Source organism: Mycobacterium colombiense (assembly GCF_003284975.1).
GTDB lineage: Bacteria > Actinomycetota > Actinomycetes > Mycobacteriales > Mycobacteriaceae > Mycobacterium > Mycobacterium europaeum_A.
In genome coordinates, this window is record NZ_QMEU01000028.1 from 1 (window position 1) to 52,494 (window position 52,494).

Sequence of the window (52,494 nt, forward strand, 5' to 3'; positions counted from 1 at the left end):
CGTGCCCCACCCCACCCAGGTTGCCCAGCCCCAGGCTCGCGAACTGCGGCGTGGGATACCAGGCACCACCGGCACCGGCCGTGCTACCACCGGGACCGGAGACCAACTGCTGGGAGAGCTGCGACCAGAAGGCCACGATGCCGTTCGAGAAATAGGCAAGACCGGTGTTCTGCTTGAGCAGCACGGTGTAGAGCGTGGGATTGAGCCCCAGGTAGTTGTTGTCCGGGGTGGGTAGCCCCGAATTCAAGAGGTCCTGAAGCGTGCTCGAGAGCAGTCCCGGATTCGAGGTGGCCGCGCTCGTTTGGGTCGTCGCCTGAGTTGTGCTGGCGGACAACGCTTGTGGGGAAGCCACTTGGGAAGTCGTCTGCGCGGTGTTGCCCGCCGGCTCGGCAACCGCCTTGGCGACCGCGGCGGCCTGGTCGGAGTCCGCTTCCGGGGTGGTGGTGTTGGGCGGGGTCGCGAACGGGGTCAGCACCGACGCGGTCGCCGACGAGGCGGCGTAAGCGGTCATGGCCCCGGCATCTTGCGCCCACATCTCCATGTACTGCGCCTCGGTGGCCGCGATGGCCGGGGTGTTCTGCCCGAAGAAGTTCGTCGCGACCAGGGTCGCCAGCAGCACCCGGTTGGCGGCGATCACCGGCGGCGGCACCGTCATCGCGAACGCCGCCTCGAAGGCCGCCGCGGCGGCCCGGCCCTGACCCGCCGTTTCCTCGGCCTGCGCGGCCATGGCGCTGAGCCAGCTCACGAACGGGGTGATCGCCGCGACCATCGACATCGACGCCGGTCCCACCCATGGCCCGCTGGTGAGCTCGGTAATCACCGAGTTGTAGCCGCTGGCCGCTACACCCAATTCCGCCGCAATCTCGTCCCAGGCGGCGGCGGCGGCCATCATCGGCCCCGACCCCGGACCCGCATACATGCGACCGGAATTGATTTCGGGCGGTAACGCCGCGAAGTCAAACACCGTGTCCTCCTCAGTCGGCCGGGACCGCAGGCGATCCCGGCGCTCACGTAGGAATCAGTGGTGGCCGTGGTCACGGCTCTGTAGACGACGCCACCGGTTGGCCGCTGCACCCACGGGAGTCACCAACGGAAGCCCCTTCGCCCCGCAACCCCATCAGCCGGGCGGGCCGGCGCATGCTGACCAGTGGACCGAATGCGCAAAGCTGGTCTGCCACCGCGATTCTCGGATGTCTGGTCAGGAAAGACATGCACCTTCTGCCTCGGCTAATCCCCCGCTATCAGCAACCGAGCGACAGCTCGCGTGTGCCCGAACTGCCGCCCGGCACTGAGATTAGTTCGTTATGAAGCAAACACCGACACGCAAAGGCACCTGTTCATCAATGGCCAGCCACTGTTCATTCCCGGTCGGCGGGAGTTCATCCACGGCAATGGATTGTTCACTCGCCGTTCGCTTAACGCCCACGGCGGCTCCGCCCGGGCTCGGGCGGTCGAGGCGTCAATCCTCTTCGAGAATCAGCGCCATCTCGGGGCACGATGCGACGCCGTCGCGTGTCGATTGCTCGTCCTCGGGCCTGACTTCGTGCTCCTCGAGGATCGAATAGCCGGACTCGTCGATCGGAAACAGGTCTGGGTCGACGGCGTAGCACTGGGCGTGGCCAACACATTTCGACTGGTCCAGACGAACCCTCACGAGGCTTCCTCCCTAGCCGGCACGGCGCGGCCGTAAACGTCTTCGCAAGCAGGCGAGCTCGCACTTCACGGTGCTGTCCCCAGATTAGTCGGTCGGTACAGTGTCGAAGGTGCTCGCCGATCGCTTTCGCGCGCAAACCCGGTTCAGCCCGGGCGGGCGGATCCGTGTTCCGTTGCCCCGCATGCAATATTGACGAACGAATGCAATATTGATGTGCCGCCAGGTGTTGGTATTGACGAATTCCGACATTGACGCATTCGCGTCGGAGCTATTTCACCGAAGACAGACAACCGGAGATCGAAGCGCATGAGCGAAGGCCAGCAAGGGTCGTTCTACCTGCCCCGGCTTGATTTCGCCACGTTGCCGATGACCGAGGACCGGGGTCTGGGTTGGAAGACGCTGCGCGACGCCGGACCAGTCGTGTTCATGAACGGCCACTACTACATCACCCGCCGCGAGGACGTGCTGGCCGCGCTGCGCAACACCAAGGTGTTTTCGTCGACGATCCTGCAGCCGCCCGGCCACCCCTTGCCGGTGCTGCCACTGGCTTACGATCCGCCGCAGCACACCCGCTACCGCCAGATCCTGCAGCCGTACTTCAGCCCGCACGCGTTGAACAAGTCACGGCCGGTGCTGCAGCGCCACGCCAGCGAGATGATCGCGACGCTGGCCGGCCGGCGCGAGTGCGAGGCGATGGCCGACTTCGCCAACCTCTACCCATTTCAGGTGTTCCTGGACCTCTACGGTCTGCCGGTCGAGGATCGTGACCGGCTCATCGATTGGAAGGACGCTGTCGTCAGCGACAAGCCCTTCGTCACCCAGAGCGACATAGAGAAATCCGAGCAGTTGCTGGCGTACCTGGCCGACGTCATCGCGCAGCGGCGGCAAAACCCGCAGTCGGACATGTTGTCGCAGGTGATCACCGGCAAGGGCAATTTCACCGACCTCGAACTGCTCGGCATGACACATCTGCTGATCCTGGCCGGTCTGGACACCGTGACCGCGGCGATCGGGTTCTCGCTGTTCGAATTGGCCCGCAGACCGCAACTGCGCAAGGATCTGCGCGACAATCCCAAGCAGATCCGGGTCTTCATCGAGGAGATCGTCCGGCTCGAGCCGTCGGCGCCGGTGGCACCGCGGATCACCACCGAATTCGTCGAGGTCGGCGGCATGACGCTGCCGCCCGGCACGTCGGTGCGGCTGTGCATGGCCGCGGTCAATCGCGACGACAGCGACGCGATGTCCACCAACGAGCTCAACATGGACGGAAAAGTCCACCGCCACTGGGGCTTTGGCGGCGGACCGCATCGCTGCCTGGGCTCTCACCTGGCGCGCATCGAGCTGACGGTGATCGTCGCGGAATGGCTCACCCAGATTCCGGATTTCGAGCTGCCCGAGGGCTACTCCCCCGTCATCAATTACCCGTCAAAGAGCTTCGCGCTCAAGGAATTGCCGCTGCGCTGGGGCTGACTCCCGGTGTGACCGGTCAGCCCCGGCGCAGCGGCCGGTCCCCTCTTTCGGGGCCCTACTTGCGCAGCTCGGTCGCCGCGACCTGGACGAACACGCCGGTGTCCTCGGCCATCAGCAGGCCTCGACCACGGGGCAGCGGGCCACCCTTCATCTTGCCGCGGATGAATCCCTCGTCCGGGTCGGCGTCCATCACCAGCAGCGGGGCGTTGGCCTGGGCCAGGGCCCGCAACATCGGGTCGCTGCCGGCCGACGACCAACCACCGAACGTGCGCGTGACGATCACGTGCAGGCCGACGTCGGCGGCGCGGGTCACCCAGGGGGCGGCCTTGTGCAGCGGCGAATCGAAGCCCGCGGGCAGCTGCTGGATGTCGTCGACGATCAAGAAGATCTCCGGTCCGCTCCACCAGTTGCGCGACAGCAACTCTTCGGCCGACAACCCCGGCGGCGGCTCGCGGCCGGCCAGGACCGCGGCCAGTTCGCCCATCATCGCCTGCACGCCATCGAGGTTGTAGGCGAATTTCTCCACGTAGTCGGAGCCGAGCGTGGTCAGCAGCTGACGGCGCGGGTCGACCAGCCACACTTGGGCCGAGGGCTGGCCCGCCGGCGGCGGCGGGGCGCTGGTCGCTCCCGGCGCGTACAGGCGCCCGATCTCGGACATGATGGTGGCCAGCGTCGTGGTGCGCCCACACTCGCGCCGGCCGGTCACCATCAGGTGCGCGTTCTCGGCGAAGTTGAGATACACCGGCGACAGGTCCAATTCCGAGATGGCCCAAGCGATTCCGCCCGCGCCGACGCCCTGACGGGTGTCGTGGGCGGCCAGCTCCCGAAGCTGTTCCACGCCGAAGGTGGCCGGCAGTCGGCGCACCGGCGGCGCCTGGCCGCTGGCGATCCGGCCGACGGCTTCGACGATGCTGTCGGACTCGAACCGGTTGTCCGGCGTGCTGGCCAGCGCCGGCCGCGCCACCAGGGTGTGCAGACCGGACTGCGGGTCGGCGTCGAGGCGCACGTAGTTGACCGCGACCATGCCGCGACCCGGCTTGACCGGAACGTCCTTGGCGAACCGCGAACGCACCAGCTTGGCGTCTTCCACGGCGGCCAGGCGCAGCTCGACCCGGGACCCGAAACCGCTGCGCACCGGCGGCCGCAGCTCCGATTCGCGGTCGGCGGTGACCACCACGTGCACCCCGAACGAGGGGCCCTGGTTGATGATCACGTTGACCTGCTCGATCAGCACCTCGTTTTCCTCGGCCAGCGCCCGGTAGTTGTCGACCACCAGGTAGACGTCGCCGAACCCGTCGTTGGGGACCGGGCCGGGCTCGTTGCCGAACTTGCGCCGCCGGAACACCTCCATCGAGGCGATCCCGTACTCGAGGAAGCTGCGCTTGCGCTCCCGCACCAGGGCCAGCAGTTCGGCCACCGTGCGGCGAACCCCGTACGGGTCGGTCGGGCCGGCCACCTCACCGACGTGCGGCAGGCGGGCGACGGTGGTCAGCGCGGTGCTGCTGTAGGCCAGGCAGTAGAACTGGATCTGCTCGGGCGTGTGGGTCAGCGCCGCCGAGCAGATCAGCGTCTGCAGCGCCGTCGTCTTGCCCGAACCACCGGCGCCCAGGATCAGCACGTTGGCGCCGGGGCCCGACGTGTCGACCGTCCACGGCGGCTGGTCGTGCTTGAAGGGGCGGTCGATGATCCCGATCGGGAACACCAGGTCCTGAGCAGTGCCGTAGTCCTGCTGCCAGGGGCGGCCGAGGAACCGGTTCACCAGTTCGTCGATGGCGACGGGCTGGTTCAGCGGCGGCTGCCACAGCCGGTAGGGCTGGAAATCGATCTTGCGCAGCTGGTCGATGATGACGGTACCGACCTTGGGCGTCCTGATCCCTTCGGCGTCGTCGTCATCGCCGCCCTCGACCTCGACCGGCAGGCCGTCGGCGGGGATGGCGGGCGCGGCGACGTCGGGTCCCCCGACGCTGACTTCCAGCGGGGTGAACGAGTTGGTGAACAGCTGCGGACGGACGTAGTCGATGCTGTGCACCAGCGCCGGCGCTTCTTCTCCGTCGTCGGTCAGCCCGCGCGGGAAGTAGTCCCGCCACAGGAATTCGGCCTGGAACCGGGTGATGTCCTCCAGGCTGCGGCGGAAGTAGCCCAGACCGGCCTGGGCGGGCAGGTTGACCGCGTTCGGCACGCCGGCGGCCTGCGCCGCACCGGCGGTACGCGCCTTCAGCACCAACCGGTAACCCATGTTCTCCATCAGCTTTTCGGCACGGCTCTCGATAGTCTGCGACGCCATCATCAGGTGGATCCAGTACGCGCGGCCCTGCCGGCCGATCGAGTCGAGGACGTCGACCGCCGTCGGCATGATGCGGAACCATTCGTAGAACTCGTCGATGACGACCACGAGCATCGGCAGCGGCGCCATGTCCTGGCCACGCGCCCGCATCCGGCTGCGCACCGAGTTGTATTCCTTGGCGTCGTCGACGCCGGCGCTGTCGCAGATCGCCTTGCGGCGGGCGATCTCACCCCACAGTGCGTCGAGGAAGCGCTCCATCAGCGCCTGGTCTTCTTCCAGGTCGGTGATGATCCGGGACACGTGCGGCACGCCGGCGAACGGCTTGACCGCCGACCCACCCTTGAGGTCGGCCAGCACGAACTGCAGCTCCTCCGGCGGGTGGCTGAGCATCAGCGACTCGATCACGGTACGCACCAGGGTCGATTTACCCGAACCGGTCGTACCGGACATGACTCCGTGCGGACCGTCGCCGCCTTCGTCCAGCGACTTCATGTCCAGGAACAGCAACTCGCCGTTGTCGGAGCGAACGCCGAACGGCGCCCGCAACCGTGACCGTCCCATCGAGTCGTTGCGGCTGCCCCACAGCGCCTCGAAGTCGATGCGGCCGGGATCGTCGATTCCGTAGTAGGACAAAATGTCTCGGGCGCCGATGTGGGCGACCCGCTGGCCGATCTCCTCGTACGCCTCGGCGAGCCGCCAGCGCGCCAGCTTCTGCGCGAACTCCTCGGCCTCGGCGGTGCTGATGTGGTCGGTGAGCGCGAAGAACCAGGGCTTCTCGTCGATCACCATCCAGGTGTCGCGGTCGCGGGGCAGGGTCTCGATCACACCCTTCTCGTCGAAGCGCAGGGTGCGCTCCGGGACCGCGCTCCACATCGCCGAGCCGGTGAGGTCGAAGAACGTCACCCCGTCGACGCCTTCGCCGCTGATCACGTACTCCCATTGCGGGTCAACGGCATCGGCGATGATCACGGTGTGCGGCGTCGGGGTCTGGGCCGACGAGCTGGCGTGCCGGGGCGTGAAAGAGCCACGGCCGGCGAACAATTCGGCCTGCTCGGCGGCGAACTCGCGCACCGAGCTGTAGACCATCCGGGCATTGCCCGCGGCGTCCTGGCGGCGCGGGTCACCGAAATGCGGCAGCCATTTCACCCAGTCCCATTCGTCCACGTTGGAACTGACCACGATCATCCGCATGTGGTCGGGCCCGTGCGAGAAGGCCAGCTGGCAGATGATCGCCCGCATCAGCCCCGCCACCTGCTCGCGGTCTCCGACCAGTGAGTACCAGGGCTCGACGAGCACCGAGATCATCTTGGGCAGGTTGTAGACGACGCTTTGATAGCGACCGAATTCCTGCAGCGCCTTGCCGGTCACCGGCTCCAGCTCGATGTCGGTGGGCATGTTCTGGGGCTCACCCCAGGTCACCTCGGGGCGGGTCATGCCGACGCCGACGCGGACCACGCCGAAGTTCAGGTCCTTGCCGTCGGGCTTGCGTTCCCACATCCGCGACGACCCGACCGCGGCGGCCAGCGTGGTGGGCGCCGGGTGGAACCACCGGTAGTTGGCGTCCATGCTGTCGGCCGACTCGTGGGCGGTCTCGCGCAGCATGTCCAGCATCAGCATGAACTGGGCGCGCATCGAGTCCAGCTTGGGGCGGCTCATCTGCTGCTGGCCGCCGAATCGGCCGCCGAACATCATCATCGCGACGCCACCGATCATGAAGATCGGGAAGATCGAGCCGGCGCCGCCGAACACGTGCGAGCCGCTGGCGAAGGTCATGGCGACCATGCCGATCAGCAGACCGACCACCACGACGCCGACCACCACGATCCACCATGGCTTGCCTTCCGGCGGCGGGATGCTCAGCGGCGTCGGGAGGACGATGTTCTCCGGCTTGATTACCGGAGGCTTCTCCGGCGTCGGCCGCGCAAATCCACGTTTCACTTCGGTACCGCCAACTCTCCTGGGGACATATCCATCGGTAGCGTGTCGTGCTCCACCAGCGCATCCGCCCGCGACAACGTCGGCCCTTGCGGGAGCAGCCGCAGCGCCACCCACGGCGCCAGGCCCGGTTTCGTCTTGAGGCCCAACGCTTCTCGCACCTCGCGGGTGTCGTCGACCCCGAACCGGGCACCCGCGTCCGTGAGCCACCACAGCGATTCGGTGGTCTTGGCTCCCGGGTCGTTTCCGGTGACGGCCACGAAGTTCGCGTAGTCGGGCCCGAAGAAGACCTGGTCGGCTTCGCGCCCGGTGGTATCCGCCTTGACCAGCGACACCACCCGGTTGACGTCCTTCTGCTCGACCGGAATGGTCGCGCCGGAGATGACCTGCACGCGGGCCCGGTTCTCACCGGAGGTCTTCTGCCACCACCAGCAGGTCGCCGGGTTCTCGCGGATGTCCATCACATTCAGCGGCGCGTCCGGATACGACGACAGGTCGAGCTTGTTGACCACCGGCATCTTCGCCAGCGCGGACGGCTCGACGGTCACCGGTTTGGTGTTGCCCGGTCCGGCGTTCTGCAGGATCTGGGCCACCAACGGCGGCAGCGTCTGCACGCCGTCCGCCAATACCAACGAATACTGTTGCGGCCCACTGATTTGCGGGGTGACGATCACCGTGCCGATCGGGCCGGGCGCGTTCGGGAACGACGCCCCCGCGCCCGCGTTCTGAATCTGCGGCACGGTCAGTTCCGGGCCCACCGGCAACGCGTCGTACAGGGCGCGGCTCATCGGCTTGGCCATGCTGACCTGTTCGGGGGTCAGCCCCAGCGGCAGCAGCACGGACCGGTTGGACCCGTCGATGCGTGAGCGGCGCCCGTCCCGGATCACCCAGGCGTCGCCGCTGTAGTTCAGCACCACCGCGTCCGAGCCGGTCAGCACCCGCCGGTGGTTGCTCAGATCCGGGTTGCCGTCGATGACGGTCACCGTCACACCGGACGGGGCGCCGGCACCGGTCGAGTTCGCCACGGTGTCGCAGACCAACCACGACGACGCGGCCGGGCTGGTCGGGTGGAAGCTCGACGGCGCGCCCGGGATGCCCACCATCGGGCCGCGCGGCAGGGTGGCGATCTGGTTGGATTTGACCAGGTGCGGGTTGTCCGGGCGACCGGTGATCAGGCGCGCCGAGGCCAGGTTCAGCGCGGGGTACAACTTCTCGCCGACGCGGACGTAGAGCGCTCCGGAGTCGCGGTCGGCGATGATCGGTGACTCGTTGATCTGTCCGGCCGGGCTGATGAACGAGTACAGCAGCGCGCCCAGGCAGATGACCAACGCGGCGGAGATCGATGCCACCACTGCCAGGTTCTGCCGCCGTCCCGGCTCGACCTCCATGCGGACGCGCCACCGGGTCAGCGCCATCGCGGTGCGGCGCGCAAGGAACTGGTAGCCGGTCACCTGGGTCCGGGTCGACAACCCCAGGCCGTACCCCGACCCGCGTTGCCCGCGACTCTCTTCCGCCACTTATTCACCATCCGGTCTGCTGAAGCGCCTGGATATCGTCGTCTGACCGATCCAGCGCGAATTACATGACAACGTTAAGGCACCTGCGCGGACCTCGCCACGCGGCGCCGGAGCGCATTCATTTCTACATCTGTTTATGCACCCGAATCCGGCCCCGTCCACCGCCGCGGGCGGCCAGGAGAGGCGGCGCCGACGCGCCCCACTGAGCTGGCAGTTTCGTTCTCCCACGGATGAGCCGACCGGAGCCTGGTGATCTCCTCAGGGCATCGTAATCGCCGCGGGCCCGCTCGTCCTGTCGAGCGCGCGAAGCCATTGCCGGCAGTGGCCTCAAATGAATGGCGGGCGACCGCCCAGCAAAGAATGCGCCAACTCGCCCCGGGTCCGAGTCGCCGCCCGGCGAAACCGGGCAGCAAGATGACGTCATGACCGAACTCGCTCCGTCGCTGATCGAACTCGCCCGCAGATATGGCATCGCGACCGAGTACGAGGACTGGTCGGGCGCACGGGTGCGGGTGGCCGAGGCGACGTTGAAGGCGGTGCTGGGCGCCCTCGGCGTGGCGGCCGACAACGAGCAGGAGCGCAACGTCGCACTGACGGCGAAGCTGCGGTCGCACTGGGCGCGCCGGCTGCCGCCGACCATCGTGGGGCGCACCGGCGAGCAGATCCGGTTCTGGGCGCATGTCACCCATGGGGATCCCGCCGAGGTGTGGCTGCAGCTCGAAGACGGCACGGTGCGTGGCGGCGTGGAACAGGTCGACAACTTCACCCCGCCGTTTGACCTGGACGGTCGCTGGGTGGGTGAGGCCAGCTTCCTGCTGCCCGCCGACCTGCCGCTGGGCTATCACCGGGTGCACCTGCGTTCCGGTGACGCCGAGACCAGCGCCGCGCTGATCGTGACGCCGGATTGGCTGGGGCTGCCCGAGCGGCTCGGCGCCCGGCGCGCGTGGGGCCTGGCCGCGCAGCTTTACAGCGTGCGGTCGCGACAGTCGTGGGGCGTCGGCGACCTGACCGATCTGACCGACCTCGCGGTGTGGTCGGCCTCCCGGCACGGCGCCGATTACCTGCTGGTCAATCCGCTGCACGCCGCGGCCCCCACCAAGCCGATGGAGCCGTCGCCGTATCTGCCGACATCGCGGCGCTTCGTCAACCCGATTTATCTTCACGTCGAGGCGATCCCCGAGTTCGCCGACCTGACCAAGCGCAACCGGGTCCGGCGGCTGCGCTCCGAGGTCCAGCAGCGTGCCGGCGACGTCGACGCCATCGACCGCGACGCCGCGTGGGCGGCCAAGCGGGCAGCGCTGCGGCTGCTGCACCAAGAACCGCGGTCGGCGGGTCGCGAGTTGTCCTACGCGGCATTCCGCGACCGGGAGGGCCGCGCGCTCGACGACTTCGCCGCCTGGTGCGCGCTGGCCGAGAAGCACGGCGACGACTGGCATTCCTGGCCCGAGGCGTTGCAGCACCCGGACGCGTCAGGGGTCGCGGCCTTCGTCCAAAAGCATTCCGACACAATCGATTTCCACCGGTGGTTGCAATGGCAGCTCGACGAGCAGCTGGCCGCGGCGCAGTCACAGGCGATCCGGGCCGGCATGTCGTTGGGCATCATGGCAGACCTGGCCGTCGGGGTGCACCCCAACGGTGCCGACTCCTGGGCGCTGCAGGACGTGCTGGCGCTGGGCGTGACCGCGGGGGCGCCGCCGGACGAGTTCAACCAGCTCGGCCAGGACTGGTCGCAGCCGCCGTGGCGACCTGATCGGTTGGACGAGCACGAGTATCGGCCCTTTCGCGCGCTGATCCGTGCGGTGCTGCGGCACGCCGGCGGGGTGCGCATCGACCACATCATCGGGTTGTTCCGGCTCTGGTGGATCCCACGGGGCGCCCCGCCCACCGAAGGCACCTACGTGCGGTACGACCACGAGGCGATGATCGGCATCGTCGCCCTGGAGGCGCACCGCGCGGGCGCAGTCGTCGTGGGTGAGGATCTCGGCACGGTCGAGCCGTGGGTGCGGGACTACCTTTTGTTGCGGGGCTTGCTGGGCACCTCGATCCTCTGGTTCGAGTTGGACCGCGACGGGACCGGTGGCCCGCTGCCGGCCGAGCGCTGGCGCGAGTACTGCCTGTCCTCGGTCACCACCCACGATCTGCCACCGACCGCCGGCTATCTGGCGGGTGACCATGTGCGGCTGCGTGATTCGTTGCGGCTGCTGACCCGCCCCGTCGAGGAGGAGCTAAAGGCCGACCGGACGGAGCTGGCGGCGTGGCTGGCCGAGCTGCGCCGGGTCGGGTTGCTCGAGGACGGCGACGACGACCCCGAGCGCGTCGTTGTGGCGCTGTACCGCTATCTGGGCAGGACGCCGTCGCGGCTGCTGGGCGTGGCGCTGACGGACGCCGTCGGTGACCGCCGGACCCAGAATCAGCCCGGCACCACCGACGAATACCCCAACTGGCGGGTGCCGCTGACGGGGCCCGACGGGCGCGCGGTGATGCTCGAGGACGTGTTCACCGACCGCCGGGCCGCCACGCTCGCCGAAGCCGTGCGCGCCGCGATAACGCCCGCCGTGGCCGAAAGCGCGACCCGCTAGTCGCCCGGCGGGATGCCTTCGTTAGCTTCGAAAACCATGAAGGTCTCGGTGGTGGCCCCGGTCGCCGACGGTGTCACTGCGGACCCCGACTGGATGGTGGCCTTCGCGCGCCATCTGGAGGCCTGCGGGTTCGAATCGATCGTCGTTGTCGAGCACACCGTCCTGCTCACCCGCTACGACAGCGTCTATCCCTACGACACTTCGGGACGCGTCGGCCTGGCGGCAGACTGCCCCATCCCGGATCCCCTTGACCTGCTTGCCTTTCTGGCCGGCCACACCAGCAGCCTGGGGCTGGCCACCGGCGTGTTGGTGCTGCCCAATCACCACCCGGTGGTGCTGGCCAAGCGGGCCGCCACCGTCGACGCCCTGTCGGGCGGCCGGCTACACCTGTGCGTCGGGGTGGGCTGGCTCTCCGAAGAGCTGGCCGCCTGCGGCGTGGAGTTCGACAGCCGGGGCCGGCGGGCCGACGAGCAGCTGGCCGTCCTGCGAGCGTTGTGGGCGCAGCGGCCCGAGGGGGTGTCTTTCGCGGGCGAGTTCTTCAGCTTCGAGAACGTCATGAGCTACCCGAAACCCGTTGCAGCCGAACGTCTCCCGATTCACATCGGTGGACACAGCCGAGCGGCCGCGCGCCGCGCCGGACGCCTCGGCGACGGCTTCCAGCCGCTCGGGGTGACCGGTCCGCAACTCGCGTCGTTGCTAGCGCTGATGCGCGACGAGGCATCGTCGGCGGGCCGCGATCCGGCGGCACTCGAAGTGTCGCTGGGCCATTCGGTCACCAAGGTCGATGCCGAGCGCGCGGCCGCCCTCGCCGATCAGGGGGCCGACCGGTTGGTGCTGGCCATGCCGCCGACCACCGACATCGAGCAGGCCAAGGACCTGTTGTCGGCCTGCGCGCAACGGTTGTCGTTGAGCTCATGACGCTGTCCGCCGATCACCGGGCTGCCCTGAGCGATCTGGTGCACCGGTACGCGGCGCATGTCGACGACCGCGACTTCGCCGCCGTGGTAGAGCTTTTCACTGCCGACGCCGAGCTGCTGGTGCCGGCACCACCCGCCGATCTGCGGCCGACCCAAACGCATCGCGGTCGGGGCGCCATCGGCACGGCGGTCGCGGCCGTCGCCGCGGTCGTGCGCACCGAGCACGCGATCGTCGGCGAGGTGTACGACGCGGCCGGGCGACCCGGCGCCGCCCGCGGGCGCATCGCCTGCGTCGCGCACCACTGGAACCAGCGCGACGACGAGCTGGTGGACGTGGCATGGCACCTGCGCTACGACGACGAATACGTGCTGACGCAGGCGGGTTGGCGGATCGCCCGCCGGGCGTTGACGGTCAATGCCATCGAGACCCGACCGGTGCGCCGGCTGCTGCCGCGCGACCCCGCTTAGCGTGTTGGCAGCACATTATGCGCACACTCACAGCAAACTCATCGGTTCGTATCTGCGGCTCAAATCCGGCATTTTTATGGGTAGGTGCGGCTAACGCCGTCGAGCCGCGGCCGGATTTTGCGCGCTCGACGCGTACATCGGATTACACCGCCGTGATCCGGGCCGCGACCAGAGCCCTCGTTCCCGATTGACTCCAATTAATCCAGGTGCGTTCGTGTAATTTCGGCCGCGTGACGAACACCGTTGATTCCGCGGGGACCGGTGGAGGGCGGGCAGCGCAGGACGGCTCGGTATCGACCCTGGCAGTGGGCACGCCGCTGACGTCCATCCCGGACTACCGCAACGAGATACACACCGCCGAAGACGTCATCGATGTGGAGCATTACGGTGGCGGCTTCGATCTCACCAGGCGGGCCACCGCCCCCAAACTGCGCATCGGGCGCGACCGATGGTTCAACCTGCTCTGGTTGATCCCCATCGGCTTTGCCGTGCTGATCGCCGGCATCGCGGTCGGCAAAGGGTTGCACAACATGCCCGCGGTGCAGTCGTTCATCCACCGCTACCCCGGCTCGGACAGTGCCGGCATCCCCCCGGGACTGCCCGCCTGGATCGGCTGGACGCACTTCTTCAACCTCTTCATGATGATGTTCATCATCAGGACGGGAATCCAGATCCTCTGCGACCATCCCCGGCTCTACTTCAGCCGCAACGCCACCCCAGGCAAGGACGAGTGGCTGCGGGTGGGTCCGCCCGTTCCGGACGACGAGCTGTGGACCGCCAACGCCGACACCGTCGCCTTGCCACCGCAATTGGGGCTGCCCGGGTTCCGGCACTCCATCGGCCTGGCCCGCTGGTGGCATCTGGGCGTCGACGTCCTCTGGCTGGTCAACGGTGCCGTCTTCTACGTGCTGCTGTTCGCCACGGGACAATGGCGCCACATCGTGCCGACCAGCTGGGACGTCTTCCCCAACGCGGCGTCGGTGGCCATTCAGTACCTGTCGCTGGACTGGCCCACCGATAACGGCTGGGTCGCATACAACGGCCTGCAGCTGCTGTCGTACTTCACCACCGTGTTCATCGCCGCCCCGGCCGCGCTGATCACCGGTCTGGGAATGTCGCCCGCGCTGTCCCAGCGGGTCCACTGGCTCAGCAAGCGCCTGAGCATTCAGCACGCGCGGTCGCTGCATTTCGTGGTGCTGGTCTATTTCCTGTTCTTCATCCTGGTGCACGTCACCATGGTTCTGACCACCGAGGCACTGCGAAACCTCAACCACATGTTCGCCTCGCGCGACGACAACAGCTGGGTCGGTTTCGGCATCTTCGCCGCGGCCATGGTGCTGACCGCGATCGCGTGGGTTTGGGCCACTCCCTTCACCATTCGCCACCCGCGCGTGGTGCAGCGGGTCGGCTACGCGCTGGTGGGTCCCTTCCAGCGGATGCTCGAGCAGTTGGACCCCAAGCCCGGCGCCTTCACCGAGAAGGACATCTCGCCGCACCACTGGCGTAACGGGCGTTTGCCCGAGACCGTCGAGTACAAGGAACTGGAGCGAGACGACTTCAAGGACTGGCGCCTCAAGGTTTACGGCCTGGTCGAGCACCCGATGGAGTTCTCCCTCGAGGACTTGATGGCGCTGCCCTATCACGAGCAGATCAGCCAGCACTTCTGCATCCAGGCGTGGTCGGGCGTCGCCAAATGGGGTGGCGTGCAGATGAAGACGATCATGGACATCGTCAAACCGCTCCCGGAAGCGAAGTGGGCGGTCTTTTATTCGATGGGTCTGGGCGCCACGGGCGGCATCTATTACAACGCCCATCACATCGGCCAGATGGACCACCACATGACGATGCTGGCCTACAACATGAACGACCAGCAGCTGCCTTACATGCACGGTAGGCCGCTGCGGCTGCGCAACGAATTGCAGCACGGCTTCAAGCTGGTGAAGTGGATCAAGGGCATCGAGTTCGTCGCCGACTACCACGACATCGGTAGCGGTTATGGCGGCTACAGCGAAGACCACAAGTACTTCGGCCGCCACCAGACGCTCTAGCCGTATCGCGCGTCACCTCCGCCAAGTCGTTTGTCCCGACAGCCCTTTGGGTAGCTCCAAGAAATCGGGCCGAAATTCGAAGTGACAGCAGAGGAGACGCCATGAGGCAGCACCCTGTCGATCATGATCGGACCGCCGACCCGAACACGGGTGGATCCAGGCACACGCCCGGGCTGCTCGTGGTCGCGGCGGCCGCGTTGGCGTTCGTCGCATGTGTGGCCAACTTCGCTGTGGGGCAGGCCGGCGCCGGGGTTGCCGCCGCGATCGTCGCCATGCTCGCCTTCGGCGCCGGTTTGTCCTGGCTTGCCATGGACCGCAGGCGAATTCGCGACGCCGAGCGGCATTGGATGATCAGCCACCCGGCGCGGTAGCGGCGGACGCCGCGGGGCCGGTTATTGCAGGGTAGCCAGGTTGTTGACGGACTTTTGCACGTCGGATCGCAGCACCCGGGCGACCAGTCCCCCCACCGGCCCGCTGAGCAGACCGCCGCCGAGGTCGGCGGTGAGGTGGAACGTCGACCCGGGATGATTGTCGGCGACGGTCATCGCCACCGTAAGGCGGATACCGCCGCGGCCGCGGCCCTGCAGCTCAATCGCTTTCGGCTCGTCGTAGCGAGTGACCTCCCAGTGGATCACGTTGCGGAAACCCTTGACCTTGACACACGACGAGACGCAGGTGCCCTTCTCGATGGTGTCGGGCACCGGCCCGCGCCATCCGGCGAAAATCGTCATCCACTCGTCGAATCGGTCCAGGTCGGACGCCAGCTTCCACGCCGCTTCCGGTTCCACCTGCGACGACAGCGACACATCTACGCGAGCCAAAGTCTTCCTCCCCTGGCGATCGGCAGCGCCGTCGCCCACCGGCGACCGACGCACAACCCTGACTGGGTACCCCGACGGCCTCGGGCGTATTCGTGGCTCGGCCGGTCAGGGCCAGGCCTGCTCCAACTGCTGGGCCACGTCGATGATTTGCGCCGCCTGCGACTGGGGCGCGTCGATCTCGGCGGCGACGTACTGGGCGATGAAACGCCGAATCTCACCGTCCACGCCCGCCAGGATGCGCAGCACCTCGCCGCGGATCGAGTTCGACGAGACATTGACGGTGATGTCGGACGGCCGCGGTTTGGCCACGTCGACGATCAGCAGCAGCGGTTCGGCGGCGCGCGCCGTCGCCCGCAATTGAATGTCTCCGGAAACCACGAAACGCGGCTTGTCGAGCCATAAATCGATCAGCAGATCGATGGACAGCGGGATGTGGATGACGAAGGTGATGGTGTCGCCCAGCCGGCGTGTGACCCGGGGCTCCCGAATCTTGACGTTGGCACTGACCTTGGCGATCCCGCCCGGCCCCTGCGCGATCGGCTCCATGGCGAACTCGCTGCCGGCGATGTCGGCGAACGCCGCGGCGACACGCTCGGGAGTGACGGCGACCTCGAAGAACCTGCGGCCAAACTCCTCGTAGGTGACATAATCGTGATTCGTCATAGGCTTATACCGTCTCATGTCACCTGCCAGAACGGTCGCTGATCTGCTCGCGTCGCAGGAAATCCGCGTCAGATGCCCCCTCGTTGGACCGGCGGGTATGGGCGATGCGTGGCCAGGTGATCCGCGTCGATTCCGCGGATCTGTGAAGCGCGCCACAGGCGGGGCGCTTCGATTCGAAGTGTCGGGCGGTGGCCTGGGAGGCTTGATGGTGGAGGTGTTTTCAGTCTTATGCCCCAGGAAGTGATCGAGCAGCGCTCGGGCCTGGCCCGGGCGACGGGGATGCTCATCTGGCTCGGCGGCGGGCACCGGCGCGAGCTGGGCGAGCGTCACGAACGGTCCGCTCACGCGGTCGCCGGCGCCGTCACGCTGTCCGGTGCGATGCTGGCCTGGCTGGCCGCGACGCTCGCGGTCACCGGCTCGACCCCCTGGCCGCTGCCGGCGGTGGTGCCCCTCACCCTGGTCTTCGGTGTGCTGGTGGGCGCCATCAGTCACGCCACCATCCCCGGCCCCGGCCGGAGCCGCCCCGGTGTCATCGGACGCGTCGCGGTGGCGGCGGCGGTCGGCGTCGTCGTCGGTGAACTCGCGGCGCTGGTCCTGCTATCCAGCTCGATCGCCCACCGGCTCGACGAACGGGCATTGCGCCACGCCGAATCGGCCCCGGCCGTCGCGCAGGCAGCGGCGGCCCTGCAGCAGGCCAGGGACGTCCGCACGGCACTCGACGACACCGTCGCGACGGCCCGCGACCGTCAGGACAAGGCCTTGGTCGTCGCCCGCTGCGAATACCACCCCACCCCCGGCTGTCCGCAGACCCGGATCACCGGCGATCCCGGCACCGGGCCCGAAACACGCACGGCCAACGAGCTTCTCGGCGATGCCCAGCACGAATTGGACACCGCCCTGGCCGCGCGCGACGGCCGCGCACCAGGGCTGGACGCCACGATCTCGCGACAAGAGCAGGCGCTGCGTGACGCACGGGACGGTGTCGTGGCGGACGCCGACCGCGGCCTGGGCGCGCGCTGGGTGGCGATGAACGACCTCACCGCGGCCGACGCCGGGGCGATGACCCTGCGGCTGTTGACGATCGGGGCCTGCGTGCTGCTCTACCTGGCGCCGCTGATCCTGGGGCGCTGGCGTGGTGAGACCACGCACGATCGCCGTACCACCTCGCGGGCCGAGCGCGAACGCGCCGAACTCGACGCGGACACCGCCATCGCGATCAAGCGGGCCGAGGTGCGGCGGGAGGCCGAAATCCTGTGGGCCGAGCACCAATTGACGCAGGCCCGGCTTGCCGTGGAGGCGCAGACCCAGATCGACCGCGAGCAGCAACGCCGCCGGGTTTCCGAAGCCCTGGATGCTCCGCTGCATGCGCCGTCGCAGCGGGGGTTCGAGCCCGGCGCCGACGACGTGTACCTGCCGATCGCCGCCGAGGCCGAGGCGGCCAGCCGGGCCATCACCCGACTGCCCGCGCCGGAGCCCGCCGCCGGCTTGGCCGGTCCCCATACCGACCTTCCGGAGCACCTGCCCGCACCGGAGCCTTCGGGCGGGGAGGTCGAGCAACACCAAGAACGCCCTGCGCCGTTGATCCCGTCAATTCCGGACGCCACGAAGGCCGCCGCCCGCTGGATCCGCCCACTGGTGCCGCCGTTCGTGGCCAAGGTGATCGACACCACCACCCAGCCGCTGCGCACCGCGCGCCAAGTGTTCGAAGGCGTCCTCGAGGAAACCGAAGAGATCACGTTCACGCTCAAGCGCACCCGCAAGGTGGCGATCAACTCCGAGGCCTACGACACCCAACTGTCCGGTCACCCCGCCGACACCGAAACACCCTCGGGCCGAGCGGAATTCGTCGCCTCATCGCGACACCATCCCGCCGAGCGGGCGCAGCGCCGGGTGTCCGGGCGCGGGTCGGGCGCGTCCCTGCCTGGGCGGGCCGCCCCTGACGCCGAGCGCCTGTCGGTCCCGCCCGCGGAACGCGACCGGCGGCGGGCGCTGACGAAGCGAGACGGTCCGCCGGAATTGGGTCCGCCCGACGGTCCGCGTGAGCTGCCGCCGCCCAAATAGCCCGCCGCTGTCGCGCTAGGACTTCGTCGCCTCGACAAAGTAGCCGCGCGGTACGCCGGGCACCTCCAGCGGGACGACCGAATGATCCCAGCGATTCCACCTCGCGCCGGGCTCGGCGACGTCGGTGACCTTCGCCAGCCAGCCGTGCCGCTCGATCAGGGTGGCCGGCGCGTCGGTGCCGAACATCCACGGTGCGCCGCTGCGCCGCATGTACTCGAGGGTGGGCTGCATGAAGTCCGCCTCCAGCAGCGCCGTGCCGACCAGGTCGTAGCAGACGCGCGAACCCGGCGCGGACAACGCATCTATTCGGGCGAACAAGACGTCGACGGCGGCGGCGTCGAGGTACTGCAGCAGGCCTTCGACCAGCCACGCGACGGGGGCGTCCGAGGAAAACCCATGGGAGATCAGCGCTTTCGGCCAGTCGCCGGCCAGGTCGACGCCCACGGGGACGCGACGGCAGCGGGGACGCTCACCGGCGAGCCGTTGGTCCTTGATTCTGATCACCTGCGGCTGGTCGACTTCGTAGACGGTGGTCGCGGGGCGCCACGGCAGCCGGTAGGCGCGCGCATCCATGCCCGCCGCGAGGATCACCACCTGCGCAATGCCGTCCGACTCCGCCTTCTGCAATGCCTCGTCCCAGAACCGCGTGCGGATGGCGATCTGCGGCGAGGACGCGCCCGTCTTCGCCGCGGCGCGGGCGAGCAACGCGCGGCCTTCCGCGCCGGCCAGCCGGTCGGCGTACGGGTCGGTGAAGAGCCGGTCCGGGCGCTTGGATTCCTCGGCGCGCATCGCAGCGACCAGAAATCCGGTGTCCGCTACGGCTTGTCTGATTTCTTCCATGTGGCCATCATCTGCGCGCCGAACCGGGCGGTCTTGGATTTTTGCGCCGCTCGAACGGAACGTGGCTCGGCAACAGGATTCGCCGCCGCCGGTAGGACGTCGGCGTCATTCCACTGAACGCGCGAAATTCCCGCACCAGATGGGATTGGTCGAAATAGCCCAGATCGGCCGCAATGCGGGCGCCGCCGCCGGGGTCATCGCCCAGTCGCCTCAGCGCCGCCTGGAATCGGCGAGCACGGGCGAATTCCTTTGGCGCCAAACCCACCTCGGCGCGAAACAGCGCGACGAGCCGCTTGCTCGACCATCCCGTCAGGCGGCGGAGTTCGGCCAACCGCACCGAGGGATCGGCCTCGATGGCCGCCAGCGCGGCGCCCAGGCTCGGTTGTCTCGACGAGCCCATCCGCGAGAGCATGAATCGCTCGAGCAGGGCGAACCTGGCCGGGATCGACGGAGCCTCGATCAGGCGCTCGTGCAATTCGCGTCCCGCACCTCCCCAGATCTCGTCGACGCCGACGGGCGCGTCGGCTAAGTCACTCAACGACATGCACAGAAACGAAAAGGCGCCCCCGGGCCGGAAATGGATGGCCATGACGGGCTCGTCGGCCGCGATGTCCGACACATAGGACACGTTCTGCGGACCGGTGACGAACGCGGGCGGAACACGCACTTCGGTCGTGCCGTCGGCGGCATAGAAGTCCAGCCGCTGTCGGGGGCCGACGTCGAAGACGACCGTTACGGCGCCGCGCGGCAGCGCCCGGCTCCGGTAGCTGTTTCCGCGGTGCAGCCAATGCCCGAAGAATTCGATGTGGTCGGCCAGCGGACCGCGCGGACGGTGCAGGCTGGGCCCGGGACCCGTCGGCCGCCCACGCTCGATTGCGGACACGACGAGAATTCTCGCACTCGACGCCGTCTCAGCGGAGCAGGGTGATCACGTAGTCCGGATCGTGGCCGGCCCGCATCGCGGCACGGCTCATCCGCGGGCGCCGCAACCCCCTCGTCCGCGTCGGCCACTGCAGCCGCAGCCCGAGGGCACCACCCTCCGAACGCGCTTTCGGGTAAAAGTTGGAGGCGGCCGGGTTACCCCTCGAAGCTCGGCCGCCCCAACGTCGTGGTGCGCGCTCAGCAGGTAAGCGCGCGGGATTTGAACAGCGCGCCCCATTCGCGGCGGGCCGCGGACTGGGCGTCGACGAAGCTCGGGGTCTTCTCGCCGTCGCCCGCCAGGTGGACCAATGCCCACGCCATGGCGAATACCGGTACCTTGTGCCGGATTGCGGCGCTGTGCAACTCGTCCAGTGCGGCGTCGGACGGACACCGGCGAAGACCGATGAGGATGCCCCGCGCGGTGTCGAGAATGCGGCCGGAGTTCGGGCCGCACGAAGTTTGGGCGGGAACCCAGTTCGTCGTCATGCTGTTGATACCTCCTGCTGCGCCCTGGTGAAACCGCTACTCGCATAGCGGCAGGAATCCGTGCGCGTCGTCGCGGCCGCAATCCCCAAAAGGCGCCCTGTGCAATGATTTGCGGATCCGTCGCGTTGTGCCAGTCCACCACTGACATTGATACCCGGCTGTGACCGTTTCGGGATCGGTTGCTCATCGCGAAATTCGGGACCCGTGGTATCGAAACCGGCTGTGATTTAGCATAATTAGCGACCGACCACGCCATCTACAGAATCGCCTTGGACTCCTTCGCCTTGGCGATGTCGTCCCAGCCGATGTCGAGCTCCAGCAGAATCTCTTCGGTGTGCTGGCCGTGTTCGGGGGCACGCGCCGGAGACGGTGGCGTCTCGTTGAATTGCACTGGGGCCGCGACGATTCGGTACTTCTCTCCGTGGTCGTCGACGTTCGTCACCACATAGCCGTTGGGTTCGACCTGCGGGTCGTTGAGGGTTTCCCGGGGAGTCGCCAGCGCACCCCACACCCCGGGTTCGTCCGCGAGCACCGCCTGCCAGTGCGCGAGGTCATGGCGGGCAAACGTATTCGCCAGCAGCTCGGTCGCGGCGGCCGCATTGGCGATCAAGTTACTTGATGGCACGAATCGCTCATCGTCGGCCAGTTCCGCCAGCCCGATGCGCCGGCAGAAGCCCGCCCAGAATTTGTCCGGCTGCAAGAACACCAGCTGGATCCACCTGCCGTCTTTCGTCTTGTACCGGTTGACCAACGGGTTGATGGCCAGGCCGGGCGGCGCACCGGGGATCCCGTCGATGTCGAAGAAGTCGGCCGCGCAGATGGACGGCGCTATCGACCACATCGCCTGCGCCAGTAGCGATGAGTCGACGATCGTCGGTTCGCCCGTGCGTTCCCGGTGGAACAGCGCGGCGCAGACGCCGCCGGCCAGCGTCGCCCCGCCCTGCAGGTCACCGAAGCCGGGCCCCTGGACCGCCGGCGTCTCGCTGCCGAACGGTGTCAGCGTGTAGGCGACCCCGCCGCGCGCCAGATAGGTTGCGGCGTCGAAGCCGCCGCGGTCGCGATCGGGACCGCGGACGCCCAGGCCGGTGCCGCGCGCGATGATGATCTTCGGGTTGAACGAGCGGATGTCCTCGACGGTCAGCCGGGCCCGTTCGAGCGCGCCGGGTAACCAATTGGTCAAGAACACATCGGCACTGGCCAATAGCCGGCCGAACAGCTCGCGACCCGTTTCCGACTTGACGTCGATGGCGATGCTGCGCTTGCCGCGGTTGCCCAGTTCGAGAATGAAGTCGGCATCCGGACGAGCCGCTTGCCGGGTGAACCCGCCGACCACCAGCGCCCGTCCGGGATCACCGGAGGCGACGCCTTCGACCTTGATGACGTCGGCACCCCAGTCCGCCAGCGCGGCCCCGGCCGAGGGCACATAGGTCCAGGACGCCAGCTCGACGACCCGCACCCCGCGCAGGACGCCGCCGTGCACGTCAGACATCGCCAACCCCCTCGTCGCGGCCATTCCTTGCTATTTTAGATATTCTAGCTAGTCTTGGTCGTAGTGATAGCCCATCTGCAGGTCAGCGCGGTTTTTCGGGGAAGAGATGCGATGCAGCCGACCGAAGGTCTCCTTGCGACGCCCGCCGCGGTGACCGCGCGCCGCGCCGCGGCGCGAGACGACGAGCGGCCGCAAGGTTCCCGCTTCGACTTGAGTCATGTCGACGAATGTTGGTGGGCGCCAACGCAGGTCGTGCTGTAGGCACGGACGAAGGACGGGCGATGGGCAGGGTGACGGGCAAGGTGGCCGTGATCAGCGGGGCCGCGCGCGGGCAGGGCCGATCACACGCGAGGATGCTGGCCGCCGAAGGCGCGGACATCATCGCCGTGGACATCTGCGCCGACATCGACACTAACGAGTATCCCCTGGCGCGCCCCGAGGACCTGGACGAAACGGCGCGGCTGGTGGAAAAGGAAGGACAGCGCGCGTACACCGCGGTCGCCGACGTCCGCGACCGCGTCGCGCTGACCGCGGCCATCGACGAGGGCGTCGCCGAACTCGGGCACCTCGACGTCGTGGTGGCCAACGCCGGCATCTGCCCCCTGACCGCGGGGCTACCCCCGAAGGCCTTCGCCGACGCCGTGGACGTGGACTTGGTCGGTGTGCTCAACCTGGTGCACGCGAGCCTCAAACACCTGCAGGCTGGTGCGTCGATCGTCGTCATCGGTTCCAACGCGGCCTTCATGTCGTCCCTGAACACCACCGGCATCGACGGCGGTCCGGGCGGAGCGGGCTACGCCTTCGCGAAACTGGCTGCCGCGCACTACGTCAACGACTTCGCGCTGGCGCTGGCACCGTTTTCCATCCGGATGAACGCGGTGCACCCGACCAACGTCAACACCGACATGTTGCACAGCCCGCCGATGTACCGGGCCTTTCGCCCCGACCTGAAGGAGCCGACCCGCGAGGACGCCGAACCGATCTTCCCGTTCGTGCAGGCGATGCCCATCCCCTACGTCGAACCCGAGGACATCAGCGAGGCGGTGCTGTTCCTCGCGTCCGACGCCGCCCGCTATATCACCGGACAGCAATTGCGCGTGGACGGCGGCGGCTTCCTCAAGGTCAAGCCATGGTCGGGCGCGTGACAGCGGTGGCACCGATCATCCTGCACCGCAACGGGGTTCGGCGATGACCGACGACCCCGAGATCCAGCGGCGCCTGTACGAACTCATGGTGCTGATGAAGGCGGCCGACGACCGGCTGTCCAAGGGGATCGGCACCGGCGAGTTCATGTGCGTGTACTGGCCCTCCCGCGGGCAGGAGGCGATCGCCGCCGCGATGGGTGTCGCGCTGCGGCCCGACGATCAGCTGGTGACCACCTACCGCGGGTTGCACGATCTCATCGGCAAGGGAGTGCCGCTCGAGGAGATCTACGGCGAGATGATGGGCCGGACCGTCGGCGCCAGCCGGGGTAAGGGCGGCACCATGCACATCGCCAAACCCGAGGTGGGCGTGATGCTTTCGACCGGCATCGTCGGTGCCGGGTCGCCGGTGGCCGTGGGACTGGCGCTGGCCGCCAAACGCAAGGGACTCGACCGTGTCACGGTGGTCAGCTTCGGTGACGGTGCCACCAACACCGGCTCCTTCCACGAAGCCGCCAACATGGCCGCGCTGTGGGACCTGCCCATGGTCTTCGTGTGCCAGAACAACCAGTACGCCGAGATGACCCCGACCGGTGACACCATGAAGCTCGAGCGGGTGGCCGATCGGGCCGCCGGATACGGGATGCCGGGTGTGCGCGTCGACGGCAACGACCCGCTGGCGGTGCAGGCCGCGCTCGACGAGGCGCTGCAGCGGGCGCGCAGCGGCGGTGGGCCGACCCTCATCGAGTGTGTGACGTTCCGCTTCCGCGGCCACTATTTCGGCGACCGCATGCCCTACATCCCCTCCGAGCAACTCGAAGCGGCCATGGCCGCCGATCCGGTGCCCCGGTTCCGCTCCCACCTCGCGGAGACGAGCGCCTGCCGCGACGACGAGCTGGATCGCATCGACGGCGAGGCGGTGGCGGCGGTGGAAGCCGCACTGCGCACCGTCCTGGCCGCGGACGCGGCATCGATCGACGAGCTCGACCGCGACGTCTACGCGGCGACCATCGGGTTTCCGGTGTAGGACATGGCCGATCAGGAGATGACGATGCGCGAGGCCCTCAACCTCGCGCTGGATCAGGCGCTCGAGGCCGACGAGCGGGTGTTCCTGCTCGGCGAGGACATCGCCGATCCCGGTGCGTCCGGCCCGACCGCGGGGTTGTCGACCAAATACGGCCACGAACGCGTGCTGGACACACCGATCTCGGAGGCCGCCATCCTGGGCGCGGCGATCGGCGCGGCCATCGACGGTCTGCTGCCGGTCGCCGAGATCATGATCATGGACTTCATCGGGATCGCCGCCGACCAATTGATCAACAACGCCGCCAAACTGCGGTTCATGACCGCCGGGCGCACGTCGGCGCCCATCACCGTGCGCACCCAGGTCTACGCCGGACTGGCCACCGGTGCGACGCATTCGCAGAGCCTGGAGGCCTGGTTCATGCACGTTCCCGGGATGAAGGTGATCGTGCCGTCCACCCCGCGCGACGGCAAAGGCCTGCTGACGACCGCGATCTTCGACGCCGACCCCTGCCTGTTCGTCGAAACCATCCGGTTGCAGAGCAAGAAGGGGCCCGTGCCCGTCGATCCCGGCTTCTCGATCCCGCTGGGTCAGGCCGACATCAAGCGGCCCGGCACCGACGTGAGCCTGATCGGCTACGGACGCTGCGTGCACGACGCGCTTGCCGCGGCAGCGACCCTGGCCGAGCGGGGCGTCGATGCCGAGGTCGTCGATCTGCGCACCCTGGTGCCGCTGGACGTCGAGACCATTGTCGAATCCGTCCGGCGCACCCGCCGAGCCGTCATCGTGCACGACGCGGTCCAATTCGCCGGTCCCGGAGCCGAAATCGCCGCGATCCTGTCGACCGAGTTGTTCGGCGAACTCGCCGCACCCGTCGAGCGGGTTGCCGCGCGCTTCGTGCCCAACCCGGCCGCCGCCGCGCTCGAGGCCCAGGTGTATCCGTCGCCGGCGCGCATCGTCGCGGCGGCGCAGCGCACCTGTCAGAAGGCGAAGGTGCATGGCTGACTTCGTCATTCGCATCCCCCGGGTATCGGTGGCGGTGTCCGAGGCCGAACTCACCGGCCTGCTGGTCGACGCCGGCGAACACGTCGAGGAGGGCATGCCCCTCTTTGTGGTCGCCACCGAGAAGGTGGAACAGGAAATCGAAGCTGGGGCATCCGGCACCGTGCACTGGAAGGCTCAGGTCGGGACCACCTACGACATCGGCGCCGAAATCGGCATCATCACGTCCTAACGAGGAAAGGTAAAGCCCGATGGATCTCAACGAGACCCGCGAGAGAATCATCTACGAAAAAGACGGCCCGATCGCCCGCGTCACGTTGAACTGGCCGGAGAAGGCCAACGCCCAGGACCAGAAGCTGGCCGAAGAGGTCGACGCCGCGCTGGCCGACGCCGACCGCGACTACGACATCAAGGTGCTGGTGCTCAAGGCCAACGGCAAGGGCTTCTGCTCCGGGCACGCGATCGGCAACAACGCCGTCGACTACCCGTCGTTCGTCGAGAACGCCATGGTGACCGGCCACCCGTGGAAGGCGCAGTCGGACCTGTTCGTCAAGCCGACGTTGAACCTGTGGGAGTTCTCCAAGCCCACCATCGCGCAGGTGCACGGCTACTGCGTGGGCGGCGGCACACACATGGGCCTGACCACCGACATCGTCATCGCCTCCGAGGACGCCTACTTCTCCTACCCGCCGCTGCAGGGCTTCGGCATGCCGTCGGGTGAATGTTCCATCGAGCCTTGGGTGTTCATGAACTGGCGCCGCGCCGCCTACTACCTGTTCACCGCGGAGGTGATCGACGCCAGGAAGGCGCTGGAGGTCGGCCTGGTCAACGAGGTGGTCAAGCGGGAGGACCTCGACGACCGCGTCGACGCGATCGCCCGCCACATCGCCCAGGCACCGTTGACGACCCTGATGCTCACCAAGGCCAACCTCAAACGCGCCTGGGAGCTGATGGGCATGCGGGTGCACTGGCAGAGCTCCAATGACCTCGTCGCGCTGGCCTCCATCAGCAAGGACGTGCAGCAGCTGATCCAGACCGTGTTCAAGGACAAGGTGCTGCCCTCCGAGCACGCCCGCCGCCAGGCCGCGGCCGCCGCCCAGACCGACGGCGCCGCAACACCTTAGGTCCCCTGGTGAACATCGCCGACCACGCGATCGCCGCCGCACAGTCGCCGGCCCTGATCACCGACGGCGGCACGATCTCGTTCGGCCAACTGCATGCCCGCAGCAAGCGGGTGGCCGCCGCGTTGCACGGGGCGGGGCTGCGACGCGGCGACGGCGTGGCGCTGGTGCTGCCGAACCGGCCGGAGTTTCTCGAGATCACCTGGGGCGCACAGCTTTCCGGCCTCTACTACACCGCGGTGAACACGCATTTCCTGCCCGACGAGGTCGGCTACGTCATCGACGATTCGGACGCCAAGGCGGTATTCGTCGATGCCTCGCTGCCCGAACTGGCCGCGCACATCGGTGACGCCAATGCCGCGGTGGTCGCCCGGTTTTCGGTCGGCGGCGCGCTACCGGGCTGGGAGTCCTATGACGACGCGCTGGCGACGGCCGGCGAGGCCCCACCGGTGTCGGACGGGTCGGAGATGTTGTATTCGTCCGGGACCACCGGGCGGCCCAAGGCGGTGCGGCGACCGCTTCCCGCCGACGGCAACGGATCCTGGGCGCAGTCGGTGCTCGAGCTGGCGCTGGCTCACAGATACGGAATGGACTCCTCGAGCGTGTACCTGTCCCCCGCGCCGCTGTATCACGCGGCAGGCGTCAACTACACCATGGCGGCCAACCGGGTGGGCGCCGCGACGGTCCTCATGCACAAATTCGACGCCGAGGCGGTGTTGCGCCTGATCGAGACCCACCGGGTGACCCACGCGCAGTTCGTCCCGACCATGTTCGTACGCATGCTCAAGCTGCCCGAAGCCGTCCGGCGGCGCTACGACGTCTCGAGCCTGCGGTGCGTTATCCACGCGGCGGCACCGTGCCCGGTCGATGTGAAGCACCGGATGATGGACTGGTTCGGTCCGATAATCCACGAATACTACGGCGGCACAGAGGGTTTCGCGGGCACCACGATCGGGCCCCGGGAGTGGCTCGACCATCCCGGTTCGGTGGGCATTCCGATGGCCCCGGTGCACGTGGTCGGCGAGGACGGGCGGGAGCTTCCGGTCGGTGAATCCGGCGAACTCTATTTCGAGGGTGGACCGGACTTCGAATACTTCAAGGACCCCGCCAAGACCGCATCGGTGTCCAACGACCGCGGCTGGCGATCGCTCGGCGACATGGGCTATGTCGACGCCGACGGATACCTGTACCTCACCGACCGCTCGACGTTCATGATCGTCTCCGGCGGGGTCAACATCTACCCGCAAGAGGTCGAGAATCTGCTCGTCATGCATCCGAAGCTGGTGGACGCGGCGGTGTTCGGGGTCCCCAACGACGAATTCGGCGAAGAGGTCAAGGCCGTCGTGCAACCGGCCGACGGCGTCATCGCGGGACCCGAGCTAAAGGCCGAGCTCATCGAATACTGCCGGGCTTACCTGGCCGGGTACAAGTGCCCCCGCACCGTCGACTTCGACGCCCTGCCGCGCGACCCGAACGGCAAGCTCTACAAGAGACGCATCCGCGACCGCTACTGGCAAGGACGGGTGTCGCGGATCTTGTGATGTGACGCAAGGAATGACGAGATGGCTGTAGGAATGGGCAACGAGATTTCCAACCCGCAAACCGCGCACCGGGCGGCGGTGAATTGGACGCCACTACCGGTGCCCTGGGCGGTCCAGGCCGCCGATCGAATCCCCAAGCAACGCTACTTCGATCCGGAGTTCTACGCGCTGGAGGCGCAGCTGTTCTGGCCCCGGGTGTGGCAGATGGCCTGCCGGCTCGAGGAGATCCCCAAGCCCGGCGACTACGTGGAGTACGAGATCCTCGACGACTCGATCATCGTGGTCCGCGTCGACCAGGACACCGTGCGCGCCTACCACAACGCCTGCCGCCATCGCGGCGTGAAGCTGGTGGAAGGCAACGGAAACCGGCGCACCTTCGTCTGCCCCTTCCACGGCTGGTGTTGGGGCATCGACGGGCGCAACACCTTCGTGCTACGCCCCGAAGCGTTCGCCGAAGACAACCTGCGCCCGGACGACCTGGCGCTCGTCTCGGTGCGCTGCGAGCTCTGGGGTGGCTGCGCGTGGATCAACCTCGACGACGACGCTCCAGCACTGCGCGACTGGATGGAACCGTTCGCCTCGATCTACGACGCGTGGCGGGTGGAGTCGCTGCGGGTGGAATGGTGGCAATCGTGCCGGCTGCCGGTGAACTGGAAACTCGCGACCGCGGCGTTCATGGAGGGTTACCACGTCCCGCAGACCCATCCGCAGCTGTTGCCGTCCGCGCAGACCGGACAGCCCCGCGCGGCAGTGCATCCCGTCGTCGCGAGCAGCCTGTATTTCATGCGCACGCTCGGCGCCGGCATGGGCGGCATGACGCACGAGAACGACATTCGCATCGCCGAAGGACTCCAGCACATCGAGTTGCCGGCCGACCCGGGCGCGGCGATGGCGGGGTGGCGCGACGCGCTCAACGACGCCGTCGTCAACTGGCATCGCGCCCGCGGCAGCACCATGCCCGACCTCAACGAGCTGGTTCGGCGCGGGATCACCGACGCGATCGGATTCGCCTTCCCGCACCACTTCATCCTGCCCACCTATAGCAGCGCCTCCTCGTACCGCATCCGTCCGCTGGGTCCCGAGGACACGCTGTTCGAGATCTGGTCGCTGACCCGGTATCCCGCAGACGCCTCGGCCGGCAAGCCCACGCCTCCCGAACCCATGGCACCCGATGACCCGCGGTGGCCGCCCATCCCGGCCCAGGATTTCTCCAACCTGCCCCGGCAGCAGAAGGGCTTGCATTCCAAGGGGTTTGACTTCATGCGGTTGTCGGATCAGATCGAGGGGCTGATCTCGAACTTCGAACGCGTCATCGACGGTTTCCTGGCCGGGCTGCCCTACACCACTCTGCTGCCCGCCATCGGAAAGACCAACACCACCATCGACGTACCGATCGTCGACCTCGGCTTCGGCGCGGCGGCGCGATGACCGGCCGGTGGGACCACTCGGTGGACCTGGTCATCGCGGGCAGCGGCGGGGGCGGCATGGTCGCCGGGCTGGCCGCGCTGGACTGCGGCCTCGAACCGCTGATCATCGAAAAGCAGCCGCTGGTCGGCGGTTCGACGGGGCTGTCGGGCGGCATCGTGTGGCTGCCGAACAACCCGTTGATGCGCGCCGACGGCATCGCCGACTCCCATGAGGACGGCCTGGCCTACCTGGCCGACGTGGTCGGCGACATCGGCGCGCCCTCCTCACCCGAACGACGCGAAATGTTCCTCACCGCGGGCTTCGAAATGATCAACTTCCTCACCCGCAAGGGTGTCGCGCTGATCCGCTGCGCGGGCTGGAGCGACTACTACCCGAACCACAAGGGCGGCAACGCCTCCGGCCGCGCGGTCGAGGGCATCCCGTTCGACGCCGCGCGGCTCGGCGATTGGAGCGAAAAGGTGCAGCCGCCGCTGGCCAAGAACTACGGATATGTGGTGCTGACCAACGAGTTACGGTCGGTCCAATATTTCAACCGCGCACCACGCGCCTTGGCCGTCGCGTCGCGGGTATTCCTGCGCACGGTGATCGCCCGGGCCCGGCGGCGTCAACTCCTCACCAACGGCGCCTCGCTGATCGCCCAGATGCTCAAGGCGCTGATCGATCTCAGCGACGGTGATCCCCCACTGTGGACGCAAGCCGCGATGACGGATCTGGTCGTCGACGACGGCCGGGTGGTCGGCGTGCGCGTCGTCCGCGACGGACGGCCGCTGACCGTCGAGGCCCGCAAGGGAGTCCTGTTGGCCGCCGGCGGTTTCGGCCACAACGAGCAGATGCGCCGCCGCTACAGCGGCAACCAGCCCAACGAGGGGAAGTGGTCGATCGCCAACGCCGGTGACACCGGCGAGGTCCTCGAGGCGGCGATGCGACTGGGCGCGAAGACCGACCTGCTGGACGAAGCCTGGTGGCTGCCTTCGGTTTTCATCGCCAACGGCGGCGCCGTCGCCGCCTCGCTCGGTTCGGGACGCCAGCGTCCCGGTGCCATCTACGTCGACTCGACCGGGCGGCGGTTCTGCAACGAGTCCAACTCCTACGTCGAGGTCGGCAAGGCGATGTACGCCAACAAGGCGGTGCCGTGCTGGATGATCTTCGACGAGGGATACGTGCGCCGATACGTCACGAGCGCAAGCCCCCTGAAAGCCCTGAAGCGAAACCAGCCGCTGCCGCCCGAGCTGTTCGAGTCCGGTGCCGTCACCCGGGCGGCGAGCATCCCCGACCTCGCCCGCCAGATCGATCTTCCGGCCGACGAACTGGCGCGCACGATCCGGCGATTCAACCAATTCTCGGCCAAGGGGCTGGATCCCGACTTCGGCCGCGGCCAGTCCGCCTACAACGACTGCCTCGGCGACCCCGGCTATCGGCCGAACGCCGCCATCGGCCCGCTCGACACCGCCCCCTACTACGCGACCAGGGTGCTGCCGGCCGACGTCGGCACGTGCGGCGGCGTCATCACCAACCAACACGCGCAGGTTCTCGACCAACAGGACCGGGTGATCGAGGGCTTGTACGCCACCGGCAACACGACCGCGACGGTGATGGGCCGGACCTATCCCGGCGCCGGCGCGAGCATCGCCAGCTCGATGGTGTTCGGGTACGTCGCCGCGCGCCATGCCGCCGGACGCAAGATCGCCGGTGAGATGAGCCGCTAGGCGGGCGATTCGGGTTTGTCGACAAACTCGCGTGGCTTCATGCCGGACTGCATCAGCTCGGCGCGCCGCGCCTGCACGTCGGACGCGGCGCCGACCATGTTGGTCAGGATGTGGCTGACCTGAAGATGGACCCGCATGCCCATCAGTTCCCACGCGCGCTTCACGTTGTTCTTGACCGCCATCAGTGTGGTCAAGGGGATTTGGGCGATTCTGCGCGCCATCTCCTCAACCGTGTCCTCGAGGTCGTCGCGCGGCACCACCCGGTTGAGCAGGCCCCACTCGAGCGCTTGTTGCGCGGACAGGGTCGGCGCCAGCAGCAGCCAGTCCATGGTGCGATGCCAGTTCATCAGCAGCCACGGCTCGATCATGGTGTGTCCGCCGGGTTCGCCGAGGCTCTGGGCAAGTGGCATTTGGAAATACGCGTCCTCGGAGGCGACGCAGAAGTCGGTCAGCAGTCCGAGATAGATGCCACCGCCCATGCAATAGCCGTGGATTTGCGAGATGGTCGGCTTGGGAAATTCCCACAGGTACAGCGTCGGCCACAAAAACAGATCGGCAGTGCCCTTGTAAAGGTCCTCGAACGTGTCCCCGAAATCCGGATACGGGTTTTCGTCCGGGCCCCAGCGCGCCACGTGGCCGCCGCAGAATCCCTTGCCGTTCGCCTTGAGGATGACGACCTTGATGTCCTTGTCGCGGTCGGCCTCGTGCAAACAACTGTCGACCTCGCCGACCAGGACCGCGTCCTTGGTGTTGGCCTTGTCCACCCGGTTCAGAATGATCCGCGCAATCGGCGGTTCACGCTCATAAATGACCGCTTCCAGGACGCGCCGCTCCATTCCGGTGACGTTACCGGAGACTGCCGTACCGAAGTTCGCTTTGCGGTTGCGGGATGCCGGCGGGAAGAGTGAAGTATAGGGAAGCGCTGGACTAGTCGAATGGAGCTGGGATGACGAGTGCGTCGGACCGAGCCGCACAGCTCGACCTGATAGCCCGGCTACAATCCTCCTACCCCGAACTGCCCGACGCCCCCACGCCGGATCTCATTGACCACGAACGTTTCAACGCCTATGTCAAGACCCCCCACGACGTCGGCGGCGAGCCGGACGCCCCCATCGAGTTCGAGAACAAGCAGTACGAGATCTGGGAGCACAACACCTATGTGATGTGCGAGGTGCTCGGCTGGCGCGGGATCTGGTTGTCCGAGGAACGACGCCGGATGGGCAACGTCGACCTGGGCCGCACCATCTACCTCGGACTGCCCTACTACGGGCGGTGGCTGCTCGCGGTCGCACGCGTCCTCGCCGAAAAACACCACATCGGCCTCAGCGAACTGGCCGAACGCATGGCCGAGGTCAAGGCCCGCTATGCCGACGGCCTGCGCGGAAATCCCTTGCAGGCCAAGCCCAAGTCCGAAGGCGATCCCGCCGCCGTCCCACGCAACCGGCACCACCGCCACGCCGTCGGCAAAGGCGACCCGCAGGTGTACGCCGGACAGGCCGGCGCACCGAAGTTCAACGTCGGCGACAAGGTCGTGGTCCGCGATCTGCCGGTGTTGCTCTACACCCGCACGCAGGAGTACGTGCGCGGGGCGACGGGCGAGATCGCGGTTGTCTCGTACGAAAGCCCCGCCGCCGAGGACGAGACGTGGGACGCGCCGGACCAACAACCCGAATGGTTTTACATCGTCCGATTCAACCTGTCAGACCTGTGGCACGGCTACACCGGACCGGCCAACGACACGTTGCAGACCGAACTCCCACAGCGGTGGCTCGAATCGGCCGAATAGCTTGGCGAAAGGACCTCCGGCATGACAGACCACGACCACGAGCACGACCACGACCGCACCGCCGCACCCATGGTCGACGAGATCACCGACTTCGAAGTCCTCGAGATCGCGCTGCGCGAATTGTGCATCGAGAAGGGCATTTTCACCGCCGAAGATCATCGCCGCTTCACCGAGTTCGCCGAACAGATCGGGCCCACCCCCGCAGCGCGCATGGTGGCCAAGGCCTGGCTCGATCCCGACTTCAAGGAGTTGGTGCGCACCGATGCGCTGGCAGCCAGCAAGGAAGTCGGGGTCGACTGGCTGGAACCGACCGGGTTCGGAACCCCGAGTGACTTCACCGCCCTGCACGTGCTGGAAGACACCCCCACGCTGCATCACGTGATCGTCTGCACGCTGTGCTCGTGCTACCCGCGCCCGATTCTGGGCAACTCGCCGGAGTGGTACCGCACCCCCAACTATCGGCGCCGCATCGTGCGCTGGCCGCGGCAGGTGCTCGCGGAATTCGGCCTGATACTCCCGGAGGACGTCGAGATCCGGGTGGAAGACTCCAACCAGAAGCATCGGTTCATGGTGATGCCGGTCCGACCGGCCGGAACGCAGGGCTGGACAGAGGACCAACTCGTCGAAATCATCACGCGCGATTGCCTGATCGGCGTCGCGTTGCCCAAGCCGGGGGTGACCACCAACGCCGTCACCCAGACGCGCCCGGCCGTCCACCCCGCTGGCGACTGACCCGGGGCGCACCGATGAGCATCGAACACTCCAGCATCGCGCCGCTGACGAAAATCGTTGAACGCAACCAGATTTGGAGCCGCATGGCGGCCAAGCACGGCGTCGGTAACCCGGTGCCGCCGTGGCAGACGAGCCTGGACGGCATCTGCGATGCCCTCGATCAAAGTAGTTGCGGAGCACAGGTACTCAGTTTCGTCGAGCGGCGCAACGACGAGGATACGCTGTCGGCAACCGTCTACGCCGGCCTGCCCTATCCGGAGAATAGGCTGGTGGCACTCGCGCACTCGCTCGTGGCGCGTGGCGTCATCAACGAGGACGAGCTGGCGGCGCGGCTGGCGGCCGTTCGTTCGCGGCTCGAAGGGTGACCTACGCCATTTAGCCGTTCGGCGTCGCATACGCTAGGCTGGCAGCAACGTTGGCTTCATGACTACTGCATGCCAACACCGTCGTGGAACGCTTCCTCATCCCTCCGGTGCCAGCGAAGAAGATCGCGCTTGGCACCTAGATGATCCGTGCATCCCGCACGAGCTTGTCTCGCGGCGATCGATTTTGCCATCCGGCAATCTCGCCACCTCGTGCCGATGCCACGCGGCGTTCTCGCCTGCGGCGCGGCACCACCGATGCCCGAAAGGCACCGAAAAGTGACCACCAGCAAGACTTTCGCCGACCTCGGCGTGCGCACCCACCTGGTCGATGCGCTCGTCAAGCGCGGCCTCACCCATCCCTTTCCGATCCAGGTCGAGACCCTGCCCGACACCCTGGCCGGCCGCGACGTGCTCGGTCGCGGCAAGACGGGCAGCGGCAAGACCCTGGCCTTCTCCATCCCGCTCGTCAGCCGCCTCTCGTCGGGCAACCGGCGCCCCTCGCGGCCCTCGGGCCTGGTGCTGGCCCCCACCCGGGAGCTGGCGACGCAGATCACAGCGACGCTCGAGCCACTGGCGAATGCCGGCGGCCTGCGGGTCACCACGATCTTCGGCGGCGTCTCGCAAAGCCGCCAGGTGGCCGCGCTGAAGTCCGGCGTCGACATCGTGGTGGCCTGCCCGGGCCGGCTCGAGGACCTGATGAAGCAGCGGCTGATCAGCCTCGACGCCGTCGAGATCACCGTCATCGACGAGGCCGATCACATGGCCGATCTCGGCTTCCTACCCGGCGTCACCCGGATCCTGGCCGCGACGCCGAAAGACGGCCAGCGACTGTTGTTTTCGGCCACCCTGGACAACGGCGTCGACAAGCTCGTGCAGCGATTCCTGCGCAACGAGGTGCTGCACTCGGTCGACGAGCCCAACTCGCCGGTGCCCGAAATGACCCATCACGTCTTCCACGTCGCCAACGCCGAGGCCAAGAAAGAGGTGGTGCACCGGCTCGCCTCCGGCACCGGTCGGCGGATTCTGTTCATGCGCACCAAGCATCAGGCCCGCAAGCTCGCCAGGCAGCTCACCGAATCGGGAGTTCCGTCAGTCGACCTGCACGGCAACCTGTCTCAGCCGGCACGCGAGCGCAACCTGGCGATGTTCGCCTCGGGCGGCGCCCGGGTGCTGGTGGCGACCGACATCGCCGCGCGCGGCGTGCATGTCGACGAGGTCGAGCTCGTCGTGCACATCGACCCGCCCGCCGAGCACAAGTCCTATCTGCACCGGTCCGGGCGAACCGCGCGGGCAGGCAGCGCCGGAGACGTCGTCACCGTGGTGCTGCCTGAGCAGCGCCGTGACACCCAGCTGCTGATGCGCAAGGCCGGCATCCAGGTCGCCCCGGTGCAGGTGACCGCCGTGTCCGAGGCGGTGCAGGCGCTGGTGGGCGAGGTCGCGCCCTACCAGGCCCCCGCACCAGCCCGGGCGCCCTCGCACGCGCCGGCGCAGCATCGGGCCAACTCCGGCGGGCAGCGGCGCCGCCGGACCGGCAGGTCGCCGAGGACCAATCCCACCCCCACGGAATCGGCGATGTCGCACCGCACCGCTGCGCCTCGACGACGGCCGGATCGCCGCCGCGCCAGCCGCGCTCAGGGCACCGCCGGCTAACTAGCCCCCGGTCGCGGCGGTCAGCGCCGGGCCAGCAGCCACGCCTGACCGTCGCTTTCGCCGGCGTCGATCAGCTCCAGGCCGGCGAACGCGGCGGGCAGTTCGCCGGCCACGGCGCGGAAGGGACCCGGGCTCGCCCCGACCTCACTCAACGTGGCGATCGCCAGCAGCCCGCCCGCCGCGACCCGATCGACGATTGCCCGGTCGAGGCGGGGGTCGCGGAACTTGCAGCACAGGATCACATCGACCGGCGCCCCCGCCGGGAGGCCGGCGTCGAAATCGACGACGTCGAAGCGGCAGTGGTCACCCACGCCGGCCCGCTGGGCCAGTTCCCGCGCGTGGGCGATGGCCACCGGCGAGACGTCGAGCCCCACCACCTGTAGGCCGCGTGCCGCCAGCCAGACCGAGCCGATCCCCTGTCCGCAGGCCAGGTCCAGGGCCTGGCCCGCGGCGGGAAACACATCCGCGTGGCCCGCGAAAACGTCCGGAGGCGCAACCGAACTCAGCGGTGGCGGCCCCTTGGCCGCGTACCGTTCGTCCCAGCGACGCCGGTCCGCTTCGCCCATAGCCGCCACTCTAGAACCGGGCTTCTTCTGGACACTTGTCCGTTATCGGGATCCCGCGTTCGCGCCGACCGCGCGCAATGGAGATTGTTGGTGGGCAAGACACGTTTCTACACTGGACGGGTGTCTAGAGATGTGTCGCCACCGGTGGTCGCCGGGAAAACGGTGGGCGCGGCCCGCCGATCCGACCGCCGGCCGGGACAGACCATCCGCAAGGTGCTCGATGCCGGGCTGGCGGAGCTGCGGGAATCCTCGTACGCGAACCTGACGATGCGCGCGGTGGCGACGCGCGCCGGGGTGTCGCCGGCCAGCGCCTACACCTACTTCCCGTCGAAAAGCGCCCTGGTGGCGGCGGTGTATCTGCGCTTCCTGCGGGACCTGCCGCTGCACACCGACGTCAACGAGACGACCAAAACCCGGGTGAGCGCAACCCTGCGGGACATGGCGGTCGTCGTCGCCGACGAGCCGGAACTGACCGCCGCGTGTGGCGCGGCGCTGATGGCCGACGATCCGGCGGTCACGCCCCTTCGCGAACAGATCGGCGAGGAAGTGGCCAAGCGGATCGGGGCCGCCCTCGGTCCGGGCTGGCCCCGAGCCGTGAAATCCACACTGCAGATGACCTTTTCGGGTGCGCTGATGACCGCCCGGTTCGTCAGCTTCGCCGAGATCTCCGGGCAGCTCGACGAGGCGGTCAACCTCATCCTGGGCGCGTCGGTGGCCTGAAAACTGCGGCGCCCGCGCACAATCCCCCGCACAATAGGCGCGGCTAGCCGGCGTAGGCAGGCTTGCGCGCCGACGCGCCCGCCCGGAGGAACTCACCGAATCGTTTCTCGCCCAGCTCCGGTGACGCCTTGCCGGCGCCGAACGCGAGGTTGCCGGACACCAACACCGCCGTGACGGTGTCGTCGTTGCGGTTCACCATCCGCGACAGCCCGCCGTAGGACTCGACGGGATGTTCGGCATAGGCGTCGAGGGCGTCGTCGAGCTTCTCGGGGTCGATCACGACGATATCGGCGCGGTCGCCTTCCCGCAGGGTGCCGGCGTCGAGCTGGTACCAGGAGCCGAGCTCGCCGGTGAGGCGGTGCACGGCGTGCTCGATCGACATGAACGGCGTGCCCCGCTTCTCGGCGTCGCGCACGTGGCGCAGCAGGCGCAGCCCGGAGTTGTAGAAGGCCATGTTGCGCAGGTGCGCGCCCGCGTCCGAGAACCCCATCTGCACGCCCGGGCTTTGCGCCAGCTTCTTGAGCAATTCGGGCCGGTGGTTGGAGATCGTGGTGCGCCAGCGCAGCTTTTCGCCGTGCTCGAGCACCAGGTCGAGGAACGCGTCGACCGGGTGCAGGCCGCCGCGGTCCAGGCCCACCCGCCCGAACGATTTACCGACGACCGATTCGTCGGGGCAGGCCACGATGTCGGCATCGAAGAAGTCGCGGTGCCACACCCGGGGGCCGTACTTCTGGTCATAGTCCTTGCGGAACTGCCGCCGGTATTCTTCGTCGCGCATCAGCTCGTTACGGGCGATCTCGTCCTGCAGGTGCAGGGCCGCTGCGCCGGAGCCGAACTCCTCGAAGATCACCAGCGAGATCCCGTCGGCGTAGACCTCGAACGGGACCGGCAGATGCTGCCAGCGGAAATCCGCGCCGAGCGCGTTGACCATCCGCGCCAGCCAGTCCATCAGGTAGATGACCGGCGGCAGGGACTTGACGTCGGCGGCCGAGAGCAGGCTGGTCTTCAACCGGCGGCGCCCCACCCCGAGGGAGGTGGCCAGCTGGGAAACGATCGACAGCGGGTTCTTGATATCAGGACCCGATTGCAGGATCTTGTTGCGCCGCCGCAGGATGGCGTTCAGGCGCCGCAGCTCGCGAGGCTTGGCGTAGGTCGACGGCAGGGTGCGCGACCGGCAGACCTCGCCGTCGAGTTTGTCGAACAGCAGTTGCTGCGAGGACATCCCGACGAAGCCTTCGTCGAGGGCCTCTTCCAGCATCGCCTCCATCCGCGCGAGTTCGGCCGCCGACGGGCGGACGTCCTTACGGGTCGCCCGGTCCAGGCCCATCGTGGCGGCGCGCATGTCGGAGTGCCCGATGAACGCCGCGATGTTGGGGCCCAGGTTCAGCCGCTCGAGCGCGGCCACATATTCCTTGGGGCTGTGCCACGACCGGGTCGCGTTGAGCTGCTCGATCACATAGCGCCGCGGAATCGCTTCCACGCGGCCGAAGATGTCGCCCGCGTCGACATTGTCCAGGTACACCGTGGACAGCGAGCAGGACCCCAGCATCACGGTCGTCACGCCGTGTCGCAGCGATTCGGAAAGCGCCGGCTCACAGAGGGTTTCGATGTCGTAATGCGTGTGAATGTCGATGATGCCGGGGATCACCCACTGACCGGTGGCGTCGATGACCCGGGCGCCGGTGGTGTCCAGCGGACCCTTGGCGATGGTGACGACCCGCCCGTCCCGCACGCCGATGTCCCGGTAGGCCGACGGCCCACCCGTCCCGTCGAACCAGCGTCCGTTGGCGATCACGGTGTCGTACTGCATCGGTCGGCCTTTCTGTCGCGCCGGGCGCTGGGGATACCGTCGGGCCGCTGCCTCGCAGATCCGCAGTGATCATACATAATGCCCGTTTTGTCTTGCCAGGTAACCGGCGCCCGACCGCGCGGTTAGCCAGCACCGATGACGCCCCGTCAGACGATATGATCCAGCGGTGGGGTTCATCGGCTACGGGTTTGCCGTCCGCTAATCATGCGCAGTCACGGTTGGGCCGGAAACACGCCCGCTTCCAACGCGGAGGCGATCGAGCGCATCCTGGACGCCGCCGACAAGATCATCGACGAACGCGGCTCGGCGATGCGGATCGCCGACGTGGCGCGCGCGCTGGGGGTCACCCGCCAGACCGTCTATCGGTACTTCCCCGGCACGCAGGCCTTGCTGGTGGCGTCGGCGATGCGGTCGGCCGACGGCTTCCTCGATCGCATGGCGGCCCATCTCGAAGGTGTCACCGATCCGGTGGTGGCCATCACCGAGGGCATGGCGTTCGCGGTCGAAGAGCTGGCCTCGGACAATCAGGTCGGATTCGTGCTCAACCAGCGCCACCGCGGCGGCCAGAAAGTGTCGATCGTCTCCGATACCGCGTTGGCCTTCGGCCGTTCGATGTTGCACCGTTACGACATCGACTGGGAGCGTTACGGTTTCGACGAGGCGGGCCTGGACGAGCTGAACGAATTCTCGCTGCGGGTTCTGCATTCCTTCCTGGCGGACCCGGGACGGCCACCGCGCAGCGGCGACGATCTGCGCCGCTACCTCAGCCGCTGGATCGGGCCGGCGATCGCCTACCCGCAGCTGGTCCGCGCCATGGATGCCCTCGGCGCGCCCGAGCCGGCCCCAACGCGCCGCCGGTCCTCGAAAGCATCCTGACCCCCGGGCGGGCGGTGCGGCGATTTTGACCATACGTATTCGCCGTTGTGTCGTGAAGTTGCGCGGGGGCGATGCGCTAACCGTCAATGGGCCGACGTTGTCCACCGATCGAAGGAGGCATCGACGTGGTGGGTTTGGCACAGGTCGCGCTGAACAGCGCGCCCATCTTTGGTGGCGCACTGCTCGCGGTTGCGGCCGGGCAATTCCGCGGTCCTGATTACCGGGAAGCGATCAAGCAGGACATGGACCTGCTCGAACGACTCCCGCCCGAAGACGTCGACAGGCGCGCCGAATTGCGGCGCAGCATCGAGGGTCGCATCGACGACCTGATCGATGCGGCGGACCGCAGCCGCGTGCTGCGCCGGGCCGCGCTGTCCTACCACGGCAACTGGCGGGACGGGGTCCTGCTGCTCTGTGCCGTCCTCTTCACGATCATTTGGTGGAACGTCAGTCACAGCAGGGACAACTGGCTGCCGATGTTCGTCGTGTTGATCCTGCTGTGCGTGGTGGCTGCCGCCTACACATTCCGCGGTGCGCTGCACGCCGCCCGGACCGCGTTCCGCGCGAAGCGGCAGGGTCGACGCGACTAGTCGACGTGGCGGTCTTCGTCACAGCCGGGGCGAGGACGATCCCCACAACGCGCGCGCGGCGCCGTGCTGTGGCAGGATCGCGATGTGAAGGCGAATCCCCTCGCAGCGTTGACTTGTGCTGTGCTGTCGCCGGTCTCGGCTCTGCTGATCGGCCCGGTCGCGCCGGCGTGGGCGGAACCATGCCCCGACGTCGAGGTGGTTTTCGCCCGGGGCACCAGCGAGCCCCCCGGCGTCGGCCGCATCGGCGAAAGCTTCGTCGACACTCTGCGTTCGCACGTCGGCGGGAAGTCGGTTGGTGTCTATCCGGTCAACTATCCGGCCACCACCGACTTTCCCACCGCCGCCGACGGCATCAGCGACGCCGGCAATCACGTCGAGCAGATGGCCGCGAATTGCCCGCGCACCAAGATGGTGCTGGGCGGCTACTCGCAGGGCGCGGCGGTGATGGGCTTCGTCACCGAAAGTGCCGTACCCGACGGCGTTCACCTGGTGCAGGCGCTGCAACCGATGCCGGCCGAGGTGGCCAACCACGTCGCCGCGGTGGCGCTGTTCGGCAAGCCGTCGAGCCAGTTCATGAGCATCATCAACGAGCCGCCCGTGTCCATCGGGCCGCTGTACGCGGCGAAGACCCTCGAGTTGTGTGTGCCCGGCGATCCGGTGTGTTCCGGCGCGGGCAACCCGGCCGCACACCGCCAGTACGTAGAGGCGGGCATGGTCGACCAGGCGGCCGATTTCGCCGCCAGCCATCTCTCGTAATTGACGCGGCCCGAACGCCTCAGGCGTGGCTAGGTCGCCGACTTTCCTGCCGGTTCGTCGGCGCGCGCGCCGCCGACCATCTCGTGCACGTCCTGCACCGACCACGGCCCGGCCCGGTGGTGGTCGCGGTAGCCCAGCAGCCGTGGCGTTTGGCGATCGAAACTGCCCACGAAACCGCCTGCGGCAACAAGGATGTGACCCGTCACGTCGCGCGAGAGGTCGCTGGCCAGATACGCGTAGACCGGTGCGACGAACTCGGGCGGAGCGCTGTCGAGCGAGGCCCGCATGGTCATCTCGTCGAGCAGACCCCGGCGGTGCAGGTCTTCGATGTGCTTCTCGTAGTCGTCGCCAGTGGACAGCCGGGTCCTGGCCCCGGGGCAGACCACGTTGGCCCGCACCCCGTAGGGCTTCAGTTCGGCGGCGATCGCCATCGTCAGGCCGTTGACGGCGCCCTTGCCCGCCGGATATCCGGTGCCGCCGTAGTCACCCAGGAACGCCACCGAGCTGGTGTTGACGATGGCGCCGTGCCCCTGGGCGGCGAGCACCGGAGCGGCCACCCGGCAGGTGTGGAACGCCGTGCCGAGGTGAGCGCTGATCAGACGGTCGAACTCGGCCGGGGAGATGGTCAGGATCGACGAACCGCGCGGTTCGGCGATCCCGGCGCAATTGATCAGCGTGTCCAACCGCCCGAACGCGCTCACGCATTCGTCGACGAGCCGACGCGCGACGCGCTCGTCGTCCGCGGATCCCACCACCGCGTGGGCCCGCCCGCCGGCCGCCGTGATCGTCGCGACCGTTTCGTGCACGGCCCGTTCGTCGCGCCCGTTGACGACGACGCCGGAGCCGAGTCCGCCCAGCAGCTCGGCGACCGCGCGGCCGATACCGCGACTACCGCCCGAAACCACCACACCGTGCCCCGACAGCGGGACCTCGGGACCGTTTCCGCTCATCGCAACCTCCGGTGCGCGCCAACCGGTGCACACCGTAAAGTGTTGCCCGCGAACTGCTCTCGCGGCCGGCTGACGGGCACGCGCTCGACGGTGGTCACGAACATTAGGCGAACAGTACCCAGCCGACTCAGGAATGAGAACGCGAACCCACGTTTTCCTCGCCTGCGGCGCTGCCCGCCACCGGCAACTCGCCAACACGGGGAGGATTGGCACGTCGTCGCCGCCGTCGCGCTGCACAAACGCATCGCCGGCGGCCTCGGGTGCAGCCCCCGCCGTCCCGCCGGGCAAAGCCGCGTACCGTCCCCCGGGCCGTGGCCATAAATTAATCTGTTCGGGTAGAAGTGGCCCAATCGCGCCGAACCAGTTTGCTGGATCGGCGGGCGCTTCCCGGCGTGCCGCACCACCCTCGATAACACCGCAGCTGGGGGAGGTGCGCCGGCACGCGGGAGGGCGCCGAAGCCCGCAACGGCGGCTTGCCGAACCGCCGCCGCTACACCGTGGAAACTGTTCAGAAATTATCTGAATCCGTTGCTCCGAGCGATCGCCGGATGGTGCAAGGGGGCGTATAGTCTCCAATAAGTCCGTTGATGGACGTGTCGCCGTTTAGCTAAAAGCGGTCCAGTCAGCCGCATGGCTACTGAGCTTGGTATGGCTCCGGCGGATCAGCCCCAGTCACCATTCGCTTCGTGTCGCGCGTTGGCCCACCGACCGTCCTGCGGATCGAGATGCAGTGGGGGCGAGAAGTGCGCATAGCTGTGAACCTTCACTGCGGACGACTCTAGGAGTCAGCGATGCAAACTTGTTTTCGCGCAACCGTTTACCCGATTTTTCGAGTGAACACGGGGTGCGCCAGCCGATGACAAATGTAATTTCTGCAACCCGTCCGGCCCCGACCACGCGGACCACTAAATCCGATGATTCCTACGACGATGTCGTCGAAATGTTCCTGGTGCTGCAGGAGTTGCCGGCCGAATCGTACGAATACGCCCACCAGCGCGAACGCATCGTGTCCCGGTGCCTGCCACTGGCCGACCACGTGGCCAGCCATTTCGCCCGCCGGGGCGAGGGCCTCGACGATCTCATTCAGGTCGCTCGGCTGGGCCTGATGAACGCCGTCAACAGGTTCGACCCCGCGAAGGGTCCGAGCTTCATCGGCTTCGCGGTACCCACGATGATGGGCGAGGTCAGGCGTTACTTCCGCGACTACAGCTGGGGAATGCGCGTCCCGCGGCGGCTGCGCGAGCTGCATGTGCAGATCAGCAGGACGACCGCCGATTTGTCGCAACGACTCGGCCGTGCGCCCACCGCGGGTGAGCTTTCGCAGGTGCTCGAGGTTCCGCGCGAGGAGATCGTCGAATGCCTCGTCGCCGGTGACGCCTACCGGCTCGACTCCCTCGACGCGCCGCTCGGCGCCGACGGTTCGGGAACGCCTCGCTCGGTGGCCGACTCGGTCGGCGACATCGATCCGCAGATCGAGCACATCACCAACCGGGAAGCGCTGCGGGTGTTGGTTGCCACCCTCCCCGAGCGCGAACGCGAGGTGTTGCGCATGCGGTTCTTCGAATCCATGACGCAGAGCCAGATCGCCGAGCGCATCGGCGTGTCCCAGATGCAGGTGTCCCGCATCCTGGCTAACACGCTGAGCTGCCTGCGCGATCAGCTCGAGTAGCGCGCCCGGCTCCCCAGGACGCTGCGCGGCATCCGCCGCCGCGCAGCAATGTACTGTGCGATTCGAAGGATGACCCGACGTTGTCGCCAGGAAAACCTGGAAGGAGCTCGATGCGATGAGGATGTCACGGACGGTGCTCGCGGGTGTCGCAGCGACGACGGCGCTGGCGGTGTCGGTCGCCGGCTGCGGTAACAACAAACCGCAACCGTCGCCGGCGAAGTCGGGATCGGCCACCTCGGCAACCTCCGCACCCAGCAGCTCGGCGCCGGCGTCACCGGTGCCGGCGCAGCCCAACGAGTACGCCAAGCTGCTGATCCAGGCCAGTGACATCAACGCCCCGGTCCCCTTCACCGCCGCTCCCCCGACCGACAATCCCAACGGCCAGCCGGGCGTGGCGACGACCTTCAAAGACGACGACGGCAGCCACGCCATAAAGGTCACCATCAACGTGTACGACGACCCCGACGCCGCCACCAACGCGCTCAACACCGCCAAGGGCCAACAGGGCGGGGCGATCAAAGATCCCACCACGCAACCGTCCAACATCGGCAGCGGCGGAACGATGCTGATGGGCAACACCGCCGACCGCAGCAAGGGCGTGGTGATCCTGCTTTTCACCGAGGGTAAGGCGCTCGCGACGCTGGAGTTCGACGGGCCGACCGACACGCTGGCCCCGCCGGACTTCGTCAACGACGTCGGCCAGAAGCAAGACGCGGCCATCAAGAAAGGCCTCGGCGGCTAGGCGCCGCGCGACCACCGCGAGGGACGCCATGAATGTCATCAACGGCATGCCGGCTCACGCCCTATGGCTGCACTTCGTCCTAGTGCTGGTGCCGCTGACCGCCCTGCTGGTGATCGTCTGCGGGTTGTGGCCGGCGGCCCGGCGCGGACAGCTGCTGTGGCTGACGCTGATCCTTGCCGTGGTCACCATGGTGTTGACGCCCATCACCATCAATGCGGGCGGATGGCTCTACGGCCTGCGGGCGAACCCCAGCCCGATCCTGCGCGAGCACGCCGAGCGGGGCAGCCTGATGGCCTATTTCTCCGCCGCGTTGCTGGCGGCCGCGGTCGTGCTCGTCGTCGTGCGGGTGATCGAACGCCGATCCGACAAGGGCCGCGCCGCCACCCGGATACTCGCCGCGATAGTCGCGCTGGCGGTAGGGATCTCGTCGATGGTCCAGATCTACCGGGTGGGCGACGCCGGTGCTCAATCCGTCTGGGGCACCGAGATCGCGCGCCTGACCAGGAACCACGCGGGCTGAGCGCCCCTGTCGGCCAAAAGCAGGGCGCCCGATCGCAATTCAACCGGTGGGCGTGAGTAGAAACAACCGGAATCGGCGCCGGCCGGCGCGTTCCTGGGCGAGGCGATAATTCGGCCAGGACGCCAGCGCCTTGTCCCACGCTTCATCGCGCTCCGCGCCATCAAGCAGGCGCACCGCCGCCACGCAACGGTGCCCGAGCCGGCGCATTGTGACACGTTGCGCCGCTTGGAGATTCGCGGACCATGATGGGTGGCGTGGGCGCCCCCAGTTCGATCCGATCAGCAACAGGGAACCATCAAGGGGGACGTATTGCACGGTGGCGCTGCGGGCGAGACCGGTTTTGCGACCAGAGATGGTGATCCGCACGTTGGGCAGGCCGGCCACATCCAAAACGCCGAGGCGTCCGTTGGTCAGGAAGCGCAGCGCGGCTTCGAGCCACTCCACGACCCGGTGACCGTTCAGGATCAGCACGCGGTAGACCGTCGGGTTGCGGGCCCACCGCTGCAGCGGATTCATGGCATGACTGTATTCCGCGGGTGCCGGATCAAGGCGTCAGCACGATGAAATGCCGTTGACGACCCGGTGTTTCGATGGCCATTGGAGTCCGGCCGGTATGGGATAAATAAACTGCTTGATTTAATCCGGCGCGGCGTGTTCACTGAGGCGATGACCGCCGAGCGGGTCGCCCGCTCCGATAGGTCGACAAGCACCCGCGAGGCGATCTTGTCGGCCGCCGAAGTGCTGTTCGCCGAACGCGGGATGTACGCCGTGTCCAATCGGCAGATCAGCGAAGCGGCGGGGCAGGGCAACAACGCCGCGGCGTGCTACCACTTCGGCACCAGGGTCGACCTGCTCCGCGCGATCGAGAGCAAGCACCGCGAGCCGATCGAGGAACTGCGGGCCCAGATGCTGGGCGCCATCGGCGATTCGACCGAGCTGCGGGACTGGGTCGGCGCGCTGGTACGCCCGTTGACCGATCATCTGTCCGCGCTGGGCACCCCGACCTGGTACGCGCGTTTCGCCGCGCAGGCGATGGCCGACCCCACACACCGGCATGTGGTCACCAAGGACGCCCTGGCGTCGCCGCTGCTGGTCCGCACGCTCGAGGGCATCAACCGGTGCCTGCCGGAGCTACCCAAGCGAGTGCGTGCCGAACGGATGGTGATGGTGCGCAACCTACTCATGCACACCTGCGCCGAACACGAGGGCGCACTGGCCGAGCACGGACCGCGGTCGCGGTCGGCGTGGCCGGTGGCCGGCGAGGGGCTGATCGACGCGATCGTCGGCCTCTGGCGCGCGCCGGTCCACGTGGGTGCGGCCGGCGGCCAGCCAGGACACACCACCGCGCAGGCCGACAACAGAGGAGCACGATGACCGCAGGATCCGCCGCCACCGATATCCCGGAGTTCCCGATGACGCGGGCCCCCGGCTGCCCGTTCGCCCCGCCCCCGAAGGTGTTGGCGCTCAACGCCGACAAGCAGCTGAGCAGGGTGCGGATCTGGGACGGCAGCACCCCCTGGCTCATCCACGGCTACGACGCGATACGCGCGCTGTTCACCGATTCGCGCACCAGCGTCGACGACCGGTTGCCTGGCTATCCGCACTGGAACGAAGGCATGCTGGCCACGGTGCACAAGCGCCCACGCTCGGTGTTCACCTCCGACGCCGAAGAACACACCCGGTTCCGCCGGATGCTGTCTAAACCGTTCACGTTCAAGCGGGTTGAGGCGCTGCGACCGGCGGTCCAGAAGATCACCGACGACCACATCGACGCCCTGCTCGCCGGCCCGAAGCCCGGTGACATCGTCAGCACCCTGTCGCTGCCGGTCCCCTCGCTGGTCATCAGCGAACTGCTGGGCGTGCCCTATGAGGACGCGGAATTCTTCCAGACTCAGGCCCAGCGGGGCATGGGCCGCTACGCGACCGAGAAGGACACCGCCCAGGGTGCCGCCTCGTTGGCGAAGTATCTGGCCAACCTGGTGCGGGCGAAAATGCACGACCCGTCCGAGGATCTGGTGTCCGACCTCGCCGAGCGGGTCAATGCCGGCGAGATCAGCGTGCGCGAGGCCGCGCAGTTGGCCACCGGTGTGCTGATCGCCGGCCATGAGACCACCGCGAACATGATCAGCCTGAGCATCGCGGCGTTGCTCGAACATCCCGACCAACGCGCGCTGTTGCACGACACCGACGATCCCAAGGTCATCGCCACCGCGGTCGAAGAGCTGATGCGCTACCTGAGCATCATCCAGACCGGGCAGCGCCGAATCGCCGTCGAGGACATCGAGATCGGCGGCGAAACCATCCGCGCCGGTGACGGCATCATCCTCGACGTCGCCCCCGCGAACTGGGATGAGCGCCAGTTCCCCAACCCCGACCGGCTGGACCTGCAGCGCGAGGACGGGCCGCACGTCGGGTTCGGCTACGGACGTCATCAGTGCGTGGGTCAGCAGCTGGCGCGCATGGAGTTGCAGATCGTCCTACCCACCCTGCTGCGCCGCGTCCCGACCCTGCGGCTCGCCGTGCCGCTCGATGAGCTTCCGTTCAAACACGACGCGCTGGCCTACGGTCTCTACGAGTTGCCCGTGACATGGTGAAACCCGATCTCGCGCTGGACGTTCCCGACCTGCGGGGCAGATTCGCCGTCGTGACGGGGGCCAACAGCGGTCTTGGGTTCGGCCTGGCGAAGCGGCTGTCGGCCGCGGGTGCCGAGGTGGCGCTTGCCGTCCGCGACCGGGCCAAGGGCGAGCGTGCGGTCGCGGACATCCGCCGCGAGGTGCCGCAGGCCAAGCTCACCATCAGGCAACTCGACCTGTCGTCGCTACCGAGCGTGGCCGGGCTTGCGGAGGTGCTGACCGCGGAAGGCCGCCCGATCGACATCCTGATCAACAACGCCGGCGTCATGACGCCGCCACGCCGGCAGCAGACCCGTGACGGCTTCGAATTGCAGTTCGGCACAAATCATTTGGGGCATTTCGCGCTGACCGGACGGTTGCTGGGCTTGCTGCGGGCGGCGGAGTTTGCGCGGGTGGTGACGGTCAGCAGCCTCGCCGCGACCCAGGGCAATCTCGACTTCGGCGACGTCAACGCGCAACGCGGCTATAAACCCATGCGGTCGTACGGGGTCGCCAAGCTGGCGCAACTGATGTTCGCCGTCGAATTGGATCGGCGCAGTCGATGCGGTGGTTGGGGATTGATGTCCAACGCCGCGCACCCGGGTCTGACCAAGACGAACCTGCTCAGCGGCGCGTCGTACGGTCGCACCACACCGACCTTGCAGGCCCGGTTGACGCGGCTGACGTGGCGGCTGCTGCCGTTCATGTGGCTCGACATCGACGAGGGCATCAAGCCGACGCTGTACGCCGCGGTGTCCCCGGCTGCGCAGGGCGCCACTTACTACGGGCCGCGTGGCTTCTACGAAACGGTCCGGGGCGGTGTCACTTTCGCGGGTGTCCCGCGGCTGGCGCGCAGCGAGGCCGGCCTGCGCGAGCTGTGGCAGCTCTCCGAACGGCTCACCGGTGTCAGCTATCCCGGTTGACCGGTATCGCAACGAAGGGACGATGATGTCCAGCCCAGCCAAAGCCCTTTACCCCGACGGCGTGATCGGCGCGCCCAAGGATCGCCGCGGTCACGCCGCGGAGTTCAGCACCGGCCTGCCTGCGGGTACCGAGGTGTTCTCCGCCGACAACCACATCTCGGTGGCCGATGACATCTTCTACCAAGGCTTTCCCGACGAGCTCAAGGAGCAGGCCCCGCGAATCTGGTATGAGGACGGCGCGTATCTGCTCGGGTCGCCCGGGCAATCCATGGTGGTCGGCGATTTCAGCGCTGTGCTCATGCAATACGACGATCTGGCCGGGGCGGCCACGAACAACGTCGAAGCCCGGGTTCGCGAGCTCGCCGAGGACGGCGTCGACAGGGAACTGGCCTTCCCCAACGCGGTGCTCGCGCTGTTCCACCACCCCGACCCCCAGATCCGCGAGCGGATCTTTCGCGTCTACAACGAGCACATCGCCGGCGTTCAGGAACGCTCCGGCGGGCGCTGCTACGGCGTCGGACTGATCAACTGGTGGGACCCGGCCGGCGCCCGACGCACCTTGGCCGAGCTGAAGTCGTTGGGGCTCACAACGTTTCTGATGCCCATCAGCCCCGGCAACGATGCCAACGGTCAGCCCATCGACTATTCGAGCGCGGCGATGAGCGCGGTCTGGGACGAGATCGAGGAGGCCGGGCTGCCCGTCACGCACCACATCGGCGAGAGTCAGCCCAAGTTTCCCAGTGAGGTCAACAGCGTCGCGGTGGCCATGATGGTCAACATCGACTCATTCCGGGAGATGTTCTCCAAGTACATCTTCGGCGGCATCCTGGACCGGCATCCGCGGCTGCGGATCGGCTGGTTCGAGGGCGGCATCGCGTGGGTGCCGACGGCCCTGCAGGACGCCGAGCATGTGCTGGTCTCCTACCGGCATATGCTGGCACACGAACCCGAGCGGGAGGTCCGCCATTACTGGGATGAGCACATGTGCGCCTCGTTCATGGTCGATCCGCTGGGGCTGCGGCAGATCGACGAGATCGGGATCGACAAGGTGATGTGGTCATCCGATTATCCGCACAACGAAAGCACCTTCGGCTATTCGGAGCGTTCCCTGGCCGCGGTGGTCGACGCCGTCGGTGCGCAGGACGCCGTTCGGGTGGTCGGCGGCAACATCAGGAAGTTCCTGGGGATCTCGGCATGACGAACTCGATGGCCGCCCGCGCCTCGGTGCTCGACGTACCCGATGAGCCGGACTGGGCCCGCATGCGCGTCGAGACCGGAGCGCGGCTGCGATCCGCCATGTCCGAACACGGCGTCGACGCGTTGATCCTGCTGATGAACGGCTACGTCGGATACGCGACCGGGGTCAGTTGGCCGCTGTTGGATGCCGGCCTGTCCCACGTCGAGCGTCCGGTCGCCGTCGTGCTCGCCGACGACGTGCATCCGCACCTGTTCATGCCGTTACGCAGCGGGGCGTCCGCGGAGTACCCGGTGCCCGACGACCACCTGCACGACCCGGCCTACCTCGAGTTCGATTCCGGCGTCGAGGATTTCGCGCGGAAACTGTCCGATCTCATTCCGCCGGGCGCCGGCGTCGCCGTCGACGAGCTCACCGGCGCCATGCGCCGCTCGGCGTCCACGCTGTTCCCGGGTGGGCCGCCCACGGACGCGGCGATCGTGCTCGGGGCCGCGCAACTGGTCAAGACCCGCGACGAGCTGTCCTGTCTTCGCATGGCCGCCCGCATCACCGAAAAGGCGGTCGTCGGCGTGCAGAAGGCGCTGAAGCCGGGCGTACGACAGATCGATCTCTCGGCCGCCTTCGTTCGGCGGGCGTTCGAACTCGGTGCCACCACCAACATGCTCGAGGCCATCTGGCAGGTGATGCCCAGTTCGCGGGAAGCCGGCGTGTGGACTACGCACGGCGATCTTGCGCTGCCGCTGCTGCCCACCGACCGGGAGCTGTCCGCCGGCGACGTCCTGTGGACCGACATCAGCATCACCTACCACGGATACTGTTCGGACTTCGGCCGCACCTGGATCGTCGGCGAACGGCCCACGCCGCGCCAGCAAGATCAGTTCCGGCAGTGGCGCACGGTCCTGGACGCCGTGCTCGCCGTGACCAAAGCCGGTGTAACTTCAGGGGATTTGGCGCGCGCCGCGATCGCGGCCAACGGTGGCCGCAAACCATGGCTGCCGCATTTCTACCTCGGTCACGGTATCGGCACCTACCCCGCGGAGGCGCCGATGATCGGAACGGATCTCGGCGAGGAGTTCGACGACAACTTTGTCTTTCCGCCCGGCATGGTGCTGGTTCTGGAGCCGGTGATGTGGGAGGACGGCACCGGAGGCTACCGCAGTGAGGAGATCGTGGTGATCACCGAAGACGGCTACGCGCCGATCACCGACTACCCGTACACCCCGTATGGCTACTGAAGTCCTGCCCGACGCGCACGAATTGCGCTCGGGCCGAAGGGAACGGGCGCTGTCCCAGATGGCGGAGCACGACCTCGACATCCTGGTGCTGGGCCGGCAGGCCAACATTCGCTACGTCACGGGCGCGCCGCAGCTATGGATAGCCGGCACACGCCCGTTCGGCCCGATGTGCGTGCTGGTGCGTGCCACCGGAGGCATCTATCTCAACAGCACCGACGACGAGGGCGTTCCGGAGGAGATCGGCCACGATCACCTGTACGGGTTGGCCTGGAACCCATTGACCCTCATCGACGTCCTGAAGAAGATCGAGGGCGCCGAAGCGGCCCGGCGGGTCGGAACCGACGCGATCACACCGACTTTCGCGGCGCTGCTGCCCGAGGCGTTTCCCAACGCCGAGTTGGTTGACGCCGAGCCGGCCATGCGCGCCGCGCGGCGCATTAAGACGCCGGACGAAGTCGCGGCGATGGGCCAGGCGGTGCGCGTCGCCGAACACGGACTGGCAGCCGCGCTGAGCGCGTTCGCGCCGGGCGTGTCGGAGCGGACGCTGGCTGGGGTGATGATGGAGGCGATGGCCGCGGGCGGGGTGAGCACACCGGCGACCCAGGACGCCGCGTGGGTGACGTCGCGCGAACAACCGTGGCGTCGCGCCGCCGCGTCCGAGGCCCGGCCGGGTGACCTCGTCGCGTTCGCCGCGGGCGCACTGGCGAACGGCTATGTCGCCGAGGTGGGGCGGACCCGGCCGGCCGGCAATACCATCACCGACGAGGTCCGCGCGCTCTTCGAGCGCTCGGATCTGTTGTACGACAGGATGCTTGCCGCATGTCGCCCCGGCGCGTCCACCCGCGACCTGCTCGCCGCCTACGCGGCGGCCGGTGAGCCGGTGCCGCCGATGCCGGTCGCGCACGGGCTGGGGTTAGGGTTCGATCCGCCGGTGGTGTCCGAAACGCTCCTGGCCGCGGGCGAACACGACGTGCTCGAGGCGGGGATGGTGTTGGCGATCACCGGATATGTGTGGCGCGAGGGCGTCGGCGCGGCGTACCGCCGGGACACGGTCCACATCACCGACAGTGGTGTCGATGTGCTGACCACCAGTCCATCGTGGGGCTAGCTCGGCCAGCCCGTCCCGCTGCTGCCAATTCGCTAGGGCCCTGAAACTCCGAATCCACCTGTACCACTTCAGTTTCACTGGCCACAAAACCAGCGTTCTTGTCGGTGGCCTTCGATAGCTTCGGGGTGTGAGTGTAGATCCGGAGGCCCTGCTCGCGGCGTTTGACGTCATCGACGCTGCCTTCGACGATGTGCTCGGGTCGGACTGCGATGCGTTGGCCGCCCGCGACCAGTTGGCGGTATTGGAGCGCTGCGAAAGAGTGCGCCGGCGGTTGCCTGCTGTCGAGCATCCGCTCATCAATTCCCTTGCCCGCCAGGCCCCCTCCCAGGAGCTCGGCGGCACGGTGGTCCACGCCATCGCCGAGGCGGCCCTGATCAGCCGCGCCGAAGCCTCCCGGCGCCTCAAGGAGGCAGGCGACCTGGGCCCGCGCCACGGCCTGACCGGCGAACCCATTGCGCCGCTGCTGCCGGCCACCGCCGCGGGACAACGCCGCGGCGAGCTGGGTGCGGGCCAGGTCGCGGTGATCCGCACGTTCTACCACCAGCTGCCCGGCTGGATAGACATGCCCACCC

General features: G+C 67.8%; 49 protein-coding genes. 33 read left to right on the forward strand and 16 right to left on the reverse strand.

The window, feature by feature from the left end:
- Positions 1-964, reverse strand: a 964-nt coding sequence (locus tag DQP58_RS12065; protein WP_133259365.1) for a PPE family protein, incomplete at its 3' end; no start/stop codon positions are given.
- 495 nt (positions 965-1,459) lie between these two features.
- Positions 1,460-1,654 carry a ferredoxin gene (locus DQP58_RS12070; protein WP_066861425.1) on the reverse strand — a complete coding sequence of 65 codons (195 nt, stop codon included), beginning with the start codon at positions 1,652-1,654 and terminating at the stop codon, positions 1,460-1,462.
- A 306-nt stretch (positions 1,655-1,960) separates the two neighbouring features.
- Here DQP58_RS12070 and DQP58_RS12075 point away from each other — a divergent pair, with 306 nt between their 5' ends.
- Positions 1,961-3,124 (forward strand): cytochrome P450, encoded by a 1,164-nt coding sequence (locus tag DQP58_RS12075; RefSeq protein WP_112708616.1) that lies wholly within the window; start codon positions 1,961-1,963, stop codon positions 3,122-3,124.
- A 55-nt stretch (positions 3,125-3,179) separates the two neighbouring features.
- On the opposite strand, the gene eccCa is transcribed toward DQP58_RS12075, so the two are convergent.
- Positions 3,180-7,346, reverse strand: a complete 4,167-nt coding sequence (gene eccCa, locus DQP58_RS12080; RefSeq protein ID WP_112708617.1) for a type VII secretion protein EccCa — start codon at positions 7,344-7,346, stop codon at positions 3,180-3,182.
- Positions 7,343-8,860: a type VII secretion protein EccB gene (gene eccB, locus DQP58_RS12085; protein WP_112708618.1), complete on the reverse strand. Its 1,518-nt coding sequence runs from the start codon at positions 8,858-8,860 to the stop codon at positions 7,343-7,345. Before eccB ends, eccCa begins: the two co-directional genes overlap by 4 nt.
- A 422-nt stretch (positions 8,861-9,282) precedes the next feature.
- Between eccB and malQ the strand changes: the two genes are divergently transcribed.
- From malQ to DQP58_RS12110, 5 genes are all read left to right on the forward strand, one after another.
- Positions 9,283-11,439 (forward strand): 4-alpha-glucanotransferase, encoded by a 2,157-nt coding sequence (gene malQ, locus DQP58_RS12090; RefSeq protein WP_112708619.1) that lies wholly within the window; start codon positions 9,283-9,285, stop codon positions 11,437-11,439.
- A 36-nt stretch (positions 11,440-11,475) separates the two neighbouring features.
- Positions 11,476-12,357, forward strand: a complete 882-nt coding sequence (locus DQP58_RS12095; protein ID WP_112708620.1) for an LLM class F420-dependent oxidoreductase — start codon at positions 11,476-11,478, stop codon at positions 12,355-12,357.
- The gene (locus DQP58_RS12100) at positions 12,354-12,824 is read left to right on the forward strand and encodes a nuclear transport factor 2 family protein (RefSeq protein ID WP_112708621.1); all 471 of its coding nucleotides are present in this window, start codon (positions 12,354-12,356) and stop codon (positions 12,822-12,824) included. The genes DQP58_RS12095 and DQP58_RS12100 overlap by 4 nt, the downstream gene beginning before the upstream one ends.
- Before the next feature lie 305 nt (positions 12,825-13,129).
- On the forward strand, positions 13,130-14,872 hold the full coding sequence (locus tag DQP58_RS12105; protein WP_067019995.1) for a molybdopterin-dependent oxidoreductase: 1,743 nt from the start codon (positions 13,130-13,132) through the stop codon (positions 14,870-14,872).
- A 101-nt stretch (positions 14,873-14,973) separates the two neighbouring features.
- Positions 14,974-15,243, forward strand: coding sequence for a LapA family protein (locus DQP58_RS12110; RefSeq protein ID WP_112708622.1), 270 nt, complete (start codon positions 14,974-14,976; stop codon positions 15,241-15,243).
- A gap of 21 nt (positions 15,244-15,264) precedes the next feature.
- Here the strand turns inward: DQP58_RS12110 and DQP58_RS12115 are convergent, their stop codons facing one another.
- Positions 15,265-15,693, reverse strand: a complete 429-nt coding sequence (locus tag DQP58_RS12115) for a type II toxin-antitoxin system Rv0910 family toxin (RefSeq protein WP_205869408.1) — start codon at positions 15,691-15,693, stop codon at positions 15,265-15,267.
- Positions 15,694-15,798: 105 nt separating this feature from the next.
- Complete coding sequence (locus DQP58_RS12120; RefSeq protein WP_112708624.1) at positions 15,799-16,356, reverse strand: hypothetical protein; 558 nt, start codon at positions 16,354-16,356, stop codon at positions 15,799-15,801.
- 228 nt (positions 16,357-16,584) lie between these two features.
- Here DQP58_RS12120 and DQP58_RS12125 point away from each other — a divergent pair, with 228 nt between their 5' ends.
- Entirely contained in the window at positions 16,585-18,417 is a 1,833-nt protein-coding gene (locus DQP58_RS12125) for a DUF4407 domain-containing protein (RefSeq protein ID WP_112708625.1), read from the forward strand.
- A gap of 15 nt (positions 18,418-18,432) precedes the next feature.
- On the opposite strand, the gene DQP58_RS12130 is transcribed toward DQP58_RS12125, so the two are convergent.
- The 5 genes from DQP58_RS12130 to DQP58_RS26785 all read right to left on the reverse strand — a co-directional run bounded on the left by DQP58_RS12130 (position 18,433) and on the right by DQP58_RS26785 (position 22,372).
- Positions 18,433-19,257: an SAM-dependent methyltransferase gene (locus DQP58_RS12130; protein ID WP_112708626.1), complete on the reverse strand. Its 825-nt coding sequence runs from the start codon at positions 19,255-19,257 to the stop codon at positions 18,433-18,435.
- Positions 19,258-19,264: 7 nt separating this feature from the next.
- Positions 19,265-20,140 carry a helix-turn-helix domain-containing protein gene (locus DQP58_RS12135; protein WP_240629771.1) on the reverse strand — a complete coding sequence of 292 codons (876 nt, stop codon included), beginning with the start codon at positions 20,138-20,140 and terminating at the stop codon, positions 19,265-19,267.
- Positions 20,141-20,376: 236 nt separating this feature from the next.
- On the reverse strand, positions 20,377-20,664 hold the full coding sequence (locus DQP58_RS12140; RefSeq protein ID WP_066861389.1) for an ANTAR domain-containing protein: 288 nt from the start codon (positions 20,662-20,664) through the stop codon (positions 20,377-20,379).
- 256 nt (positions 20,665-20,920) lie between these two features.
- Positions 20,921-22,177 (reverse strand): CaiB/BaiF CoA transferase family protein, encoded by a 1,257-nt coding sequence (locus tag DQP58_RS12145; protein WP_430915938.1) that lies wholly within the window; start codon positions 22,175-22,177, stop codon positions 20,921-20,923.
- A 24-nt stretch (positions 22,178-22,201) separates the two neighbouring features.
- Positions 22,202-22,372 (reverse strand): hypothetical protein, encoded by a 171-nt coding sequence (locus DQP58_RS26785; protein ID WP_165827851.1) that lies wholly within the window; start codon positions 22,370-22,372, stop codon positions 22,202-22,204.
- A gap of 62 nt (positions 22,373-22,434) precedes the next feature.
- Here DQP58_RS26785 and DQP58_RS12150 point away from each other — a divergent pair, with 62 nt between their 5' ends.
- The 8 genes from DQP58_RS12150 (at position 22,435) to DQP58_RS12185 (ending at position 31,117) form a co-directional block, all read left to right on the forward strand.
- Positions 22,435-23,298: a mycofactocin-coupled SDR family oxidoreductase gene (locus DQP58_RS12150; protein WP_112708627.1), complete on the forward strand. Its 864-nt coding sequence runs from the start codon at positions 22,435-22,437 to the stop codon at positions 23,296-23,298.
- A gap of 43 nt (positions 23,299-23,341) precedes the next feature.
- Complete coding sequence (locus tag DQP58_RS12155; protein WP_112708628.1) at positions 23,342-24,322, forward strand: thiamine pyrophosphate-dependent dehydrogenase E1 component subunit alpha; 981 nt, start codon at positions 23,342-23,344, stop codon at positions 24,320-24,322.
- Positions 24,323-24,325: 3 nt separating this feature from the next.
- Positions 24,326-25,324: an alpha-ketoacid dehydrogenase subunit beta gene (locus DQP58_RS12160; RefSeq protein ID WP_112708629.1), complete on the forward strand. Its 999-nt coding sequence runs from the start codon at positions 24,326-24,328 to the stop codon at positions 25,322-25,324.
- Entirely contained in the window at positions 25,317-25,553 is a 237-nt protein-coding gene (locus DQP58_RS12165) for a lipoyl domain-containing protein (protein ID WP_112708630.1), read from the forward strand. The genes DQP58_RS12160 and DQP58_RS12165 overlap by 8 nt, the downstream gene beginning before the upstream one ends.
- 19 nt (positions 25,554-25,572) lie before the next feature.
- Positions 25,573-26,445 carry an enoyl-CoA hydratase-related protein gene (locus tag DQP58_RS12170; protein ID WP_112708631.1) on the forward strand — a complete coding sequence of 291 codons (873 nt, stop codon included), beginning with the start codon at positions 25,573-25,575 and terminating at the stop codon, positions 26,443-26,445.
- Between the two features lie 8 nt (positions 26,446-26,453).
- The gene (locus DQP58_RS12175; protein ID WP_112708632.1) at positions 26,454-27,983 is read left to right on the forward strand and encodes an acyl-CoA synthetase; all 1,530 of its coding nucleotides are present in this window, start codon (positions 26,454-26,456) and stop codon (positions 27,981-27,983) included.
- Between the two features lie 78 nt (positions 27,984-28,061).
- Positions 28,062-29,411 carry an aromatic ring-hydroxylating oxygenase subunit alpha gene (locus tag DQP58_RS12180; protein ID WP_240629774.1) on the forward strand — a complete coding sequence of 450 codons (1,350 nt, stop codon included), beginning with the start codon at positions 28,062-28,064 and terminating at the stop codon, positions 29,409-29,411.
- Positions 29,408-31,117, forward strand: a complete 1,710-nt coding sequence (locus tag DQP58_RS12185) for an FAD-binding protein (protein WP_112708634.1) — start codon at positions 29,408-29,410, stop codon at positions 31,115-31,117. The genes DQP58_RS12180 and DQP58_RS12185 overlap by 4 nt, the downstream gene beginning before the upstream one ends.
- On the opposite strand, the gene DQP58_RS12190 is transcribed toward DQP58_RS12185, so the two are convergent.
- The gene (locus tag DQP58_RS12190; protein WP_112708635.1) at positions 31,114-31,953 is read right to left on the reverse strand and encodes an enoyl-CoA hydratase-related protein; all 840 of its coding nucleotides are present in this window, start codon (positions 31,951-31,953) and stop codon (positions 31,114-31,116) included. The two genes, DQP58_RS12185 and DQP58_RS12190, sit on opposite strands and share 4 nt — an antisense overlap.
- A 110-nt stretch (positions 31,954-32,063) precedes the next feature.
- Between DQP58_RS12190 and DQP58_RS12195 the strand changes: the two genes are divergently transcribed.
- The 4 genes from DQP58_RS12195 to DQP58_RS12215 all read left to right on the forward strand — a co-directional run bounded on the left by DQP58_RS12195 (position 32,064) and on the right by DQP58_RS12215 (position 35,650).
- Positions 32,064-32,903: an SH3-like domain-containing protein gene (locus DQP58_RS12195; RefSeq protein WP_112708636.1), complete on the forward strand. Its 840-nt coding sequence runs from the start codon at positions 32,064-32,066 to the stop codon at positions 32,901-32,903.
- A 21-nt stretch (positions 32,904-32,924) separates the two neighbouring features.
- Positions 32,925-33,635, forward strand: coding sequence for a thiocyanate hydrolase subunit gamma (gene scnC / locus DQP58_RS12200; RefSeq protein ID WP_112708637.1), 711 nt, complete (start codon positions 32,925-32,927; stop codon positions 33,633-33,635).
- Between the two features lie 14 nt (positions 33,636-33,649).
- Positions 33,650-34,000 (forward strand): thiocyanate hydrolase, encoded by a 351-nt coding sequence (locus DQP58_RS12205; RefSeq protein WP_112708638.1) that lies wholly within the window; start codon positions 33,650-33,652, stop codon positions 33,998-34,000.
- 276 nt (positions 34,001-34,276) lie between these two features.
- Positions 34,277-35,650 (forward strand): DEAD/DEAH box helicase, encoded by a 1,374-nt coding sequence (locus tag DQP58_RS12215; RefSeq protein ID WP_112708639.1) that lies wholly within the window; start codon positions 34,277-34,279, stop codon positions 35,648-35,650.
- 20 nt (positions 35,651-35,670) lie between these two features.
- Here DQP58_RS12215 and DQP58_RS12220 read toward each other — a convergent pair whose 3' ends face one another.
- Positions 35,671-36,216: a class I SAM-dependent methyltransferase gene (locus tag DQP58_RS12220; protein ID WP_112708640.1), complete on the reverse strand. Its 546-nt coding sequence runs from the start codon at positions 36,214-36,216 to the stop codon at positions 35,671-35,673.
- 120 nt (positions 36,217-36,336) lie between these two features.
- On the opposite strand from DQP58_RS12220, the gene DQP58_RS12225 reads away from it, so the two are divergent.
- Positions 36,337-36,936 (forward strand): TetR/AcrR family transcriptional regulator, encoded by a 600-nt coding sequence (locus DQP58_RS12225; protein ID WP_112708641.1) that lies wholly within the window; start codon positions 36,337-36,339, stop codon positions 36,934-36,936.
- Positions 36,937-36,979: 43 nt separating this feature from the next.
- Here DQP58_RS12225 and DQP58_RS12230 read toward each other — a convergent pair whose 3' ends face one another.
- A complete protein-coding gene (locus tag DQP58_RS12230; protein ID WP_112708642.1) occupies positions 36,980-38,746 on the reverse strand; it encodes an N-acyl-D-amino-acid deacylase family protein in 1,767 nt (588 codons plus the stop codon).
- Positions 38,747-38,950: 204 nt separating this feature from the next.
- Between DQP58_RS12230 and DQP58_RS12235 the strand changes: the two genes are divergently transcribed.
- From DQP58_RS12235 to DQP58_RS12245, 3 genes are all read left to right on the forward strand, one after another.
- Entirely contained in the window at positions 38,951-39,622 is a 672-nt protein-coding gene (locus DQP58_RS12235) for a TetR/AcrR family transcriptional regulator (protein ID WP_112708643.1), read from the forward strand.
- 119 nt (positions 39,623-39,741) lie between these two features.
- Complete coding sequence (locus tag DQP58_RS12240) at positions 39,742-40,212, forward strand: hypothetical protein (RefSeq protein ID WP_205869410.1); 471 nt, start codon at positions 39,742-39,744, stop codon at positions 40,210-40,212.
- A gap of 120 nt (positions 40,213-40,332) precedes the next feature.
- The gene (locus tag DQP58_RS12245; RefSeq protein ID WP_165827852.1) at positions 40,333-40,968 is read left to right on the forward strand and encodes a cutinase family protein; all 636 of its coding nucleotides are present in this window, start codon (positions 40,333-40,335) and stop codon (positions 40,966-40,968) included.
- A 29-nt stretch (positions 40,969-40,997) separates the two neighbouring features.
- On the opposite strand, the gene DQP58_RS12250 is transcribed toward DQP58_RS12245, so the two are convergent.
- Positions 40,998-41,918 (reverse strand): SDR family NAD(P)-dependent oxidoreductase, encoded by a 921-nt coding sequence (locus tag DQP58_RS12250; protein WP_112708645.1) that lies wholly within the window; start codon positions 41,916-41,918, stop codon positions 40,998-41,000.
- A gap of 856 nt (positions 41,919-42,774) precedes the next feature.
- Between DQP58_RS12250 and DQP58_RS12255 the strand changes: the two genes are divergently transcribed.
- The 3 genes from DQP58_RS12255 (at position 42,775) to DQP58_RS12265 (ending at position 44,849) form a co-directional block, all read left to right on the forward strand.
- A complete protein-coding gene (locus DQP58_RS12255) occupies positions 42,775-43,587 on the forward strand; it encodes a SigB/SigF/SigG family RNA polymerase sigma factor (RefSeq protein WP_112708646.1) in 813 nt (270 codons plus the stop codon).
- A gap of 115 nt (positions 43,588-43,702) precedes the next feature.
- Positions 43,703-44,329 carry a hypothetical protein gene (locus DQP58_RS12260; protein ID WP_112708647.1) on the forward strand — a complete coding sequence of 209 codons (627 nt, stop codon included), beginning with the start codon at positions 43,703-43,705 and terminating at the stop codon, positions 44,327-44,329.
- 28 nt (positions 44,330-44,357) lie between these two features.
- Positions 44,358-44,849: a hypothetical protein gene (locus tag DQP58_RS12265; protein WP_112708648.1), complete on the forward strand. Its 492-nt coding sequence runs from the start codon at positions 44,358-44,360 to the stop codon at positions 44,847-44,849.
- A gap of 39 nt (positions 44,850-44,888) precedes the next feature.
- Here the strand turns inward: DQP58_RS12265 and DQP58_RS12270 are convergent, their stop codons facing one another.
- Positions 44,889-45,365 (reverse strand): nitroreductase family deazaflavin-dependent oxidoreductase, encoded by a 477-nt coding sequence (locus DQP58_RS12270; RefSeq protein ID WP_112708649.1) that lies wholly within the window; start codon positions 45,363-45,365, stop codon positions 44,889-44,891.
- 135 nt (positions 45,366-45,500) lie between these two features.
- Here DQP58_RS12270 and DQP58_RS12275 point away from each other — a divergent pair, with 135 nt between their 5' ends.
- From DQP58_RS12275 to DQP58_RS12305, 7 genes are all read left to right on the forward strand, one after another.
- On the forward strand, positions 45,501-46,223 hold the full coding sequence (locus DQP58_RS12275) for a TetR/AcrR family transcriptional regulator (protein WP_112708650.1): 723 nt from the start codon (positions 45,501-45,503) through the stop codon (positions 46,221-46,223).
- Positions 46,220-47,443 (forward strand): cytochrome P450, encoded by a 1,224-nt coding sequence (locus DQP58_RS12280; protein ID WP_112708651.1) that lies wholly within the window; start codon positions 46,220-46,222, stop codon positions 47,441-47,443. Before DQP58_RS12275 ends, DQP58_RS12280 begins: the two co-directional genes overlap by 4 nt.
- Positions 47,437-48,384 (forward strand): SDR family oxidoreductase, encoded by a 948-nt coding sequence (locus tag DQP58_RS12285; RefSeq protein WP_112708652.1) that lies wholly within the window; start codon positions 47,437-47,439, stop codon positions 48,382-48,384. Before DQP58_RS12280 ends, DQP58_RS12285 begins: the two co-directional genes overlap by 7 nt.
- A 25-nt stretch (positions 48,385-48,409) precedes the next feature.
- Complete coding sequence (locus DQP58_RS12290) at positions 48,410-49,582, forward strand: amidohydrolase family protein (RefSeq protein WP_112708658.1); 1,173 nt, start codon at positions 48,410-48,412, stop codon at positions 49,580-49,582.
- Positions 49,579-50,814 (forward strand): M24 family metallopeptidase, encoded by a 1,236-nt coding sequence (locus tag DQP58_RS12295; RefSeq protein WP_112708653.1) that lies wholly within the window; start codon positions 49,579-49,581, stop codon positions 50,812-50,814. Before DQP58_RS12290 ends, DQP58_RS12295 begins: the two co-directional genes overlap by 4 nt.
- Positions 50,804-51,922, forward strand: coding sequence for a M24 family metallopeptidase (locus DQP58_RS12300; protein ID WP_112708654.1), 1,119 nt, complete (start codon positions 50,804-50,806; stop codon positions 51,920-51,922). The genes DQP58_RS12295 and DQP58_RS12300 overlap by 11 nt, the downstream gene beginning before the upstream one ends.
- Before the next feature lie 127 nt (positions 51,923-52,049).
- On the forward strand, positions 52,050-52,494 hold a 445-nt coding region (locus DQP58_RS12305), incomplete at its 3' end, for a DUF222 domain-containing protein (RefSeq protein WP_205869409.1).

Bases quoted from the DNA above. Each gene is read 5' to 3' on its own strand.
- DQP58_RS12075 (WP_112708616.1), top strand. From the start codon at position 1,961: ATGAGCGAAGGCCAGCAAGGGTCGTTCTACCTGCCCCGGCTTGATTTC.
- malQ (WP_112708619.1), top strand. From the start codon at position 9,283: ATGACCGAACTCGCTCCGTCGCTGATCGAACTCGCCCGCAGATATGGC.
- DQP58_RS12095 (WP_112708620.1), top strand. From the start codon at position 11,476: ATGAAGGTCTCGGTGGTGGCCCCGGTCGCCGACGGTGTCACTGCGGAC.
- DQP58_RS12100 (WP_112708621.1), top strand. From the start codon at position 12,354: ATGACGCTGTCCGCCGATCACCGGGCTGCCCTGAGCGATCTGGTGCAC.
- DQP58_RS12110 (WP_112708622.1), top strand. From the start codon at position 14,974: ATGAGGCAGCACCCTGTCGATCATGATCGGACCGCCGACCCGAACACG.
- DQP58_RS12120 (WP_112708624.1), bottom strand. From the start codon at position 16,356: ATGACGAATCACGATTATGTCACCTACGAGGAGTTTGGCCGCAGGTTC.
- DQP58_RS12125 (WP_112708625.1), top strand. From the start codon at position 16,585: ATGCCCCAGGAAGTGATCGAGCAGCGCTCGGGCCTGGCCCGGGCGACG.
- DQP58_RS12130 (WP_112708626.1), bottom strand. From the start codon at position 19,257: ATGGAAGAAATCAGACAAGCCGTAGCGGACACCGGATTTCTGGTCGCT.
- DQP58_RS12140 (WP_066861389.1), bottom strand. From the start codon at position 20,664: ATGACGACGAACTGGGTTCCCGCCCAAACTTCGTGCGGCCCGAACTCC.
- DQP58_RS12145 (WP_430915938.1), bottom strand. From the start codon at position 22,177: ATGGCCGCGACGAGGGGGTTGGCGATGTCTGACGTGCACGGCGGCGTC.
- DQP58_RS26785 (WP_165827851.1), bottom strand. From the start codon at position 22,372: ATGACTCAAGTCGAAGCGGGAACCTTGCGGCCGCTCGTCGTCTCGCGC.
- DQP58_RS12150 (WP_112708627.1), top strand. From the start codon at position 22,435: ATGGGCAGGGTGACGGGCAAGGTGGCCGTGATCAGCGGGGCCGCGCGC.
- DQP58_RS12155 (WP_112708628.1), top strand. From the start codon at position 23,342: ATGACCGACGACCCCGAGATCCAGCGGCGCCTGTACGAACTCATGGTG.
- DQP58_RS12160 (WP_112708629.1), top strand. From the start codon at position 24,326: ATGGCCGATCAGGAGATGACGATGCGCGAGGCCCTCAACCTCGCGCTG.
- DQP58_RS12165 (WP_112708630.1), top strand. From the start codon at position 25,317: ATGGCTGACTTCGTCATTCGCATCCCCCGGGTATCGGTGGCGGTGTCC.
- DQP58_RS12170 (WP_112708631.1), top strand. From the start codon at position 25,573: ATGGATCTCAACGAGACCCGCGAGAGAATCATCTACGAAAAAGACGGC.
- DQP58_RS12185 (WP_112708634.1), top strand. From the start codon at position 29,408: ATGACCGGCCGGTGGGACCACTCGGTGGACCTGGTCATCGCGGGCAGC.
- DQP58_RS12190 (WP_112708635.1), bottom strand. From the start codon at position 31,953: ATGGAGCGGCGCGTCCTGGAAGCGGTCATTTATGAGCGTGAACCGCCG.
- DQP58_RS12195 (WP_112708636.1), top strand. From the start codon at position 32,064: ATGACGAGTGCGTCGGACCGAGCCGCACAGCTCGACCTGATAGCCCGG.
- scnC (WP_112708637.1), top strand. From the start codon at position 32,925: ATGACAGACCACGACCACGAGCACGACCACGACCGCACCGCCGCACCC.
- DQP58_RS12205 (WP_112708638.1), top strand. From the start codon at position 33,650: ATGAGCATCGAACACTCCAGCATCGCGCCGCTGACGAAAATCGTTGAA.
- DQP58_RS12220 (WP_112708640.1), bottom strand. From the start codon at position 36,216: ATGGGCGAAGCGGACCGGCGTCGCTGGGACGAACGGTACGCGGCCAAG.
- DQP58_RS12230 (WP_112708642.1), bottom strand. From the start codon at position 38,746: ATGCAGTACGACACCGTGATCGCCAACGGACGCTGGTTCGACGGGACG.
- DQP58_RS12235 (WP_112708643.1), top strand. From the start codon at position 38,951: ATGCGCAGTCACGGTTGGGCCGGAAACACGCCCGCTTCCAACGCGGAG.
- DQP58_RS12250 (WP_112708645.1), bottom strand. From the start codon at position 41,918: ATGAGCGGAAACGGTCCCGAGGTCCCGCTGTCGGGGCACGGTGTGGTG.
- DQP58_RS12255 (WP_112708646.1), top strand. From the start codon at position 42,775: ATGACAAATGTAATTTCTGCAACCCGTCCGGCCCCGACCACGCGGACC.
- DQP58_RS12260 (WP_112708647.1), top strand. From the start codon at position 43,703: ATGAGGATGTCACGGACGGTGCTCGCGGGTGTCGCAGCGACGACGGCG.
- DQP58_RS12265 (WP_112708648.1), top strand. From the start codon at position 44,358: ATGAATGTCATCAACGGCATGCCGGCTCACGCCCTATGGCTGCACTTC.
- DQP58_RS12270 (WP_112708649.1), bottom strand. From the start codon at position 45,365: ATGAATCCGCTGCAGCGGTGGGCCCGCAACCCGACGGTCTACCGCGTG.
- DQP58_RS12280 (WP_112708651.1), top strand. From the start codon at position 46,220: ATGACCGCAGGATCCGCCGCCACCGATATCCCGGAGTTCCCGATGACG.
- DQP58_RS12285 (WP_112708652.1), top strand. From the start codon at position 47,437: ATGGTGAAACCCGATCTCGCGCTGGACGTTCCCGACCTGCGGGGCAGA.
- DQP58_RS12290 (WP_112708658.1), top strand. From the start codon at position 48,410: ATGTCCAGCCCAGCCAAAGCCCTTTACCCCGACGGCGTGATCGGCGCG.
- DQP58_RS12295 (WP_112708653.1), top strand. From the start codon at position 49,579: ATGACGAACTCGATGGCCGCCCGCGCCTCGGTGCTCGACGTACCCGAT.
- DQP58_RS12300 (WP_112708654.1), top strand. From the start codon at position 50,804: ATGGCTACTGAAGTCCTGCCCGACGCGCACGAATTGCGCTCGGGCCGA.